This window comes from Pseudomonas sp. PB120 (genome assembly GCF_009761815.1).
GTDB lineage: Bacteria > Pseudomonadota > Gammaproteobacteria > Pseudomonadales > Pseudomonadaceae > Aquipseudomonas.
The window spans coordinates 1-57,671 of the sequence record NZ_RWIN01000123.1; the positions used below are offsets into that span (position 1 = coordinate 1).

Here is a 57,671-nt window from a genome sequence, read left to right on the forward strand (position 1 = left end):
GATGGCGGCGTTACAGTCAGCATCGCGGTGACTGACCCACCGCCATCGCGAGCAGGCTCGCTCCCACAGGGTCTGGTGTTGAAATCGGGATGTAAAAAAGCCCCGGCGATTGCTCGTCGGGGCTTTAGGCATTTCAACAGGCATCAATGCCCGCCGAGATAAGCGTTACGCACCTCCTCGTTGACCAGCAGCTCCTTGCCAGTGCCCGTGAGGCGTATTTCGCCGTTGACCATCACGTAGGCCCGGTCCGACAGCTTCAAGGCGTGGTTGGCGTTCTGCTCGACCAGGAAGATGGTCATCCCGGTGCTCGCCAGCTCGCGCAGGGTCGCGAAGATCTGCTTCACCACGATCGGCGCCAGCCCAAGGCTCGGCTCATCGAGCAACAGCAGCTTTGGACGGCTCATCAATGCACGGGCGATGGCGAGCATTTGCTGCTCACCGCCAGACATGGTCATGGCCCGTTGGGTGCGCCGTTCCTTGAGCCGTGGAAACAGCTCGAACATGCGCTGCATGTCCTCGGTGGCGTATTTGTCACCGATGGGAATGGTGCCCATCAGCAAGTTTTCCTCGACGGTCATGTCGGGGAATACCCGCCGGCCTTCCGGCGATTGTGCGATGCCGTTAGACGCGATGTAGTGGGACGATTTGTGCGTGATGTCCACACCCTGATAGACGATCTGACCGTCCGCCGCCCGCGGCTGACCGAAGATCGACATCAGCAGGGTCGACTTGCCGGCACCATTGGAGCCGATAAGGCTGACGGTCTCACCTTCATTGATGTGCAGCGACACTTTCTTCAGGGCCTGGATCGGCCCGTAAAACACATCCAGTTCCTTGAGTTCGAGGATGGGTTGACTCATAGCACCACTTCCTCTTCATCCGCGCCCAGATAGGCCGCAATCACTTTCGGATCGTTTCGAATCGCATCGGGGCCGCCCTCGGCAATAACGATGCCGTGGTCCAGCACCACGATGTGGTCGGAAATACTCATGACCATGCCCATGTCGTGTTCGATCAACACCACGGTCAAATCGTGCTCGTCACGCAGCAGCCGGATCATTGCGCTCAGCGCTTCGGTTTCCTGAGGGTTGAGGCCTGCGGCCGGTTCGTCGAGGCAGATGATCTGCGGCCGCGTGCACATGGCCCGGGCGATTTCCAGGCGGCGCTGCTGGCCGTAGGACAGTTCACCGGCGAGACGGTTGGCGCAGTCCACCAGGTCCACGACTTCCAGCCAGTAGAAGGCGTGATCCAGCGCATCGCTTTCGGCCTTGCGGTAGCCCTTGGTGTTGAGAATGCCGGCCAGCATGTTGCGATTGACCCACATATGCTGGGCAACCAGCAGGTTTTCCAGCACCGACATTTCCTTGAACAGGCGAATGTTCTGGAAGGTCCGCGCCAGCCCTGCCCGGTTCACCAGGTGGGTGCCGCCAAACGCCTTGTAGAACAGTCGGCTGGCGAAGGATTTTGGCGAGACAAAATCAGTCGGCTTGAACGATTCGCCCAGCAGCTTGATGACGTTGGTCCGTTCGCCACGTACGTTGAGTTCGATCTTGCCGCCCGAGGCCTTGTAGAAGCCCGTCAGGCAGTTGAACACCGTGGTTTTGCCGGCACCGTTGGGGCCGATCAGGGCGAAGATCGAGTTGCGGTGGACTTTGAGGCTGACATCGCTCAATGCCTTGATGCCGCCGAAGTGCATCATCAGTTTCTCGACCGAGAGTACGACTTCGCTCATGGCGCTACTCCTTTACGCGGGGTCACACCGGTACGGCTGATCCGAATCAGGCCGCGCGGTCGCCAGATCATCATCAACACCATCAGGATGCCGAACAGCAATACGCGGTATTCGGCGAAGCCACGCAGCAGTTCCGGGGCAACCGTCAGCACGAACGCCGCGATCACCACGCCAATGGTCGAACCCATGCCGCCGAGCACCACGATGGCCAGAATCAATGCCGACTCGAAAAAGGTGAACGAGGTCGGGTTGACGAAGCCTTGGTACGTGGCGAAGAACACACCCGCCAGACCGGCCGTCGATGCACCGATGGTGAATGCCGAGAGTTTGACCAGCACGTGGTTCAGGCCCATGGAGCGGCAAGCGATTTCATCTTCACGCAGCGCTTCCCAGGCGCGACCGACCGGCATACGGGTCAAGCGATGCTTGATGTACAGCACGGCCAGCACCACCAGGAACAACACCGCATAGATGAAGTAGTACTTCACGTCCGGGTTGTAGGCGATGCCGAAAAACTCATGGAACGGGATGCCACCGTCCTTTGCCCGTTTGCCGAATTCCAGGCCGAAGAAGGTCGGCAGCGGTGCCGGCATGCCGTTCGGGCCCCCCGTCAGCGACAACCAGTTGTTGAGGATCAGCCGGATGATTTCACCGAAGCCCAGGGTCACGATCGCCAGGTAGTCACCGTGCAGTCGCAGTACCGGGAAACCGAGGATGCAACCGGCCAGCCCCGCCGTGATCGCCGCCAGCGGCAGTACGGTCCAGAACCCCAGGCCCAGGTATTGATAACCGAGCGCCAGTCCATAGGCGCCGATGGCATAAAACGCCACGTAACCCAGGTCGAGCAGGCCGGCGAGGCCGACCACGATGTTCAGGCCCAGGCCCAACAGCACGTAGATCAACCCGAGGATGACCACGCCCAGCAGGTAGGAGTTGGAGAAAAACGGGAACACCACGGCAATGACGATCATCAACGGGATGATCCAGCGCAGCCGGGATTTGTAATCGGGCGGCAGTACATGAACCCCGGAACCGGTGGTTTCAAAGCCTTCGAGGATTTTCAGGCCCTTGGGGGTTTGCAGGAACAGGCTCAGGGCAAAGCGACCGGCCATGACGATGGCGACAATCCACGCCACGCGAGTCGGTTCCAGGTTGAAGCCGTAGCCGTCGAGGACCACGCCGACAATCGGACCGAACACAATCAGGGCGACAAGACCGGCAAGAATCGCGTCAACCAGGCTTCTTTTGACATCAATGGTTTTTTTAGTGGTTGAAGACATCGCTTACACCTTCGACACAAGAGGACGGCCGAGCAGGCCTTGGGGCCGAAAGACCAGAACGAGAACGAGCAGCGAGAAGCTGAAAACGTCTTTGTAGTCCGAGTTCACCAGACCAGAGAACAGCGACTCGGAGATCCCGAGAATGATCCCGCCAAGCATCGCGCCAGGCAGCGAGCCGATCCCGCCGAGTACCGCCGCGGTGAAGGCCTTGATGCCAATGACGAAGCCGGCGTAGAAGTCGAACGTGCCGTAGTTCATGGTGATCAGCACGCCAGCCAGGGCCGCCATCGCTGCACCGATGATGAACACGTAAGAGATCACGCGGTCGGTGTTGATCCCGAGGATCGAAGCCATCTTGCGGTCTTGCTGGGTCGCGCGGCACATGCGGCCGAGCTTGGTGTACTTGATGACGTAGGTCAGCAGGGCCATCCCGGCAAACGCGGCGACCAGGATGAAGATCTTGGTGTAGGTGAGCTGGACGAAGCCGGTCCCGACTTCAACGCGCCATGCGCCGGTAAGCAATGTTGGAACGCCTTGTTGACGGGCGCCCTGGGCGATCTGTGCATAGTTTTGCAGGATCAGCGAGATACCGATGGCGCTGATCAGCGGTGCCAGTCGTGTGGAGTTGCGTAGCGGTTTGTAGGCAACACGCTCGATGACCCAGCCATACACCGCCGTAACGACGATGGTGAAGACCAGTGTGCCGAGCATCAGCAGAGGGAAGGATTCGATACCGAAGTATGCCAGCAGAGCCAGACTGATCGCCGCGAGGTACGCAGAAATCATATAAACCTCGCCATGGGCGAAGTTGATCATGCCGATGATGCCATAAACCATTGTGTAGCCGATGGCGATCAGGCCATAGACCGACCCGAGGGTCAGGCCGTTGACCAGTTGCTGCAGGAAAATACCATCCATAACGCAATCTCACGCATTTGAGAGACTGCACAGAAGCCGGGTGCGACGGACCGGGGTTCAGCCACCCGCGCAACACGCTTGTGTGCAGCTCTACGAGAAAAGACAGACGAGTTAAAGGTGCACTCGATCTTTGTGGCGAGGGAGCTTGCTCCCGCTGGGGCGCGAAGCGTCCCCTTATTAAGGACCGCTACGCAGTCCAGCGGGAGCAAGCTCCCTCGCCACAGGCCGGCTACACGCTCATATCACTTCTGTTTTTCCAGTTGGTGGTATTTGCCGTCCTTGTCCCACTGGTAAACCACGTAGTCGGAGATTTTCAAGTCGCCCTTGGCGTCCCAGGTCTTCTCGCCCATCACGGTTTTGACCGGGTGCGATTTCAGCCATTTGGCTGCGTCTTCACCCTTGTTGGACTTGGCGCCGTTGAAGGCAGCCGCCAAGGTCTGGACCGAAGCGTAGGCGTACAGGGTGTAGCCTTCTGGCTCGGTGCCAGCCTTACGGAAAGCGTCTACCACGGTCTTGCTGTCTGGCAGCAGGCGTGGGTCGGCGCCGAAGGTCATCAGGACGCCGTCAACGTATTGCGGGCCGCCAGCGGTGGTTACCAGTTCGTCGGTCACGATGCCGTCGTCGGACATGAATTTCACGTCTTTCAGGCCTTCGGTACGCAGTTGTTTAACCAGTGGACCGGCTTCCGGGTGCAGGCCGCCGAAGTAGACCACGTCGGCACCGGCCGCACGGATCTTGGTCACTACGGCGCTGAAGTCTTTCTCACCGCGGGTCAGGCCTTCATACAGCACTGGCGTCACGCCGCGCTTGACCAGTTGAGCCTTGGTGGCATCCGCCAGGCCTTGGCCGTAGGTGTCCTTGTCGTGCAGCACGGCAACTTTCTTGCCCTTGAGCACGTCGACGATGTAGTCGCCGGCCACTATGCCTTGCTGGTCGTCACGCCCGCACATACGGAACATGGCGCTCAGGCCGCGTTCGGTCACTTGTGGGTTGGTGGAACCTGGAGTGATTGCGATGATGCCCGCTTCGTCGTAGATCTCGGAAGCCGGAATGGTCGACGACGAGCAGAAGTGACCGACGACGCCGGCAACTTTCTGGTTGGTCAGGTCCTTGGCGACCGTCACAGCCTGCTTCGGTTCGCAGGCGTCATCGCCCTTGACCAGTACGATTTTTTCCCCGTTGACGCCGCCCGCCGCGTTCACCGCGTCGGCTGCAGCCTGTGCACCCTTCATGTACTGCTCGCCGAATGCGGCGTTGGCGCCCGTCATCGGACCGGCCACACCGATTTTCACATCAGCCTGTGCAAACGCAGAAACACCCAACGCAGCTGCCACTGCGAGGGCCAGAAAGCCTTTCTTGTAAAACGTCTGGGACATGAGGTGGTGCTCCAAGGTTTTTTTTAGTTGGCACTGCGACTTCACTGAATGCTCAGAGCAAGGGCCGTGCCATCGGTTTTTTATTCTGAAAAAAGTCGCTGCTTTATTGTTATTTCGACTGTTTTGTTCCCATTTTCATTGGGCGTGCAACCGTCTAAACCGCGGAAGGTGAAACCATTTATTTTAAAAGGCGCAACCCTCCTGCGCCATCATTGCAACCGCGGCGCTAAACGGCGTGCAACCAGCCTGTAACAACGTGCGTCACCGAAGTGCACACTGCTGGTGCGGGACTGCTACAACCCGCACCATACACAGGCTAGTCGCTGCGCCGAAAAGCGCCGCTTTCCGCAACAAATTTCAACAATCAGATGACGATCCGCAAGCACTGGCCTGCGTGATACAGCGAGAATCCGGCCTCATACAAACAGCTGCGCAAACCCACCCCTGCGAGCGGCTGCATCGGTGCAAAAGGGATTGGCAAGGCCTGAGGATTTCCGTTACACAAGTAGTCGGCAAAGGCTTTGCCGACCACTGTACCCGTCGTCACACCGCGTCCGTTGTAACCGGTGACGGCCACCAAGCCGGGCGCCGGCTCGAACAGTCGCATCAAATGATCAGGGGTGAACGCAATGCAACCAGTCCAGGTGCATTCCCACTCCACCGGTTTCAGGTACGGAAAATAGTGCTGCTGCACCCGGTCGGCCCAGGCCTTCAGGAACCAGGCCGGTTTCTGATTGCCATTGCCGAGGCTGCCCAGCAGCAGGCGCCCGTCCTGATCGCGACGAATGCTGCTGAGGACCTGGCGAGTGTCCCAGGAACCCTGGCCGCCGGGCAGGATTTGCTGTGCCGCGTCTTCGGTCAGCGGAACCGACGCGACCTGGTAGTAGTAACCGGGGAAAAAATTACGCCGCAACTCGGTCCAGTCGCCTTCCGTGTAGGCGTTGGAGGCAATGACCACCTTCTCGGCCAGCACCGAACCCTGCGCGGTCTGGACGGACCATTTCGGGCCCTGACGTTCGAGGCGGGTCACCGGAGAGTGATCGAACAACTGACCGCCGAGGCCGATGGCCGCTTTGGCCAACCCCGTGGTGTAAGCCATTGGGTTGAGCGTGCCAGCACGCTTGTCGAGCAGCGCAGCAGCGATTTTCTGGGTGCCCGTCGCCTGTTCGCAGGCTTTTCCGGTCAACAGCTCGACCGGTGCCCCGCGACGTTTCCACTGTTCTTCGCGACTGCGCAGATCGGCTTCGCCACGGGCGTTGTGCGCCATGTGCAGCGTACCTTCGCGGCGCAACTGGCAATCGATGTTGTACTTGTCCACAAGGCTGAACACCAGCGACGGCGCGGCGCCCAGCATGCGGTTGAGCTGACTGCCGACCGCTTCGCCAAACCCGGCTTCTATCTCGTCCGGTGGAATCCACATCCCGGCGTTGACCAGCCCGACGTTGCGCCCCGAACCACCATGACCGGCGCGGTGTGCTTCCAGCACGCAAACGGTTTTGCCTTGTTCCAGCAGATGCACCGCCGCCGACAACCCGGTAAATCCGGCGCCGACGACGCAGACATCAACCGTTACCTCGCCCTTGAGCGCCGCATTATCGGGCCTTTGCGGCGTCAGTTTTTCCCACAGACACTCTTCGCGTAACGGCATTGCCAGACTCCAACAGAAACCTAACCAACACACAGATCAATGTGGATGAACTCTGTGGCGAGGGGATTTATCCCCGTTGGACTGCGTAGCAGTCCCATTTTTTGGGGCCGCTTCGCAGCCCAACGGGGATAAATCCCCTCGCCACAAAAGCTCGCTCCTACAAGGGGATTTTCATTCAACCCGAATATCAGTCGAACGTGATCCCCTGCGCCAACGGCAACTCCAGCGAATAGTTCACGGTGTTGGTCTGACGACGCATGTAACCGCGCCATGCATCGGAGCCCGACTCACGGCCGCCGCCGGTTTCTTTCTCGCCGCCAAACGCGCCGCCGATTTCCGCGCCGCTCGGGCCGATGTTGACGTTGGCGATGCCGCAGTCGCTGCCGACCGCCGACATGAACTGCTCGGCTTCACGCACGTCTGTGGTGAAAATGCAGGACGACAGGCCTTGTGGCACGGCGTTGTTCAGGCGCAGGGCGTCATCGAAATCCTTGTAACCGACCACGTACAGGATCGGCGCGAAGGTTTCGTGGCACACCACTTCGCTTTGCTCCGGCATTTCAACAATGGCCGGCGCAACGTAGTAAGCATTAGGGAATTTGTCTTCCAGCTGACGCTTGCCGCCGAATACCCGGCCGCCTTCGCTCAACGCCTGTTCCAGCGCGTCCTGCATGTTGTCGAAGCTGTGTTTGTCGATCAGCGGGCCGATCAGGTTGCCCTCAAGCGGGTGACCGATGCGAACTTTGGAATAGGCAGCCTTGAGGCGGGTAACGATTTCTTCCTTCACCGACTCATGGGCAATCAGGCGACGCAGGGTGGTGCATCGCTGGCCAGCCGTGCCGACGGCGCTGAACAGGATGGCGCGAACGGCCATGTCCAGGTCGGCGCTTGGACCGAGGATCATCGCGTTGTTGCCGCCGAGCTCGAGAATGCTGCGAGCGAAACGTGCGGCGATTTTCGGCGCCACTTCACGCCCCATGCGGGTGCTGCCGGTGGCGCTGATCAGCGCGACACGCGGGTCATCCACCAGCGCTTCGCCAGCGTCGCGACCGCCGATGATCACTTGGCTCAGGTGCGGAGGCGCGTCGCTGAAGTTTTTCAGCACACGGTCAAACAACGCCTGGCAGGCCAGTGCGGTCAACGGGGTTTTTTCCGACGGTTTCCAGATCACCGGGTTGCCGCAAACCAGCGCCAGCGTGGTGTTCCAGGCCCAGACCGCCACCGGGAAGTTGAACGCGCTGATCACACCGACGACGCCCAGCGGGTGCCAGGTTTCGCGCATGTGGTGGCCAGGACGCTCGGACGCGATGGTCAAGCCGTACAGTTGACGGGACAGACCGACGGCGAAATCGCAGATATCGATCATTTCCTGAACTTCACCCAGGCCTTCCTGAGTGATCTTGCCCGCTTCCCAGGACACCAGCTCGCCGAGGTCGGCCTTGTATTCGCGCAAAATGTCGCCCAGTTGACGCACCAGCTCGCCACGGCGTGGCGCCGGGACCTTGCGCCACAGTTCGAACGCATGATCGGCACGACTGATGTGCTGCTCGACTTCGGCGGCACCTTCCCAGTTCACGGCGGCAATCTGGCTGCCATCGATCGGCGAATGCACCGGCACTTTGCCGTTCTGGTACAGGGCCGGGTTCACACCAAGACGATCAAGCAATGCGGCAACCATGGGTCACTCCTCAAGCAAAAAACAGAAATCGTGCAGCCGTCATGACACGGCTGATCAGACCTGTAGTTTTAGCGCTCTGGAGGTTACCCAACAAACGACCTTTAAGAGAGATATCATTCCGTTTATTCATGCTGCGAATTGCTGGTAAGAAAGAAACAAGAAAAAGGACACCCCATGCTGAATAAACGCTACCTGCCGTCGATCACTGCCCTGCAGTGTTTCGAGGCCGTGACCCGGCATTTGAGTTTCACACGGGCCGCCGAAGAGCTGAACCTGACCCAGAGCGCGGTCAGCAAACAGGTCGCGCAACTGGAAGAGTTGTTGCAGCACTTGTTGTTTCGCCGGGTGCGCCGACGCCTGCAAATGACCCCGGCCGGCGATCTGTACCTGGTGGAAGTACGAAAAATCCTCACACAGGTTGAGATGTCGACCCATTACCTGCGTTCCTACGGCGGTGACACCGAAGTATTGCGCGTGTCCACGCCGCCAACCTTTGGCGCACGCTGGCTGGTACCCCGCCTGAAAGGCTGGCGCCTGCGCCACCCGTCGATCCACCTGGACCTGTGCAGCGAGCAGGAAGCCGACGATCTGCTGCAAGGCCGCAGCGACCTGGCCTTCTACTTCGGCCAGGGATCACGCCCCGGCACTGAATGCCTGAAGCTGTTCAGCGAAGAACTGGTGCCCGTCTGTGCTCCCGGCAGCCTGCCGGAGAAGCCGTTCACCGATCCGACCCAGCTCACCGACCTGGTCCTCCTGCAAAACGCCTCACGCCCTCAGGCCTGGCACGACTGGTTCGACAGTCAGGGCTACCACACCGAGCACAGCTACCACGGCCCGCGCTTCGAAACCTTCTACATGTGTATCCGCGCGGCCCAGGTCGGCTGCGGCGTAGCGCTGTTGCCGCGGTTTCTGGTGGAAGAGGAATTGGCCGACGGCAAACTGGTCATTCCCTGGAAGCATGCGATGCCGAGCAGCGATGCCTATTACCTGGCCTACCCGGAGCATTCGGCGGAAGTGCCCAAGGTCCGGGACTTTGTGAAGTGGATGCTGGAGCAGATTGATAGCCCGGATGCACCGCAAATTTAAGATTTCACACAAACCCTGTGGGAGCGAGCCTGCTCGCGATAGCGGTGGCACAGTCAATATGGATGTTGAATTTGACACCGCCATCGCGAGCAGGCTCGCTCCCACAGGGATCTGCTGCGGTCTAAAAAATCGCTGGCAATCCTCACCATCGATATGCGCCACTAGCGCCAATGATTGATATCGCGCTGAGCCGCGGCCCGTCTGGAGAACCCCGTTATGAGCGAGAATGTGTTTGCCGATCGCATCGTGCAGAACCTGCTCGACACCGACTTCTACAAACTGACGATGATGCAGGCGGTGCTGCATAACTACCCGAACGTAGAAGTCGAATGGGAGTTTCGTTGCCGTAACAGTGAGGATTTGCGCCCGTACCTGGCGGAGATCCGTTTTCAGATCGAGCGCCTGGCCGAGTTGAGCCTGACCGCCGACCAGTTGAATTTCATGGAGCGCATCAGCTTCATGAAGCCGGACTTCCTGCGTTTTCTCGGGTTGTTCCGCTTCAACCTGCGTTACGTCCACACCGGAATCGAAAACGGCGAGTTGTTCATCCGTCTGCGCGGGCCGTGGTTGCATGTGATCCTGTTCGAAGTGCCGCTGCTGTCCATCGTCAGCGAGGTGCGCAACCGCTATCGCTACCGGGAAGTCGTCCTGGGGCAGGCCCGCGAGCAGCTCTATCGCAAGTTCGACTGGTTGACCGCCAACGCCAGCAGCGAAGAATTGTCCGAGTTGCAGGTCGCCGATTTCGGCACGCGTCGGCGCTTTTCGTACCGCGTGCAGGAAGAAGTGGTGAATGTGCTCAAGCACGACTTCCCCGGGCGTTTCGTCGGTACCAGCAACGTTCATCTGTCGCGGGAACTGGACATGAAGCCGCTGGGCACCATGGCCCACGAATGGATCATGGCGCACCAGCAACTCGGCCCCCGATTGATCGACAGCCAGATTGCCGCACTCGATTGCTGGGTTCGCGAATACCGTGGATTGCTGGGGATCGCCCTCACTGACTGCATCACTACCGATGCCTTTCTCAGCGATTTCGATCTGTATTTCGCCAAGCTGTTTGACGGCCTGCGGCATGACTCCGGTGATCCCGTGCTTTGGGCGGAAAAGGCCATCGCGCACTACCACAAGCTTGGCATCGACCCGATGAGCAAGACGCTGGTGTTCTCCGACAGCCTGACGCTGCCCAAGTCTCTTGAGATATTTCGGGCGTTACGCGGTCGGATCAATGTCAGCTTTGGTATCGGCACCAACCTGACGTGCGATATTCCGGGTGTCGAACCGATGAGCATCGTGCTTAAAATGGCGGCCTGCAACGGTCAACCCGTGGCAAAGATTTCCGATGAGCCTGGCAAGACTCACTGCAAAGACCCGAATTTCGTCGCTTATTTGCGACATGTTTTCAAAGTACCTGCCGCCCTTTCCAGCACACCCAGTATTTCCAGCAAGGAGTGAATTCATGCAAGCCGTACAGCGTGAGATTGCCGAGCAGCTCAAGGTTCAACCGCCGTTTGCCGACCACGCCGCCCTCGCAGCGGAAGTGGCCCGACGCATCAGCTTCATCCAGGATTGTCTGGTCAATTCCGGGCTCAAGACGCTGGTGCTGGGCATCAGCGGCGGCGTTGATTCGCTGACCGCCGGCCTGCTGGCCCAGCGCGCCATGCGCGAACTGCGCGCCAGCACCGGTGATGACAGCTACAAGTTCATCGCCGTGCGCCTGCCGTACGAAACCCAGTTCGATGAGCACGACGCACAGGCTTCTGTGGATTTCATTGCCCCGGATGAGCGTCACACGGTCAACATCGGCCCGGCGGTCAAGTCCCTGGCCAACGAAGTCGCAGCGTTCGAAGGCAAACACGCGGTCTCAGTGGATTTCGTACTCGGCAACACCAAGGCGCGGATGCGCATGGTTGCCCAGTACACCATCGCCGGGGCAGCGCAGGGCCTGGTGATCGGCACCGACCACGCGGCGGAAGCGGTGATGGGTTTTTTCACCAAGTTTGGCGATGGTGCTTGCGACCTGGCCCCGTTGAGCGGCCTGGTGAAGAATCAGGTCCGGGACATCGCCCGCAGCTTTGGTGCGCCTGAGTCGCTGGTGGAAAAAATCCCTACGGCCGACCTGGAAGACTTGTCGCCGGGGAAACCGGACGAAGCGTCCCATGGCGTGACTTATGCCGAGATCGACGCGTTTCTGCACGGCGAACCGGTGCGCGAGGAAGCGTTCAAAATCATCTGCGACACGTACAGGAAAACTCATCACAAGCGTGTGATGCCGTTCGCGCCTTGAGTTTATGGGTGTCTGCACTGACGCCATCGCGAGCAGGCTCGCTCCCACAGGATCCTCTGTCGATCACAGATCCAATGTGGGAGCGAGCCTGCTCGCGATGAACGATGACTTGGTCAAAAGCCAGGCACAAAAAAAGCGTCCGACATGGACGCTTTTTTCATGGGCGCGATTTGCTTACTTCAGGGTAACCGTGCCTTTCATCATCGAGATGTGGCCCGGGAACGAGCAGAAGAAGCCGTACTTCTCGGCAGCATCCAGCTTCGACACATCAAAGGTCACCGAGTCGGTTTCATTGGCGCCGATGATTTTGGTGTGAGCGATGACGCGCGCGTCGCCTTCTTTCAAGTAGTTCTTGTCGATGCCGGCGCTCAGGCCGTCGGTGGCGATCGGCTGCATGTCAGCTTCTTTGCTGAGCACCCAGTTATGGCCCATCACGTTTTTCGGCAGGTTGCCGGAGTGGGTCAGTTCTACGGTGAAGGTCTTGCAGCTTTTGTCGATTTCAATGGCCTTGGTGTTGAAGGACATCTGATCTGTGGAGTCGATAGTGGTCTTGCACTCGGCAGCCATCAATTGACTGCTGGCCAGTGTCAGCAGGGATACCGCAACAAGTTTGGCAAACATGGTGAATCTCCAAGGCTTGGTTAACAAAAGTGCGAATGGACAGAAGACTGCCTGAAAACTTCGCAAGTTCCTATGACTTGCATCAAAAATTGTATACAACTTTCAAGCTATGACACCCATCGAAACAATCTACCAGCCAGACGTCTGGAGCGGCCCTATCCTCTAATCATCATCCCATGTGAGGAGCGTCTGTCATGTTCATCAACAGTCTTTTGTGCAGTTTGCTTGCCGCTTACGCCTGCGGCGCCAGTGGTACCTATGAAACGCCCCAGCGCGAAGTTTAGACCTTGGAGCACCGCGCCCCAGCCTTTACTCTGTGACCATCCTGACCATGGAGTAAGGCATGTCTTTAGCGTCCGTTTGTGTATTTTGCGGTGCCAGCACTGGCACCAACCCGGCTTATCGTGAAGCGGCCGTGGCTCTCGGGAGCGCATTGGCCGAGCGTAAGCTGACGTTAGTCTATGGCGGCGGCGCCGTCGGGCTGATGGGGATCGTGGCCGATGCCGCACTGGCGGCGGGTGGCGAGGTGATCGGGATCATCCCGCAAAGCCTGAAAGACAAGGAAATCGGCCACAGCGGCCTGACTCGCCTGGAAGTGGTCGATGGCATGCACGCGCGCAAGGCTCGAATGGCCGAGCTCAGCGACGCATTCATCGCGCTGCCCGGTGGCCTGGGCACCCTGGAAGAACTGTTTGAAGTCTGGACCTGGGGCCAACTCGGCTACCACGGCAAACCGCTGGGGCTGCTGGAAGTGAACGGTTTCTACAGCAAGTTGACCGCTTTTCTCGATCATATCGTCGGCGAAGGCTTCGTTCGCGAACCACACCGTGACATGCTGCAAGTGAGCGGATCGCCGCACACCCTGCTCAATGCACTGGACGCCTGGCAGCCGTCGGTACAGCCAAAATGGGCCGAGCAAAAACCCAGCTAACGGCTCGGCACCGATACAGGGCAGAATATGCGCCGCTCAACCTCACCTTCGACCCAAGAGGATCGCCCATGGCTAAACCTAATTATTCCTTCGCCAAACGTCAGAGAGACTTGGCCAAGGAGCAGAAGAAAGAGGAAAAGCTTCAGCGCAAGAAAGCTACAGCTGAAGAAGATGCCGCCGCACTGAACCCCGATGCAGAAGGTGAAGTGGCCGCAGAAAGTGATGTTGATGCACCGAAAGATCAGGCCCCCGACGCCTGAGACCCTCAGGGCCCGATGATCTGATCAGGCCCACCGGATCTGTGTCCTTGTAGGAGCGAGCTTGCTCGCGAAGATATCAAAGACAGCGCGTTTTTCCAGACAGGGCGCGTCATCGTTGACGTCCATCGCGAGCATGCTCGCTCCTACAGGGTGGATCTTTGTTAATCCAGTGGCATCACGGTGACCCGGACTTCGGGATCATGGTTGCCGCCCCCCAGAATCACCCCCCGCAGCGGCGAAACATCAGAGAAATCCCGCCCCCAGGCCAAGGTGATGTGTTCGAGTGCCGGCTGCACGTTGTTGGTCGGATCAAAATCCACCCACCCCAACACAGGGCAATACACCGAAACCCAGGCGTGCGAAGCATCGGCGCCGATCAGCCGTGGCTGCCCCGGTGGTGGCTGAGTCAGCAGGTAACCACTGATGTAACGAGCTGCCAACCCTCGGGAACGCACACACGCCAACATCAAGTGCGCAAAGTCCTGACAGACCCCACGCCGCCGCTCCAACACTTCCACCAAGGGTGTCGCCACTTGAGTCGCCTCGGCATCGAAGGTGAACTCGCTGAAAATCTTCTCCATCAGCGCCTGTACCCCGAACAACAACGGTCGGCCAGGCGAAAAGCAGCTGTGGGAAAACTCGACGAAATTGCGCTTCAAATGCACATAGGGCGATTCGAACCGGTAACGACTGGCTTCCAGCAATTCAGCAGACACCGGCAGACCACTGTAGGTCAGCGCATTGCGGGTCTCTTCCCATGCCGGTGATTTATTGAAGTCCAGGGTAGGCCTGGCCAGCACTTCGACCGTGAGGCTGGCGTTGACCAGCAACTCATCGTGCGGCCGCTCGAACGCCAGCCGCGTCAGCGGATTGCCGAACACGTCCAATTCGTCGCGCCGCGACGTCGGGTCCGGGCTGATCTGCAATTGCCGGGCAGAACAGCGCTGCCAGGCGCAGGGACGAGGCCACAGGTGCGCCAGTTGCTGCGCGAGGGACACCGGGCTGTCGTAGTGATAATGGGTGTCGTGGAAAATCTGGTAATGGGCGCTCATCAGACGGACACCGTACGCTGGCTGACATCATCGACATGCGCGAAATGGCGCAGCGCCAGGCGATCCGACACCTGACCGCTGGCATCGGCGATCTCTTGCAGTAAATTGGCCAAACCGTCGATGGCTGCACGAACGCTGGCTTCGCCGAACAGCGAGTTCTCCAGGCAACCCAGATCGAAGCGCGCCAGGCGCTCCACCAGCTGTGGCAACCCCGCTTCGCGAGGCACCCCGAAGTCATCGTTCAACCGTTTCAGGGTGCGGTTCACCAGTTTCAACTGGAACAACACGGCATGGGGGTTTTGCTCGTCGAGCAGCAACAGGTCGAGCACCGGAAGCAACTGTGCCACCGCCAGGTACCGCGAACGGTAAGTGATGCTGCTGTTACCCAGTTCCAGCAGCCATTCCAGCCCGGCCTGATCGAATGCGCCAGCCCCACGCAGGAACGCCGCCAGGCTGCCACTTAAAAACTGCAGTCGCTCGATCCGCCGACCGGTCATCAGGAAGCGCCAGCCTTCGTCCCGGGTCATGTCGTCCAGGGCAAAACCGGACAGCGCCGCCAGGGACATGACCAAGCGGTTGAGAAAATCCAGCAACTCGCCGAAATCCGGCTCTTCGGTTTCCAGTTCCATGGCTTCGCGCTGCAACTCGACCAGCGCCTGCCAGTTTTCCCGGGAAAGTTTGCCGCGCACCTGAGAAGCGGCCCACTGCAAACGCTGCAGGTTGGAACGCAGGCTGAACGGCCAGTCATCACCGAGCAGCGCCGCCAGCAGACGCTCGGGCAGCTCCCCTTCATCGGGCAGCAACATCAGCCGCTCGCCGAGATCGACTGCCGCCTGCAAGGCTTGCGGGTCATCGCCATCGACATAGCGCGCGAGCATGATTCGCAACAAACGCGCGCTGTCATCGCAGCGCTCGCAATACCGGCCGAACCAGAACAGGTTTTCCACCACCCGCGAAGGTAGATACGGATCGCGCCGCACTAGATCGTGAACGCCTATATTGCGCTGGGCTTTCCACTGCTCGCCGCTGGGCGCGTGCTCACCGAGGACCCAAGTATCTTTGCTCGCGCCACCGCGCTGCATCGACACCACTTCGGCATCCGCTTCAGCGGCCACCCGGGTCAGGCCGCCGGGCAACACCCGGTAACCTTCGCGACTGGCCACCGCATACACACGCATGCCAATCGCCCGAGGTTGCAACTGCCCGTCCTCGGCCTGCCAGACCGGCGCTTGGGAAAGCTGTGCGAGTTCTTGCGCGACATACGCGTACGGTCGAGCCTGCATGCGCTCTGCGAGGGATTGACGCTGTTTTTCACTCAAATCACGGCCAAATACAGGCGCGAAGCTTTGCGAGGGAAACGCGGGTTTAATCAGCAATTCCGGCAGTTTTTCCAAGGCCTGCGCCAGCACCGGCGCCTCGCCACACCACCACGTTGCGATGGACGGCAAAATCAGTTCCTCACCGAAAAGGAACTGATTGATCCTCGGCAGAAAGCCCAACAGCCCCGGCGACTCCAGTACGCCGCTGCCCAGAGCATTGGCCACCAGCACCCGCCCCTGACGTACGGCTTCGAGCAGGCCCGGTACGCCAAGGGCCGAGTCCGTGCGCAGCTCCAATGGATCGCAGAAGTCGTCATCGAGCCGACGCATGATCGCGTGGACACGGCGCAATCCGCTGAGGGTTTTCAGGTAGACCGTGGCATCGCGCACGGTCAGGTCGCCGCCCTCCACCAACGGATAACCCAGCTGGCGAGCCAGATAAAGATGTTCGAAATAGCTTTCGTTGAAACGTCCCGGCGTCAGCAACACCACCAAAGGCGCCTCGTCGTCGCTCGGCGCCTGGCGGGCGAGGGTTTCCTGCAGGGTGCGGAAAAAACCGGCCAGGTGCTGCACTTTCAAATCGCGGTACAACTCGGGAAAGGCCCGGGACACGATTGTGCGACTTTCCAGCGCATAGCCCGCGCCGGACGGCGCTTGAGTGCGGTCCGCCGTGACCCACCAGCGACCGTCTGGCGTGCGCGCCAGATCCACCGCATACAGATGCATAAAGGCCCCGTCGGGCGGCGTAATGCCCTGACAGGGCCAAAGGAAGTTGTTGTGGCCGAATACCAGTTCGGCAGGCAGCAGACCTTCGGCGATCAAGCGTTGCGGACCATACAGATCCGCCAACACGGCGTTCAACAGACGGGCCCGTTGAGCAATCCCGGCTGACAGTTGCGCCCACTCATCCGCGGCAATCACATGCGGCAGCAGATCGAGTTCCCATGGCCGATCCGCGCCCTTGGGGTCGGCGTAGACGTTATAGGTCACGCCGTTTTCCTGGATCTGCCGGGTCAGCAGTGCCTGACGCTGCACCAATTGCGTTGGCGTGCTGCGTTGCAATTGGTCGAACAACCGCCGCCAATGCGGGCGCACGGCTCCGCTGGCGTCGAGCAGTTCGTGATAAGTGCCCGCCGTCAGCGGGTAGCGGTCAAGCAGGTCAGGCATGGAAAGCTCGGCGGACAGCAGGGAACGGTCAGACTAACGCAGGCTCATGACGCCCGGATAGACGAAAAACCCGAGCGTCGCGTACGGTTTAGAAACGTCGTAAATCGAGTGTCATCGGCAGCTCGTCGTTAATGTCCAGAATCGGTACAGGCAGTTTCCCCGGGCTATGTCCGATGCGGAAAAACCGTGCCATTCGCCGGCTCTCGGCCTCATTGGCGTTAACGGGCAAGCTGTCGTAGTTGCGCCCGCCGGGATGGGCGACGTGGTACTGACAACCACCCAGCGAGCGTTGCATCCAGGTGTCGAGCAGGTCGAACACCAGTGGCGCGTGCACAGGAATCGTCGGTTGCAGGCAGTTGGCCGGTTGCCAGGCACGGAATCGCACGCCGGCCACACATTCGCCGACGCGCCCGGTGGGCTGCAGCGGCACCGGAACGCCGTTGCACGTCAGCAAGTAACGCTGCGGCGGCAGACCTTTGAGCTTGACCTGTAACCGCTCAAGGGATGAGTCGACGTAACGCACCGTGCCGCCGACCGCACCTTCTTCGCCGAGCACATGCCAAGGCTCCAGCGCCTGGCGCAACTCCAGCTCGATGCCACTGACGGCGTAGTCGCCGACCTTGGGAAAACGAAACTCCAGATGCGCCGCGAACCACTCGGCGCGCACGGGATAACCTGCGGCGTTGAGCTCGACGATCACATCCGCAAAGTCCTGTTCAATGAAGTGCGGCAACAGGAAGCGATCGTGCAGCTCCGTGCCCCAGCGGGCCAGTTTCGGCGGCGCATACGGCTCACGCCAGAACCGCGCGACCAGCGCCCGCAGCAACAACTGTTGGGCCAGACTCATGCGCGCATGAGGCGGCATTTCGAAGGCACGCAACTCGAGCAGCCCCAGGCGACCGGTCGCACCGTCCGGTGAATAGAGTTTATCGATGCAGAATTCGGCGCGATGGGTGTTGCCGGTGACGTCGATCAGCAGATTGCGCAACAGCCGGTCCACCAGCCACGGCGCGCATTCTTCGCCCGGTTCAGGCATCTGGGCGAAGGCGATTTCCAGTTCATACAGCGCATCGTTGCGCGCTTCATCGACACGCGGCGCCTGAGAGGTCGGGCCGATGAACAATCCGGAGAACAGGTAAGACAAAGATGGGTGGTTATGCCAGTAGCTGATCAGGCTGCGCAGCAAATCCGGGCGGCGCAGAAACGGCGAGTCTGCCGGTGTCGCGCCACCCAGTACGAAATGGTTACCGCCGCCGGTGCCGGTGTGACGGCCGTCGATCATGAATTTCTCGGTGGTCAGCCGGGTCTGGCGCGCTTCTTCGTACAGAAACTCGGTGCGCTCGACCAATTCGTCCCACGTTGCGGAGGGCTGCACGTTGACTTCAATTACGCCCGGATCCGGGGTGATGCGGAAATTGCTCAGGCGCGGATCGCTCGGCGGCTCATAGCCTTCCAGCAACACCGGGCAACGCAGCTCCTCGGCCGTGGCCTCGATGGCGGTGACCAGTTCGAGATAGTCCTCGACCCGTTCCAGCGGCGGCATGAACAGGTATAACCGCCCTTCCCTGGCCTCGGCGCAGAACGCCGTGCGAGTCAGCCAGTCAGCGGACTCGTCGATCTTCGGTTCACGCTCAACCGCCTCGGCTGGTGAACCTGGACTGTTCAACGCCATGGTGTCGGGAAGCGGTGGAAAGTCCTGGTTCGGATCGTTGGGATGGATGAACGGATATTCAGCCGCTTTCACCCATGGCTGCGAGCCGAGCGGCAAGCGGTAACCCAGTGGCGAATCCCCAGGCACCAACCGGCAATGCTCATCGCGCAGGTACCAGCGACCGCTTTGCCATTGATCGCCCTTGGCGGTACGCGCCAGTGGCAGCACCTGGCCGATGACCTTATCGAGGCCCTGACTGAACACTTTGCGCAAACGCGCCCGTTCCAGCGGTTCTTCCAGACGTGAGTCTTCGGCGCTGACGTTCTGCGGCAACGTCCCCTCGCGCCAGAGGTAATAGAAGTTGTCTTCGTAGGCGGGGAATACAAACCGCGTCGGAATTTTCAGGCGTTCGGCCACACTCGCGAGAAAACGTCCGGCCAGTGCGCCATCGGCGCCGTAGTCTTCCTGCTCGTCGGCGATCAACGCGCTGTTGTGCCAGATCGGTACGCCGTCGCGGCGCCAGTAGCAGTTCAGTGACCAACGCGGCAGTTGTTCACCGGGGTACCACTTGCCCTGACCGAAATGCACCAGCCCTTTGGGCGCGTAATGCTTGCGCATGCGCTGGAACAGCTCGGCGGACAGACGACGCTTGTCCGGACCGAGCGCGGCGGTATTCCACTCGGCGCCGTCGGGGTCATCGATGGAGACGAACGTCGGCTCGCCGCCCATCGTCAGGCGCACGTCACCTTCCAGCAAGTCGGCATCGATCTGTCGGCCAAGTGCCTGGATCGCCAGCCATTGGTCTTCGGAGTAAGGCTTGGTGACGCGGGGCGCTTCCCAAATCCGCTCCACGGACATTTCGTGGGTGAACTCACACTCGCAGGGTTCAACCAGACCGCTGATCGGTGCCGCAGAGCCTGGATCGGGGCTGCATGCCAACGGAATGTGCCCTTCACCGGCAAACAGCCCTGAGGTCGCGTCCAGGCCGATCCAGCCGGCACCGGGCAAATAGACCTCGCACCAGGCGTGCAGGTCGGTGAAGTCCACGTCAGTGCCCGATGGCCCGTCGAGGCTTTTGACGTCGGCGGTCAGCTGGATCAGGTAGCCAGAGACGAACCGCGCCGCCAGCCCGAGGTTGCGCAACAACTGCACCAGCAACCACGCCGAGTCGCGGCAGGAACCAGAGGCCTGTTCGAGGGTGTGTTCCGGCGTTTGCACGCCCGGCTCCATGCGAATCAGGTAGCCGATGTCTTCGCTGAGTCGCTGGTTGAGTGCGACGAGGAAATCCACGCTGGGCAGCGGTGTACGGTCGATGCCCTCCAGGTAAGCCTTGAACCGGGGCGTCAGCGGCAGCGTTTCGAGGTACGGCGCCAGTTCCTTGCGCTCATCTGAGGCGTAGGTGAAGGGAATTTTTTCGGCGTAGGGTTCGAGGAAGAAGTCGAACGGATTGAAGACCGCCATCTCAGCCAGCAAATCGACTTCGATCCGCAGCTCCGTCGTTTTTTCCGGGAACACCAACCGCGCCAGGTAGTTGCCCTGGGGGTCTTGCTGCCAGTTGATGAAATGCTGCTCGGGCGAGACTTTCAGCGCATAGGACAGTATCCGCGTGCGGCTGTGGGCGGCCGGGCGCAGGCGAACGATCTGCGGACCGAGCTCGACGGCGTGGTCGTAGCGGTAATGCGTGACGTGGTGCAATGCGACATGAATCGACACGGCGTGCCTCCTGCGAGCCCTAAGCGTATTGGAAAGCGCGCAAGACTTATGCCATCCAGTGGCGCTGGCGCTTTCTTCGGTTGCCTGAGGCAGTACAGCACCAAAATCGGGCGATGCAGGAAATTGATTGGGGAGAGTTGCACGCAAATGTTGCGATCGCGGGTCGCCTGCCAGTTTTTGCATTGGCTGTACCGGCCCCATCGCGAGCAGGCTCGCTCCCACAGGGGAACGCATTTCACTGTGGGAGTGAGCCTGCTCGCGATGAGGCCAGTCGTCACACCAGTTATCTGGATCCTGTAACAATCTGTTTGTTCGCACACACAAAAACGCCAACCCGGGGGTTGGCGTTCTGTTCAGCTCAAGCAGCGCTTAGCGCGGTACAACCGGCTTGCGGGCAGGCTTGGGCCCTTTGCCTTTGGCTGCGTCCTTGCGCTCCTTGGCCGCCTGCTGGTTGCGGGCGAACGCCGCAGCCTTGGCCTGTTCACGCTTGTCCCACGGGTTGCCGCCATCGCTGGCGCGAGGTGGCAGGCCGGTGTGCTGGGTCAGGATCTTGGTGGTCTTCTCACCCGCCACCTTGTGGCTACCGGCCGGTGTCGAGTTCTTGCGACGGGCGCTCTGGTAGCTGTCGGTCGCCGGCTGATGCAGCGGAATCAACTGGTTCTTGCCCGGCCCGATCAGATCGGCACGGCCCATGCGGGTCAGCGCTTCGCGCAACATCGGCCAGCCTTTCGGGTCGTGATAACGCAAGAACGCCTTGTGCAAACGACGTTGCTCTTCGCTCTTGACGATGGTCACGGCGTCGCTCTTGTAAGTGACCTTGCGCAACGGGTTCTTGCCCGAGTGGTACATCGCGGTGGCGGTGGCCATCGGCGACGGGTAGAACGCCTGCACCTGGTCGGCACGGAAGCCGTTGCCCTTGAGCCACAGGGCCAGGTTCATCATGTCTTCGTCGGTGGTGCCCGGGTGGGCGGCGATGAAGTAAGGAATCAGGTACTGCTCTTTCCCGGCTTCCTTGGAGTACTTCTCGAACATGCGCTTGAACTTGTCATAGCTGCCGATGCCCGGTTTCATCATCTGGTTGAGCGGACCTTCCTCGGTGTGTTCCGGGGCGATCTTCAGGTAACCACCGACGTGGTGGGTCACCAGTTCCTTGACGTACTCCGGCGACTCGACCGCGAGGTCGTAGCGCAGGCCGGAAGCGATCAGGATCTTCTTCACACCCGGCAATGCACGGGCGCTGCGATACAACTGGATCAGCGAAGAGTGATCGGTGTTCAGGTTCGGGCAGATGCCGGGGAACACGCATGACGGTTTGCGGCACGCGGATTCGATTTCCGGGCTCTTGCAGGCGATGCGGTACATGTTCGCCGTCGGGCCGCCGAGGTCGGAAATGACGCCGGTGAAGCCCGGGACCTTGTCGCGGATCTCTTCGATTTCGCGAATGATCGACTCTTCGGAACGGTTCTGGATGATGCGGCCTTCGTGCTCGGTGATCGAGCAGAAGGTGCAGCCGCCGAAGCAGCCACGCATGATGTTCACCGAGAAACGGATCATGTCGTAGGCCGGAATTTTTTCCTTGCCGTACGCCGGGTGCGGAATGCGCGCATAGGGCATGCCGAACACGTAGTCCATTTCTTCGGTGGTCATCGGAATCGGCGGCGGGTTGAACCAGACGTCGACTTCGCCATGCTTCTGCACCAGCGCGCGGGCGTTGCCCGGGTTGGTTTCCAGGTGAAGCACGCGGTTGGCGTGAGCGTAGAGCACCGCGTCGCCACGGACTTTTTCGACCGATGGCAGACGGATCACGGTCTTGTCACGGGTCATTTTCGGGCTGGCCAGAATCTGTACGACCTTGGCTTCGCTCGGGTCTTCAACCGGCCCCTTCTCCTGCTCGATCGCACAGGCCTGGGTGTCCTGGGTGTTCACGTACGGGTTGATGATCTTGTCGATCTTGCCCGGACGGTCGATGCGCGTGGAATCGACTTCGTACCAGTCTTTTGGCGTGTCGCGACGAATGAACGCGGTGCCGCGAACGTCGGTGATGTCTTCGATCTTGTGACCGTAGGACAGACGCTGGGCGACTTCGACGATCGCACGCTCGGCGTTGCCGTAGAGCAGGATGTCGGCGCAGGCGTCGATCAGGATCGAGTTGCGCACCCGGTCCTGCCAGTAATCATAGTGAGCGATGCGGCGCAGGGAGGCTTCGATGCCACCGAGCACGATCGGCACGTCCTTATAGGCTTCCTTGCAGCGCTGGCTGTAAACCAGGCTCGCACGGTCCGGACGTTTGCCCGCCAGGCCGCCGGGGGTGTAGGCGTCGTCGGAACGGATTTTCTTGTCGGCGGTGTAGCGGTTGATCATCGAGTCCATGTTGCCGGCCGCGACGCCGAAGAACAGATTCGGCTCGCCGAGTTTCATGAAGTCGTCTTTGGACTGCCAGTTCGGCTGGGCAATGATCCCGACGCGGAAGCCCTGGGACTCCAGCAGCCGGCCGATAATCGCCATGCCGAACGACGGATGGTCAACGTACGCATCACCGGTGACGATGATGATGTCGCAGGAATCCCAGCCAAGCTGATCCATCTCCTCCCTGCTCATTGGCAGGAATGGCGCTGGACCGAAACATTCGGCCCAGTACTTGGGATAGTCAAATAACGGCTTGGCTGTTTGCATGACGATGACCGGTGTTGAGATGAAAAATCGCGGGCGCGGAATATAGCACAAAAAATAACCAATTCCGACGGCTATGGTCGGAAATAACGCTGGGTCCTGTAGGAGCGAGCCTGCTCGCGATGGACGTTAACGATAACGCGCCCATCCTGGATGAACGCAGCGCCCTCAAGCTTTTCGCGAGCAAGCTCGCTCCTCCAGTGGCAGGGTTACTCGTCGTCGAAGTTGTAGCTGCCCGGCGCAAGGTTTTCGAAGCGGGTGTACTTGCCGATGAACGCCAGGCGCGACGTACCGATCGGGCCGTTCCGCTGCTTGCCGATGATGATCTCGGCGATGCCTTTATGCTCGGTTTCCGGGTGGTACACCTCGTCCCGGTAAACGAACATGATCACGTCAGCATCCTGCTCGATCGCTCCGGATTCCCGAAGGTCGGAGTTGATCGGGCGTTTGTTCGGTCGTTGCTCCAGGGAGCGGTTGAGCTGGGACAACGCCACGACCGGGCAGTTGAATTCCTTGGCCAGGGCTTTCAAGGAACGGGAGATCTCGGAAATCTCGTTGGTCCGGTTGTCGCCGCCCGAGCCTGGAATCTGCATCAGTTGCAGGTAGTCGATCATGATCAGGGCAACATCGCCATGCTCACGCACCAGACGCCGGGTCCGCGCGCGCATCTCCGACGGGCTGATACCGGCCGTATCGTCGATGAACAATTTGCGGTCATTGAGCAGGTTGACCGCCGAGGTCAGGCGCGGCCAATCATCGTCATCCAGGCGACCGGCACGGACCTTGGTCTGGTCGATGCGGCCCAGGGACGACAACATACGCATGATCAGCGATTCGCCTGGCATCTCCAGCGAGTAAACCAGTACGCATTTGTCGCTGCGCAACACGGCGTTTTCCACCAGGTTCATCGCGAAGGTGGTTTTACCCATCGACGGACGACCGGCGACGATGATCAAGTCGGCCGGCTGCAGGCCGCTGGTCTTCTCGTCGAGGTCGGTGTAACCGGTGGACAGGCCGGTGATGGCGTTGTCGGTGTTGAACAGGGTGTCGATGCGGTCGATGGCCTTGGTCAGCAGGTCATTCACGCTCACCGGGCCGCCGGTTTTTGGCCGGGCCTCGGCGATCTGGAAGATCTGCCGCTCGGCTTCGTCGAGGATCTCTTCCGCCGTGCGCCCTTCCGGGTTGAAGGCGCTGTCGGCAATCTCGGTGGCAATACCGATCAACTGGCGCAAGGTCGCCCGTGCGCGGACGATCTGGGCGTAGGCCTTGATATTGGCGACGGACGGCGTGTTTTTCGCCAGCTCGCCGAGGTAACCGAGGCCGCCGACTTGCGAGGTCTGACCTTCCTTGTCCAGTTGCTCGGCAAGGGTCACGACGTCGATCGGGGAGTTCTGGTCGGCGAGTTTGGCGATCGCGCGGAAAATCAGGCGGTGGTCATGTCGATAGAAATCGCCGTCGGAGACTTGATCGAGCACACGTTCCCAGGCGTTGTTGTCCAGCATCAGACCACCGAGCACGGCCTGTTCGGCCTCGATGGAATGCGGCGGCACCTTCAGGGCAGCGGTTTGCAGATCGTATTGCTCGGGAGCGGAGATTTCGTTCATGGCCACTTGGAATTAGGGGTTACAGAAAGACAAAGGGCACGACCTGTAAACAGGATCGTGCCCGATGTTACCGGCAAGCACCCGAGGGTGCCAGCCGACAAGTGCTGCTTAAGCTGCTACCACGACAACGCGTACGGTGGCTTCAACTTCGGCGTGCAGGTGCACGGCTACGTCGAATTCGCCTACGTTGCGGATGGTGCCGTTCGGCAGACGAACTTCGCTTTTTGCAACTTCAACGCCAGAGGCGGTCAGTGCATCAGCGATGTCGTGAGTACCGATCGAACCGAACAGCTTGCCTTCGTCACCAGCGGTGGCAGTGATAGTCACTTCCAGCTCAGCCAGTTGGGCGGCACGGCTTTCAGCCGAAGTTTTACGGTCTGCTGCGGCTTTTTCCAGCTCAGCGCGACGCTCTTCGAACGCAGCCAGGTTGGCAGCGGTCGCAGCGGTAGCTTTGCCGTAAGGCAGCAGGTAGTTACGACCGTAACCAGCCTTAACGTTCACTTTGTCACCCAGGTTGCCCAGGTTGGTGACTTTTTCCAGAAGGATCAGTTGCATGTGAAAATCCTCTTAACTTTTAACCTTCACCGTTCGCGCTATCGGCGTCTTTCGGCGCCGAACGACCGCGAAAATCAATCAGGCTGTCGACGATGGCCAAGACCACCAGCAACGGATAGATCAGCTGCATAAACAGCAACAGCGTGACGTACAACCCCACCAGCCAGAACCTGGCCAGTCGCTTTTGCGCCACCAGCCCGTGAATCAAGGCCAGCCCGGCGAACACCAGCGGTACACTGCACAACGGCGTCAACATGGCCATCTGTGGACCGAGATTCGGCCCCAGAAGCATCAACGCCAGCAGTAACATCGCCAGCCCCAGCGGGAATCGAATGGCGCGAAACTCGCGACCAAAACCACCCGGGTTGTACAACAACGCCTGCCAGTAGCGCCCGACAATCAGGCTCAGCACACTGACGATTTGTAACAAGGCCGCAATCAGGCCGGTCAGGACCGGTGCAATCAGGGACGCAAAGCGCGCTTGCTCATCTACCGACAACTTCTCGTAGACATCACCGAGGAGCGACGGCATGACTTTTATCAAAGCCTGCGCCAGCATCTCGATTTGGGGACCAAAAGCCGTCCCCAGCACCACTGAAAACACCACTCCCATCGCTATGCTGACCAGCAGCACGCGGTTCCAGGACTCACTTGCGCGCAAAACCAACGCAAGGCTCCAAGACCCCAGCAACACCAGAAGTGCGCGTGGGTCATCGGCGTACAGCCACCAGATCAATGCCGGCAGCAGTCCCAGAGCAAGAACACCGAGGGCGTCCTTCAATCCGCGCCGCAGGAGCACAAGGCATCCAGCGGCAGCACCCAACCAATACAACAACGGCAACGTTACGCATCCAGCCACTACAAGAGTGGCCTGCATACGGCCTCGCATGATGAACTCAGCTATGGCACGCATGCATTCAATCCTTTGCTACGTGTCGACTGCCCGGTCTCAGCGGCCGTGGCTGTCGGTGTAGGCCAGCAGGGCCAGGAAGCGGGCGCGCTTGATAGCGGTGGCCAGCTGACGCTGATAACGTGCTTTGGTACCGGTGATACGGCTTGGAACGATTTTGCCGGTCTCGGATACGTAAGCTTTCAGAGTGTTGAGATCTTTGTAATCGATCTCTTTCACGTCTTCAGCGGTGAAGCGGCAGAATTTACGACGACGGAAGAAACGTGCCATTTGATAGGCTCCTTAAAAGGTCCGTGGATTACTCGTCAGCGTTATCGCTGTTGTCGCTGTCATCACTGTCAACGCCTTCGGCGTCGGAGTGCTCAGGACGGTCGCGACGCTCACGGCGCTCACTGCGGTTTTCTTCAGCCTTGAGCATCTCGGATTGGCCGGTAACGGCTTCTTCGCGACGGATGACCAGGTTACGGATCACTGCATCGTTGTAGCGGAAGTTGTCTTCCAGCTCGGCCAGGGCCTTGCCAGTGCACTCAACGTTCAGCATCACGTAGTGAGCCTTGTGAACATTGTTGATTGCGTAGGCCAGTTGACGACGGCCCCAATCTTCCAGACGGTGGATTTTGCCGCCGTCTTCTTCGATCAGCTTGGTGTAACGCTCAACCATGCCGCCGACTTGCTCGCTTTGATCCGGGTGGACCAAAAAGATGATTTCGTAATGACGCATGAATGCTCCTTACGGGTTGTAGCCTGCCGCTCAAAAGCGGTCAGACAAGGAGTGAATGACACTTATGGACTTGCTGGCGATGGACACATGCGTGCCTGCCGTCACAGCAAGGGGCGCAATTGTAGAGAAGGGACAGGAGAGGTGCAAGGCAATTGGTGATTATTTGAACAACCCCCAAGCTTTGTCATGGCACAAACCACTGTGGGAGCGAGACCGGCTTGCCGGCGATGAGGTTGCAACATTCAACATTGATGCTGAATGTTATTACGCCATCGCGAGCAGGCTCGCTCCCACAGGGACTACAACTGACTTAAGACTTTTTACCGGCCGCGGCAGCTTTTACGCTGCGCTGACGCTGGGCTTCGAACAGGCAAACGCCCGTCGCCACGGAAACGTTGAGGCTGCTGACGCTACCGGTCATCGGCAAATGCACCAGGTAGTCGCAAAGATCGCGGGTCAGGCGACGCATGCCGCTGCCTTCAGCACCCATGATCAGAATGGTCGGACCGGTCATGTCTTGCTGATACAGACTCTGTTCAGCCTCGCCCGCCGTACCGACGACCCACAAACCGCGCTGCTTGAGCTTTTCAAGCGTGCGCGCCAGGTTGGTCACGGCGACCAACGGAATCACTTCCGCCGCGCCACAGGCGACTTTTCGTACCGTCGGGGTCAGCGTGGCCGACTTGTCCTTCGGAACGATCACCGCCAGTGCGCCCGCCGCATCGGCAGAACGCAGGCAAGCGCCGAGGTTATGCGGATCGGTCACGCCGTCGAGCACCAACAACAGCGGCGCGCCTTCGGTGCGATCAAGCAGCTCGTCGAGCATGGCTTCGCCCCAGACCTGGCTCGGGCTCACGTCCGCCACCACGCCCTGGTGCACGCCTTCAACCCAGGCATCCAGCTCACGGCGCTCGGCATTGCCAACCGGCACACGATTTTCGGCCGCGAGGGCGATCAAGGTTTGAACACGCGGTTCGCTGCGACCTTCCGCCAGCCAGATCTGCTTGACGCGTTTCGGGTGGTGACGCAGCAACGCCTCTACAGCGTGCACGCCGTAGATCTTTTCCAACTGACTCATGACTTGGCCTTCGGTTTACGCGCCCCGCCGCTTTTGGCAGCTGGAGCAGCGCCCGCTTTTGGCGGGCCTTTACGATGTTTGCTCGGTTTGGCTGGCTTGCTGCCGGAGGCCTTTTCAGGCGCCGACCGTCCGGTCTTTCCCCCAGACGCCGCTTTACCGCCGCTTTTCGCTTCAGACAGCAACGCCTGCTTCAATTCACGGCTTTTGCGCAGCTCGGCGTTTTTGGCCGCAGCATCGCTCGGGCGATAGGCTTCGACCGCCTTCTCTTTGGCAGGACGACGACCGGTTTTCGCTGGCGCCGGCTCTGCTGCCGCTGCGGTTTTGGCCGCCGGCGCAGTCGTTTCGGTGCCACGTTTCTTGCGGCCGATCGGTGCACTGATGGTTTTTTCGGCCATCTCGAAGTCGATCTTGCGCTCGTCGAGGTCGACGCGCATGACGCGCACTTCGACGGTATCACCAAGACGGAAGCTGCGACCGGTGCGCTCGCCCGCCAGGCGGTGATGCACTGGGTCGAAGTGATAGTAATCACCCGGCAGCGCGGTCACGTGAACCAGGCCTTCGACGTAGATATCGGTCAGCTCGACGAACAGGCCAAAACCGGTCACGGCGGTGATCACACCCGGGAACGATTCGCCCACGCGGTCTTTCATGAACTCGCATTTGAGCCAGTTCACCACGTCGCGGGTCGCTTCGTCGGCACGGCGTTCGCTCATCGAGCACTGCTCGCCGAGTTGCTCCAGCGCCGCTTCGTCGTACGGATAGATACGCGCTTTCGGAATGGTCATCGCGCCGGCACGGCGAACGTGCGGGGTGTCCTGTTTCGAGTGGATGACGCTGCGGATTGCCCGGTGAGTGAGCAAGTCCGGGTAGCGACGGATCGGCGAAGTGAAGTGGGTATAGGCTTCGTAATTCAGGCCGAAGTGACCCTGGTTATCAGCGCTGTACACCGCTTGGCTCAACGAACGCAGCATGACGGTCTGGATCAGGTGGAAATCCGGACGATCCTTGATGCTGGCCAGCAAAGCCTGGTAATCCTTCGGCGACGGGCCGTCCTTGCCTTTGTGCAGGGACAGGCCGAGCTCGCCCAGGAAGGCACGCAGCTTTTCCAGACGCTCCGGCGGCGGGCCGTTGTGGACGCGATACAACGCAGGAATTTCGTGCTTTTTCAGGAATTCGGCAGTGGCCACGTTGGCCGCCAGCATGCATTCCTCGATCAGTTTGTGCGCATCATTACGAACGGTCGGGCGGATTTCGGCGATCTTGCGCTCGGCGCCGAAGATGATGCGGGTTTCCTGCGTTTCGAAATCGATCGCGCCACGCACGTGACGAGCGCCCAACAGCACTTTGTACAGCGCGTAAAGCTGCTTCAGGTGCGGCAGAACATCGTTGTACTCGCCGCGCAGCTGACGCGCCTCGGTGAGTTTCGGCGTTTCCAGCATCGCGCTGACCTTGTTGTAGGTCAGGCGGGCGTGGGAGTGAATCACCGCTTCATAGAAGCAGTAGTCGGTCATCTCGCCGGACTTGGAGATGGTCATCTCGCAAACCATGGCCAGACGATCGACGTGCGGGTTCAGCGAGCACAGGCCGTTGGACAGCTGCTCAGGCAGCATCGGCACCACGCGCTCGGGGAAGTACACGGAGTTGCCTCGAACCTGGGATTCGTTATCCAGGGCCGAGCCGATTTTCACGTAGCTGGAAACGTCGGCAATCGCCACATACAACTTCCAGCCACCGGAGAACAGGCGCAGCTTGCCCGGCTTGGCTTCGCAGTAAACCGCGTCATCGAAGTCGCGCGCATCTTCACCGTCGATGGTCACGAACGGCAGATGGCGCAGGTCAATGCGCTTCTCTTTGTCCTTCTCTTCGACTTCCGGCTTGAGCTTGGCGGCCTCTTTCAGGACCGCTTCCGGCCAGACGTGGGGGATATCGTACGCGCGCAAGGCGACATCGATTTCCATGCCCGGCGCCATGTAGTTGCCCACGACTTCAACCACGTCGCCTTGCGGCTGGAAGCGTGGCGTCGGCCAGTGAGTGATCTTCACTTCGACGAACTGGCCGATCTGGGCATTGGCGTTGCGACCCGGCGTCACCAGCACTTCTTGCTGGATCTTCGGATTGTCCGCAACGACGAAGCCGATACCGCCTTCTTCGAAGTAACGGCCAACGATGGTCTCGTGAGCACGGGAAACCACTTCGACGATCATGCCTTCACGGCGACCGCGACGGTCCAGGCCAGATACGCGGGCCAGGGCACGGTCGCCATCGAACACCAGGCGCATTTGCGCCGGGCTCATGAACAGGTCGTCACTGCCGTCGTCCGGGACCAGGAAGCCGAAGCCGTCACGGTGACCGCTGATGCGGCCAAGGATCAGGTCGAGCTTGTCCACCGGCGCATACGTGCCGCGACGGGTATAGATGAGTTGAGCATCGCGCTCCATGGCGCGCAGGCGGCGACGCAGGGCTTCGATCTGGTCTTCTGTGGTCAGACCAAATTCTTCGACCAGCTGTTCGCGGTTAGCAGGCGAACCTCGATCAGCAAGGTGCTGAAGGATCAGTTCGCGGCTAGGAATAGGGTTTTCATATTTTTCCGCTTCACGAGCGGCCTCGGGATCGAGGGACTGCCAATCGGCCATTAGAGAGTTTTCACCTTGTCTATATGCGGGTTAGTTTGGCATAGGCGTAATGAAACGGGAAATTTCAGGCTATCAGAGCCCTTCTGAAGCACTTTATCGACACCGAGAAGCTGTTTTGAATGCCACTGGTAGTTTTTTTCAGGTTTTTTTAATAACGGGGGTTTACAGTTAAAAAGAGCCTCCGTATAGTGCGCGCCATCGACGACGGAGACGTTGCCGATACTGCCCAGATGGTGAAATTGGTAGACACGCCAGCTTCAGGTGCTGGTGACCGCAAGGTCGTGGAAGTTCGAGTCTTCTTCTGGGCACCAATTTCGAGCTTGAGATTAGTTCAATTTCAAGGCTCACACAAAAACCCGCGAAAGCGGGTTTTTTGCATTCTAAGCGTCTGATTTATTAAAACTAAATCAGGGGTTTACAGATCAAATAGCTCTCCGTATAGTGCGCCACATCAACAGCGGCAACGCTGAAGATTATGCCCAGATGGTGAAATTGGTAGACACGCCAGCTTCAGGTGCTGGTGACCGCAAGGTCGTGGAAGTTCGAGTCTTCTTCTGGGCACCAATTCAAATTCAAGGTCACGATCTTGAATTTCACAGAAACCCGCGAAAGCGGGTTTTTGCGTTTCTGGCTTCCTGAAATCAACACCTACCCTGTAGGAGCGAGCTTGCTCGCGATGAACTCACAGACGCCGCGTTTACCCAAGTAACCCGCGTCATCGTTCACGCCCATCGCGAGCAAACTCGCTCCTACAGGAGATAGGGCACACCCTTCAAGGCGCATTTGAGAAACAATATCGTTTATCATTGTTGCAAGTTTTTGCAATGCGACAGTGAGGAACCCTGCGAATGACGTTTCGAAATACCCTGCGCCACGGCCTGACCATCACCCTGCTCGGTCTTGCACTCACCACTCCCCTCACCCAGGCTGCCGACCCAGTTTCCCTGACACTCTATAACGGCCAGCACAAGGAAGTCGGCGACGCCATCGCCAAAGCCTTCGAAGCCAAGTCCGGCATTCACGTCAATGTACGTAAAGGCAGCAGCAACCAGCTCGCCAGCCAGATCGTCGAAGAAGGCGACCGCTCTCCGGCCGATGTCATCTACACCGAAGAATCACCGCCGCTGAACAAACTCGGCGAACAAGGCCTGCTGGCCCAGACCGATACCGCCACCCTCGCCGTCCTGCCAAAAGACTACGTGGCCGGCAATGGCACCTGGATCGGCATCACCGCCCGCGTGCGCGTGGTCGCGTACAACCCGAAACTGATCGATGAAAAAGACCTGCCCAAGTCGGTGATGGAATTCTCCGATCCGAAATGGCAAGGCAAGGTCGGCTTCGTACCCACCAGCGGCGCCTTCCAGGAACAAGCCGTGGCAATCATCAAAGTGCACGGCATGGACGCCGCCGAAGAATGGCTGACCGGCTTGCGCGCATTCGGCAAGACCTACAGCAACAACATGGTTGCGCTGAAGGCCGTGGAGAACGGCGAGGTCGCGACTGTGCTGGTGAACAATTACTACTGGTTCGCCCTGCAACGCGAAAAAGGCCAGCTCGATTCGAAACTGCATTACTTCACCGGCAGCGACGTTGGCGGCTTGATCACGGTTTCCAGCGCTGCCGTACTGAAATCCAGTAAACACCCGAAAGAAGCCCAACAATTCCTCGCCTACATGGCCAGCGAAGAAGGTCAGCGCGTGATCACTCAGACCACCGCCGAATACCCACTGCACAAAGGCATGGAATCGGATCGCGGCCTCAAGCCATTCAGCGAACTGCAAGCACCGAACGTCACGCCAGCCGACCTCGGAAACGCTGAAGAAGCTCTGGACCTGGAACGTGACGTTGGCTTGAACTGATGAACGCATCGTTATCCGCCCCTGCCGCGCGTGGAGGTTACGTGCCACGGCGCAAACGGCCGTCGATCTGGCTGTTGTTCCCGGTTTTACTGCTGGTGATGCTCAGCCTGTTGCCGCTGGCATACGTTGGATTGAAAACCTGGCAGGCCGGTTGGGCGCAGGCGCTGCATTTGCTGTGGCGGCCTTATGTGTTCGGACTGCTGCGCAACACGTTGGCGCTGATGGTCGGCGTGACGGTCGCCTGTGGCGTGATCGGCTTGTCGCTGGCGTGGCTGCTTGAGCGCAGCAATCTGCCGGGACGGCGACTGTGGGGCGTGATTCTTTGCCTGCCATTCGCGGTCCCTGCGTTTGTCAGCAGTTTTACCTGGGTGTCACTGAGCGCACATTTTGAAGGGCTGGGCGGGGCCATCCTGGTGATGACCCTGTCCAAATACCCTCTGATCTTTTTGCCCGTGGCAGCCACCCTGCGCAATCTCGATCCATCGCTGGAGGAGTCCGCTCGAACACTTGGACAGAGTCGTTGGGGGGTGTTTTTCAGAATCACGCTGCCGCTGCTCTGGCCATCGCTGCTGGCCGGCTCGCTGCTGATCGCGCTGCACATGCTGGTGGAGTTCGGTGCGTTGTCGATCATCGGCCTGCAAACCTTTACCACGGCGATCTACCAGCAGTTCGAACTGGAGTTCAGTAATGCCAACGCGGCGATGCTGTCTGCGGTGTTGCTGGCAATGTGTCTGGTACTGCTGTGGCTGGAGTTGCGTGTACGCGGCAAGGGCCGGCACGTACGCACCGGCCAAGGTTCGGCGCGTCACGCGGAACAGGTTCAATTGGGGCCTTGGGCAGCGGCCGGCCAGGTGTATTGCCTGATGCTGGCAATCATCGGCAGCGGCATTCCGCTGGGAATGCTGGCGTACTGGCTGGCGGTGGGTTCATCGGCAGCCTTCCCGGTGGCCGCGATCAGCGAGGCCCTGTTTTCGTCACTGGCGCTGTCACTGGGTGGTGCAGCGCTGTGCCTGGTGCTGGCGGTGCCGTTGGGGTTGCTGGTGGTGCGTTACAAGGGCCAACTGGCGATCTGGGCTGAGCGCTTGCCTTATCTGCTGCATGCGCTGCCAGGGCTGGTGATTGCGCTGACCCTGGTGTATTTCGCCCTGCATTACGTGCCGGCGCTGTACCAGACTTCGGCGCTGCTGCTGATTGCTTATGCGTTGCTGTTTCTGCCGTTGGCACAGGCACCGATTCGCACGGCACTGAACAAGGCCGCGCCGCAGCTGGAAGAAGCGGCGCGCACGCTGGGAGCATCGTCTTTCAGCGCCTTTTGCCGGGTGACGCTGCCGATCATTTTCCCGGCATTGGGCGCCGCGTTTGCGCTGGTGTTTCTGGATGCGATGAAGGAGCTGACGGCGACGCTGTTGCTGAGTCCGACCGGGCTGAACACGTTGGCGACGGAAGTCTGGGCGCATACCGCGAATGTTGAGTTTGCGGCGGCGGCACCTTATGCGGCGTTGTTGATTCTGGTGTCGGGTCTACCCGTGTACCTGTTAACAACCCGGATGTATCTGAGCCGTTAAGACTGCCATCGCGAGCAGGCTCGCTCCCACATTGGATTTGAGGCGCTCACAAATTTTGTGTCCACCAACAATCACACTGTGGGAGCGAGCCTGCTCGCGATAGCGTCAGACCAATCAACGCAAAGCTTAAGCCCTGAACTGCCCCAAGCTTGCCTTCAACTGCGCCGCCAAGCCATCCAGCACTTTGCCGCTGGCCGTGGTTTCCACCACCGCCTGAGCCGCCTTCTCAGCCTGTGCATGAATCGTCTGAACCCGACCCCGCACCGCTTGCGCGCCCTGTGCCTGATGCGCCGCCGCCTGGGTCGCCAGGCCTATCGCCGCATGCACTTGCTCGACCGATGCCTGCACCGACTGCTGCAAACGCGCGCTGTCGCGCAGCACCAGCAAACCTTCGTTGGCCTGACGCCCGGCCTGCCCAATCGCTGCCACGGCCTCACGCGCGCCTTGCTGCAAGGCAACAATGTGCGCCTGGATATCGCCAGTGGAGCTCTGTGTCTTGCTCGCCAGCGCCCGGACCTCGTCCGCCACCACGGCAAAACCGCGACCGGTCTCGCCGGCACGCGCCGCTTCAATGGCCGCGTTCAACGCCAGCAGGTTGGTCTGCTCGGCGATCCCGTGGATCACCGTCAATACCACCTCAATCTGTTCACTTTGCTGCGCCAGCCGCTCGATGACTTTAGACCCGGTATCGACCTGCCCGGCCAATGCCTCGATCAGACCGCCGACTTTCGCCGAAGTCCGGGTGTTTTCATCGGTGGCCGAACGAATGTCCACCACTTGCTGCAAGGCTGCCTGCATGGCATGACTTTCAGACTGGGCTTCATCCGCCATTTGCGACAACGCACGCAGGCTCTCGGCCACTTCATCACGCTGCATTCCCGCCGCCGCATCGGCCCCGGCATTGCGCAGGGTCATGGCGCCGATTTCCACGCCGGTACGCTGGGCCACATCACCTGCCTCGCGAACGATCGGCTGCAACTTATCCACAAAGCGATTGACCGCCGAGGCCATGTCGCCGATTTCGTCCTTGCTGTTGATCTGCACGCGCTTGGTCAGGTCGCCTTCACCTGCGGCCAGATCGTCCATGGCATAGATGAGCATTTTCAAGCGGTTGACCACTCGACGCCCCAACACCACTGCGATCAGTAACAGAACCCCCAGGCCAACCAGCGCCAGGCCCATGCCGATGCGCCAGCGCAAGGTCGCCGCCGCTTCCTGCACGGTAGTGGTGGTGTTGGCTTTCATGTCTGCCGCAGTGGACTGCGCTGACTGCAAGCGCGCGCGCATGGCTGTTGCGCTGTCAGCTGCGGCGCCTTTCAGGCTGTCGCCCACCAACTGATCACTGCTGGCGATCAACGCGGAGAAGCGCTTGTCCAGGGCCGCCAGATCGGTTTCCACCGAGGCGGTCGAGACACCCATCAGAACCTTGCCGATCTCCACTCCATTAGGGTTGATCGAGGCTTCGATATAGAACACCGACGGATCGTTCTTCGCCGCGTCCAGCACCTTGTCCAGCGCACGCTCGCCCTGACCTTTTTCCAGAAGCGCCTTGTTGATCGGGTTTTCCCGATTGAGGTAGCGCGTCAGGTGCTGGCCAGTGGCGTCGTCATAGACCACGAACAGGACGTTGGGATTGCGCTGGGCACGGCGAGCGAATTCAGAGAGGGTTGGAACGTCGCTGTCCCACATGGCGCGGGGTGCGACCGAGGCCAGAAGCTGCGCCATATCACTGGCGGAGTCCTTCAGGTCTTTTTCCAGGGTGGCGCGCAACTGCGCCTGCTCTTCCTCCAGACGCGAGGACAAACCGGCCGTGAGCCGCTGGCGCGTACTGGTGGACAGGCTATCGAGGCTCGACGTGACTTCACGCCCCGCCTGCTCCAGCTCGCCAGACAGTTTCTGACTGTCCGCGCCCAAGCGCACACCCAAATCGGCTTCCAGCGCAGTCACCGTGCTCCGGGTCAGAGCAACAGCCACCAGCACCTGCACCAAAAGAGCGATACCAAGGGTAACGAACACAGGCCGCAATAGACGGCTTTGTAACAATGAGAGAACCGCCGACACTTGATATCCCTATGCTTTGACGCCATTAAATTGATGGCACGCCAGAAGGCGTGCTCTTAATGAAGATCACAGCAAAGGTCATGCCGTCTTGCCAGCAGAAACAACAAAGGGCCCTATTAAGGACCCTTTGTGTTACACATCAATGACTTATTAAGCGAACGGATGGCGCAAAACGATGGTTTCGTTACGGTCCGGGCCCGTCGAAATAATGTCGATCGGTGCACCGATCAGCTCTTCAACGCGTTTGATGTAGGCACGCGCATTTGCTGGCAGCTCTTCCAGGGTTTTGGCACCCACGGTCGACTCGGTCCAGCCCGGCACTTCTTCGTACACAGGTTGCAGACCCACGTAGCTGTCAGCGTCAGTCGGGGCAACATCGTTACCTGCGGCATCTTTGTAGCCGACGCAGATGTTGATGGTTTCCAGACCGTCGAGTACGTCCAGCTTGGTCAGGCAGATGCCCGAGATGCTGTTCACATCGATAGCGCGACGCAGGATAACCGCGTCGAACCAGCCGCAACGACGGGCACGGCCAGTCGTCGCACCGAACTCGTGACCTTGCTTGGCCAGGTGAGCACCGACTGCGTCGAACAGTTCAGTCGGGAACGGACCCGAACCTACACGTGTGGTGTAAGCCTTGGTGATGCCCAGGATGTAATCGAGGAACATCGGACCAACACCCGAACCGGTAGCAACGCCGCCAGCGGTAGTGTTGGAGCTGGTCACGTACGGGTAGGTACCGTGGTCGATGTCCAGCAACGAACCTTGGGCGCCTTCAAACATGATGTCTTTGCCGGCGCGACGCAGGTCGTGCAGCTCGGCCGTGACGTCCAGCATCAGCGGCTTAAGCAGCTCAGCGTATTCCTTGCATTCAGCCAGGGTCTTTTCGAACTCGATGGCCGGCTCTTTGTAGTAACCCACCAGCATGAAGTTGTGGTAATCCACCAGTTCACGCAGCTTGTCTTCAAAGCGCGGCATGTTGAGCAGGTCGCCCACACGCAGGCCACGACGCGCGACCTTGTCTTCATAGGCCGGGCCGATGCCGCGACCGGTGGTGCCGATCTTCAGCTCGCCACGGGCCTTTTCACGGGCCTGATCCAGCGCAACGTGGAAGGACAGGATCAGGGGGCAGGACGGGCTGATACGCAGGCGCTCACGCACCGGTACGCCTTTCTCTTCCAGCTTGACGATCTCGCGCAGCAAGGCGTCCGGTGCAACCACCACGCCGTTGCCGATCAGGCACTGCACGCCTTCGCGCAGCACGCCCGACGGAATCAGGTGCAAGACGGTTTTTTCGCCGTCGATCACCAGGGTGTGACCAGCGTTGTGGCCACCCTGGTAGCGCACTACGGCGGCAGCATGTTCGGTCAGCAGATCAACGATCTTGCCTTTGCCCTCATCACCCCATTGGGTGCCCAGGACTACGACATTCTTACCCATAACACTTGTCCTCATTCGCGCAAACTTGGTGCCGGCGGCAGCCGGCAGGAAAACTCAAGAAGCCAGTGGCGATACTTGCCAAAGCCCGTTCTGCTGAATCAATTGCCGGTCGCAGTCCGCTTCACGGGCGGCGGCCAAAGGTTGCCCAGGCAACGCCTGAACGACACGCTGACCCTCACTGCGCAACTGGCAAACCTGCTGCCAGAGTGCCGCATCCGTACTGTCAGGCATCCAGATACCGCCAGACGGTAGCTCGATGTCAGCACGCCCCAGGGTCACCAGGGTTTTCAAATCGGTAGAGAAACCGGTTGCCGGACGGGCGCGACCGAAATCGGCACCGATGTCGTCGTAACGACCGCCCTGAGCGATGGATTGGCCAACACCCGGTACGAACACCGCGAACACCACACCGGTGTGGTAGTGGTAACCGCGCAACTCGCCCAGGTCGAAGTACAACGGCAACTCCGGGAAACGCACGGACAGTCGCTCGGCAATCGCCAGCAGATCGTCCAATGCAGACAGCACGGGGGCCGGTGCATTCGCCAAACGCTCGCGGGCAGCGCTCAGTACTTCGCGACCGCCACACAGATCAACCAACGCTCGCAACATGCCCGACAGATCGGCAGGCAGGCCTTCGGTCAAGGTAATGACCTCGTCGATGGCCTTGCGTTGCAACGCGTCGAACAACTGTTGCTCGACTTCACCGGATAAACCGGCCGCACGGGCCAGGCCACGGTAGATACCGACATGCCCGAGATCCATGTGCACATCCGGCACATCGGCCAGTTGCAGCATGGCCAGCATCAGGCTGATGACTTCCACGTCGCTGCTCGGACTGGCATCACCGTACAACTCGGCGCCCAGTTGAATCGGGCTGCGCGAGGACGACAAGGCACGTGGCTGAGCATGCAGCACACTGCCGGCATAACACAGACGACTCGGGCCTTCGCGACGCAAGGTATGCGCATCGATGCGCGCCACTTGCGGCGTGATGTCCGCACGGAAACCCATCTGCCGACCCGATTGCGGGTCGATGACCTTGAAGGTACGCAGATCGAGATCCGAGCCCGCACCGGTCAACAGGGATTCCAGGTACTCGATATGGGGAGTTACGACAAACTCGTAACCCCAGCTCTGGAACAGATCCAACACCTGACGGCGCGCTACTTCGATACGCGCCGCTTCTGGTGGCAGTACTTCTTCGATGCCATCTGGCAGCAGCCAGCGGTCTACCGTTGCCATTACGCCATTCCCCTATGATCCGGGCAGCAAGCCTGTGGGCGAGCCTTGAGTGAAGCAGAAAATGATCGGTTCGCCGCACAAACCACGCGCAGGAACAACGTGGCGAAAAGCCTGAAACCGGCTTCGCCAACCACTTTCCTCGAAAAACCTGTCGAGTCGTTCGACTCGGGCGACTGCATATAACAGCAATCAAACGTGCAGACGCAAAAAAGCCGGGAATTTCCCGGCTGCCGCATCATACACACGTTTTCCCAAAGGATCACCCCGCCAGAGGCTTTAGCCGCCAGGCGGGGGATGATTCAGGTCAACGCCGTATCAAGGCTTGGCTTTTTCCAGGTAACGGAAGAAGTCGCTGCTCGGGTCCAGGACCATGACGTCGGATTTGTTCGCGAAGCTTTCACGGTAGGCGCGCAGGCTACGGTAGAAACCGTAGAACTCCTGATCCTGACCGTAGGCCTTGGAGTAGATCGCAGCGGCCTGGGCATCACCGTCACCGCGAACCTCTTCAGATTCACGATAGGCTTCAGCCAACAGCACGCGGCGTTGACGATCGGCGTCAGCACGGATGCCTTCTGCCAGCTCGTTACCCTTGGCACGGTGCTCGCGCGCTTCACGCTCACGCTCGGAGCTCATGCGCTCGAACACGCTGCGGTTCACTTCTTTCGGCAGGTCGATGGCCTTGACCCGAACATCGACCACTTCGATGCCCAGCTCTTTTTCCGCCATCTTGTTCAGCGATGCCGTGATATCGGTCATCAGCGCATCGCGCTCACCCGACACCACTTCATGCAGGGTGCGCTTACCGAACTGGTCACGCAGGCCCGATTCCAGACGACGGGATAGACGCTCGTCAGCAATCTGCTTGAGGCCGGATGTCGCAGTGTAGAAGCGCTCGGCATCTTTCACGCGCCACTTGGCGTAGGCATCCACCATCACGGCTTTCTTTTCCAGCGTCAGGAAGCGTTGTGTCGGTGCATCCAGCGTCATCAGGCGTGCGTCGAATTTGCGCACCTGGTTAACGTAAGGCACTTTCACATGCAGGCCAGGCTGAACATCGGTCTGAACCACGCGACCGAACTGCAGCAATACCGCACGCTCGGTCTGAGCCACGATGTAGAAGCAGTTCCAGGCTGCGATGGCCACGACGACGCCGACAATTAGGGCGATCAGCGATTTATTGCTCATCAGCGACTCTCCCTGGTACGTGCTGGCTGTTGCTGCAGATCAGCTGCCGCACGCGCATTCGCTTCATTGCTGCTGGCTGCCGCACCGGTCACCGGAGTGCTGGTGTTGCGACCACTTTCGACCATCTTGTCCAACGGCAGGTAGAGCAGGTTGCTCTGGCCATTCTTGTTGCCGGTCACAAGCACTTTGCTGGTATTGCTGAAGACTTCCTGCATGGTGTCCAAATACAGACGCTCACGGGTCACTTCAGGGGCCTTGCGGTACTCGCTGACCAGTTTTGTGAAACGATCAGCCTCACCCTTGGCGCGCGAGACGGTTTCGTCGCGGTAGCCATTGGCATCCTCGAGGATACGCTGGGCCTGACCACGGGCTTCCGGCACGACGCCGTTGGCGTAGGTTTCAGCCTGGTTGCGCGAACGCTGCTCGTCTTCACGGGCACGGATCACGTCATCGAAGGCTTCCTGCACTTCACGCGGTGCCGCTGCGCTCTGTACGTTGACCTGAGTGACAGTGATACCGGTGCGATAGGTATCCATGAAGCGTTGCAGACGCTCCTTGATTTCGCTGGCCATCAATTCACGACCTTCGGTCAGCACCTGGTCCATCGCGGTGGAACCCACCACATGGCGCAGGGCGCTTTCGGTCGCGTGCTGCAGGCTGATTTCCGGCTGATCGACGCTCAGCACGAAGTCCTGCAGATTGCTGATCTTGTACTGCACGGTCAGCGGCACTTCGACGATGTTCTCGTCTTCAGTCAGCATTTGACCCTGCTTGGTATAGGCACGCTCACGCGTGACGTTTTCCAGGTACTTGCGATCGATCGGCGGGAAATAGATGTTCAGGCCCGGGCCAACGGTTTCGTAGTACTTGCCGAAGCGCAGCACCACGGCTTGCTCCTGCTCGTCGACTACATAGACCGCGCTGTACAGCCACACGGCTGCCAACACGACCAGGCCAATGCCGAGCAAGCCGCCGAAGCCGCCACTCCTGCCTGGACCGCCACCCTCATCACCCCGTTTCTTACCACCACCGAACAACCCGTTCAGGCTTTCCTGCAGCTTTCGGAAGGCCTCGTCGAGATCTGGTGGCCCCTTGCGGTCGCCGTTATTACGGCGCTTGCCACCCCAAGGATCCTGATTATTCGAGTTGCCACCCGGCTCATTCCAAGCCATAGCGCTCTCCATCTGATAAAGCAAAGACGCACCCACGGCGCGCCGACCAATGCTACAGAATGCCTGTCACCACGGCACAACCGCTTTCTCAGGCTTTTATTGCAAAGTGTGTTGCTCGATGAACTCCGTCGGCACAACGCCTTCACGGCTGACCAGTCGATTGAGCTCCGAGCGCGGCAATCGAACGGCCAGCAAGCTGACACCTTCTTCGTCGTATTCTTCTTTCTGTACCGCGCCCAGTTCGAAAAACTGTGCACGCAGACGCGCAAAACGCTGAGGCAAGCGCAACGTTCCGACAAACAATTCACTGCCCAGCAACTCGGCAATGGCTATCTCAAGCAACTCCAGACCCGAGCCATCACGCGCTGACAGCCAGACCCGCTGGGGCTTGCCGTTTTCGTCGCGCTGGATTTGTGGCTCAACGCCTTCAAGCAAATCGAGTTTGTTATAGACCTCGAGGATCGGCAAGTCCTGGGCACCAATCTCGCCCAGCACCACCATCACTTGCTCGATCTGCAACATGCGATCCGGTTCGGCCGCATCGATCACGTGCAGCAGCAGGTCGGAATTGCTCGACTCTTCGAGCGTAGACCGAAATGCCTCGACCAGCTTGTGGGGCAAGTGACGAATGAAACCCACGGTGTCGGCCAGGACAATCGGCCCCAGGTCGTCCAGTTCCAGACGACGCAAGGTCGGGTCCAGCGTGGCGAACAGCTGGTCGGCCGCGTACACGTCGGATTTCGTCACGTTATTGAAGAGCGTGGATTTACCGGCGTTGGTATACCCCACCAGGGACACGGTAGGGATATCCGCACGCGAACGGCCGCGTCGCGACTGCTCCCGCTGGCTGCGCACTTTTTCCAGCCGGCCCTTGATTTGTCGCAGGCGAACCCGCAGCAAACGGCGGTCGGTTTCCAGCTGGGTTTCACCCGGGCCGCGCATGCCGATACCGCCACCCTGACGCTCAAGGTGAGTCCAGCCACGAACCAGGCGGGTGCTCATGTGGTCAAGCTGGGCCAGTTCTACCTGGAGCTTGCCTTCATGGGTGCGGGCGCGTTGGGCAAAAATATCGAGAATCAAACCGGTACGGTCGATCACGCGACACTCGAAAACACGTTCGAGGTTACGTTCCTGACTGGGCGTAAGGGTGTGATTGAAAATGACCAGATCGGCCTTTTCGGCATGGACCAGATCGCGCAGTTCCTCGACCTTGCCGCTGCCAATCAGAAATTTGGCGGTTGGCCGATGACGCGGCACGTTAAAAAACGCAACGGTCTCGGCGCCGGCCGAATTAGCCAATTCCTGAAACTCCTGCGGATCTTCGCGCGCCTCAGGGTCCTGTCCATCCAAGTGAACGAGGATTACTCGCTCACCACCACCGTGGCGCTCAAAGAACAAAGGAGGCTCCTATCAGGCGTTACCTGGCTCAGCGTCACCTGCTTCGGATTCGGTTGCGCTAGGCAGACGAATTGGACGAACCGGCACCACTGTAGAGATAGCGTGTTTGTAGACCATCTGGCTGACGGTGTTTTTCAGCAGGATAACGAACTGGTCGAAAGACTCGATCGTGCCTTGCAGCTTGATACCGTTAACCAGGTAGATGGACACCCCAACTTTCTCTTTACGTAAAGTATTCAAGTAAGGGTCTTGTAGCGAATGCCCTTTTGACATGTGCCGCACTCCTTTAAGGATTCAATATAAAAAATAGGTAAACAAATGGCTTGTGGCCGTCACACCCCCAAGGATAGACGGCAATTGCAAGGACTCAGCTCAATATGGAGATGGTCCCCAAGTATTTCAAGGCGCGTGGCAGATTGTCGCAATCGAGACTGTCCAGCCAGTGCAAATCAGTCCAACTGCGCAGCCAGGTGAACTGGCGCTTTGCCAATTGGCGCGTGGCAATGATTCCACGCTCCTGCATCTCGGCTTGCGTCAGCTTGCCATCCAGGTAATCCCAGACTTGTCGGTAACCTACCGCACGTATCGACGGCAACCCTGAATGCAGGTCACTTCGTTTACGCAGGGCTACGACCTCGTCAATGAATCCCTGTTCCAACATTAAGGTGAATCTTTGTTTAATTCGCTCGTGCAGTACCTGACGATTTGTTGGAGCAATGGCCAAGTTCGCGACAGTATAGGGCAATTGTTGCAGTCCCGAAGCGGCTGCTTCAGTACTTTGCGCAGATTGTTGCAAGCGCAGCGCAGTCATGCTCTGACCGCTGACGCGATAAACTTCCAGTGCTCGACTAAGCCGCTGAGGATCGTTCGGATGAATACGCGCCGCCGATACCGGATCGATGACCGCCAATTGTTCGTGCAGGGCTTGCCAGCCAAGGCGTGCAGCCTCTTCTTCGATCTGTGCGCGAACGTCCGGGTCCGCCGCTGGCATGTCCGCCAGACCTTCGACCAAAGCCTTGTAATAGAGCATTGTGCCGCCGACCAGCAGCGGAATTTTTCCTCGCGCGGTGATCTCGGCCATCGCTTGCAGCGCATCACGGCGAAAATCGGCGGCCGAATAGCTCTCTGCGGGGTCGAGAATATCGATCAGACGGTGCGGAAATTCGGCCAGGATCTCTTTTGAAGGCTTCGCCGTGCCGATGTCCATGCCACGATAGACCAGCGCCGAATCGACGCTGATCAGCTCGCACGGCAACACTTTGGTCAGCTCGATAGCCAGGTCGGTCTTGCCCGCTGCGGTCGGGCCCATCAGGAAAATCGCAGGTGGGAGCTGGCTCATCAACGACCGCGCAGGAAGAGTTTGTCCAGATCGTCCAGGCCCAGTTGGGTCCAGGTCGGTCGGCCATGGTTGCATTGACCGCTGCGCTCGGTGTTTTCCATATCGCGCAGCAGCCCGTTCATTTCCGGCAACGCCAGGCGCCGATTCGCACGAATTGCGCCGTGACAGGCCATGGTGCCGAGCAATTCGTTCAGGTGCGCCTGAATCCGGTCACTGGTGCCATATTCCATCAGGTCCGCAAGCACATCGCCGACCAGGCGGTTGGCTTCAGCCTGCTTGAGCAGTGCCGGAATCTGCCGGATGGCCAGGGTTTCCGGCCCCAGGCGCTGCAATTCAAAGCCCAGGCGCTGGAACCAGGCCGCATGCTCTTCGGCGCAATCGGCTTCACGCTGGCTGACCGCCAGGGACTCTGGCACCAGTAGCGGCTGGCCGCTAAGGCCTTCGCTGGCCATGGCGATTTTCAGGCGTTCGTACATGATCCGCTCGTGCGCGGCATGCATGTCCACCAGCACCAGGCCCTGGGCGTTTTCCGAAAGAATGTAGATGCCTTTGAGTTGCGCCAAGGCGTAACCCAGCGGCGGAATGTCGTCCTGCCCGGCCGGCAACGCGATCGCATTGGCTTCGGGCAGCGGCGCGAAGAATTCACGGTAGGCAGCCTGGGCTTCAGCGGCCGGCACGCCCGACTGAGGTCGCGGCGTGTATTGATACTGATAACCGGCGCCAGCGCCCGAACCTGCCGCCGTATTGAATGACGGCTGTGCTTGAGGCTGTTCCAGCAAGGCATTGGCCGCCAGACGCATTTCGCCCTGGGGGCCAAACTCGCCGGCATCGATTCCGGTCGGCCGGACAATCGCGGTCGCTACAGGCGCCGCCAAATGATCTTCTGGCCGCACATCGCCCAAGGCGCGATGCAAGGTGCCGTAAAGGAAGTCATGAACCATGCGCCCGTCACGAAAGCGGACCTCGTGCTTGGTCGGGTGCACGTTAACGTCGACGCCGGCCGGATCGACCTCAAAAAACAGAACGAACGTCGGGTGCCGACCGTTGAACAGCACGTCGCGATAGGCCTGGCGCACCGCGTGGGCCACCAGTTTGTCGCGCACCGCACGCCCGTTCACAAAGAAATACTGCAAGTCGGCCTGGCTGCGGTTGAACGTCGGCAAACCGACCCAACCCCACAGATGCAGGCCATTGCGCTCGATCTCGATCGGCAGTGCCTGCTCGAGAAACCCCGAACCGCAGATCGCGGCTACACGCCGGGCGCGTGCCGCATCGTCATGGGCTTCGTGCAGGCTGAGGATGGTTTTGCCGTTGTGGCGCAAATGAAACGCCACGTCGAAGCGCGCCAATGCCAGGCGCTTGATCACTTCTTGCAGGTGATCGAATTCGGTTTTTTCGGTCTTGAGGAATTTGCGCCGCGCCGGAGTGTTGAAGAACAGGTCGCGCACTTCCACCGAGGTGCCCACCGGATGGGCCGCTGGTTGCACTCGCGGCGCCATGTCCCGGCCTTCGGTCTCGACCTGCCAGGCCTGATCGGCGTCACGGGTGCGGGAGGTCAGGGTCAGGCGAGCCACGGAACTGATCGAGGCCAGCGCTTCACCGCGAAACCCAAGGCTCATGACCTGCTCGAGGTCTTCCAGGTTGCGAATCTTGCTGGTGGCGTGACGGGCCAGGGCCAACGGCAGGTCATCCGCCGAAATACCGCTGCCATCATCACGCACGCGCAGCAGCTTGACGCCACCCTGCTCGACGTCGACATCGATACGTCTGGCACCGGAGTCGAGGCTGTTTTCCAGCAACTCCTTGATCACCGACGCCGGACGCTCGACCACTTCGCCCGCGGCAATCTGGTTCGCCAGACGCGGGCTGAGCAGTTCGATGCGAGACGCGTTGGTCAGTACCTGGTTCATTCTTTGGCCGCCAGCTCAGTGCCGGGAATGGTCAGGGTCTGACCGATTTTCAGTTCATCGCTTTTCAGGTTGTTGGCACTGCGCAAGGTGGCCGGGGACACCTGGTAGCGCACGGCGATCATCGCCAGGGTCTCGCCCGGGCTGACGCGATGGTCACGCGGGCCCTGGGCAATTTTGCCGGAATCACGCAGCCAGGCGATGTAAGTGCCCGGTGGGGGATTCTGCTGGAAGAACTGGCGAACACCGGCGCTGATCGAACGCGCCAGCGCTTGCTGGTGGCTCGCCGCCGACAGTTTCGAGGCTTCGTTGGAGTTGGAGATGAAGCCGGTTTCCACCAGGATCGACGGAATATCAGGCGATTTCAACACCATGAACCCGGCCTGCTCCACCCGTTGCTTGTGCAACGGCGTCACCCGGCTGATGTTGCTCAAGACCTTTTGCCCGACATCCAGGCTCGACGTCAGGGACGCGGTCATCGACAGGTCGAGCAGCACGCCGGCGAGCATGCGGTCCTTGTCGTCGAGGCTGACGCTGCCGGCACCACCGATCAAGTCGGAACGGTTTTCGCTGTCAGCCAGCCAACGGGCGGTTTCCGAGGTGGCGCCGCGATCGGACAGCGCGAACACCGATGCACCGAAGGCCGCCGCAGACGGCGCGGCGTCGGCGTGGATCGAAACGAACAGGTCAGCGCCTTTCTTGCGGGCGATTTCTGTACGGCCACGCAGCGGAATAAAGTAGTCGCCGGTGCGGGTCAGTTCGGCGCGGTAGCCCTTCATGCCATTGACCTGGCGCTGCAACTCGCGGGCGATGGCCAACACCACGTCTTTCTCATGCTGGCCGCGAGAGCCCGAGGCGCCCGGGTCTTCGCCGCCGTGGCCGGCGTCGATGACGACAACAATGTCGCGCTTGCCGGCCGGTGCCGGCGGCAGTTTGACCGCAGGCTCAACCGGGGTGACCGGCACCGGGGCGACCGTCGCGACGTTGGTCGGCGGCGGGATCGGCGCGGCGTCGGCGGCGTTATCAAACAGGTCGACCACCAGGCGATTGCCGTACTGAGCGTTCGGCGCCAAGGTGAAGCTCTTCGGCGTGACGGCTTTTTTCAGGTCGATGACCACCCGCAGGTCGGTCGGCGTGCGTTGGGCCGAGCGCATGGCGGTGATCGGAGTGTTCGACGTATTGACGTTCAGCGGCGCCCCGAGGGTCGCACCGTTGATGTCGATCACCAGACGGTCCGGGGCGGACAGGGTAAAGACGCTGTGCTGGACGGGGCCTGTCAGGTCAAACACCAGACGTGTGTTGTCCGGCGCCCGCCACAGGCGAACGCTGTTGACCTTTGTCTCGGCCACAGCGTCGACGGTTACCGCCAGAAACAACACCCCTACGGCAGCAACCAACGCGCGAAAGCGCATACCTAACCCCATCATTTATTTGAATTCCAATGCCAAAGCGGCACACCACTGCTCGCCACGCGAGCCTTGGGGCAAAATTTTCAGCGAACGCCCGCTGTCTTGCGGGCTAATGGTAATGGTCAGGTCGGGCTTTGGCAAAAAGCCTGCACCCTTCTGGGGCCATTCAATCAAGCACAATGCATCGTCTTCGAAGTAGTCGCGGATACCGAGGTACTCCAGCTCTTCAGGATCGACCAGTCGATACAGGTCGAAATGAAAGGCGCGCACGTCACCGATCTCGTACGGCTCGACCAGCGTGAAGGTCGGGCTTTTTACCGCACCCACATGCCCCAGCCCGCGGATGATGCCCCGCGACAGCGTGGTTTTCCCCGCTCCGAGATCCCCCTCGAGAAAAATCAGACCGTGCCCTTCGGTGGTTTGTGCGATGCGTGCGCCAAACGCGGTCATCGCCTCTTCATCAGCCAGGTACAGGGTTACTTCAGACACGGTGCTTGCTCCTCCAACAACTGACGAATGGCTGGTATCAGATCACTGGCCGCCAGCCCACGGCCCGATTTACCTTGTTGCGCCCCGGCATTGGCGTGCAGCCAGACGGCCAGGCAGGCCGCGTCGAACGCGTCCATGCCCTGTGCCAGCAAGGCGCCGACCAGACCGGCCAGCACATCCCCCAAACCGGCGGTGGCCATGGCCGGGTGGCCTTGGTGACACAACGCCAGGCGCCCGTCAGGGCTGGCGATCAGGCTGCCGGCGCCTTTTAAAATCACTACAGCTGTATATTTTTTGCTCAATGCGCGAGCGGCCGCCGGTCGATCGGCCTGCACGTCGGCGGTACTCATCCCGAGCAACCGCGCCGCCTCGCCCGGATGCGGCGTGATAACGCAGTCCTTGGGCAAGCTCACCTGCTCTGCTGCGAGCATGTTCAGTGCATCGGCGTCCCAGACTTGCGCAAGCGCCGCATTGGCTGCTGCCGACAACAAACTGCGACCCCAGGAAGCCTGACCCAAGCCTGGACCAACCACCAGCACGGAAACCTTTTGAAGCAGTCCCATTAACTGATTAGCCGACGAAACGCCCAGTACCATGGCTTCGGGGACTCGGGCCAGCGCGGCGGGGACATGTTCGCGACGAGTGGCCACGGACACCATGCCGGCGCCGCTGCGCAACGCACTTTGCGCGCCGAGCAGGATTGCACCGCCAAAACCATGATCGCCACCGATCAGCAGCACATGGCCGAACTTGCCTTTATGGGAAGCAGGCGCACGAGGTGCCAGGCACGGGAGATTGCCGGATGTCAGGCGCAAAGCGCTGCTGGCAGCCGCTTCGAGCAACTGTGTATCAGCGTGCAGATCGTTGAACACCAGCTCACCGACCACGTCCGCCGCATCCCCCGTGAACAACCCCAGTTTCAAACCGATGAAGGTGACAGTCAGGTCTGCTCGCACCGCAACGCCGAGGATACGGCCGGTATCGGCGCACAACCCGGAGGGGATATCCACTGCCGCCACCGGCAGACCGCAGGCATTGATCGCCGCGATTACATTGACGTAGGGCTCACGGACCTCTCCGGTCAGACCGGTACCGAGCAACGCGTCCAGCACGATGCCCCGCAACTCAGTGGTGGCATTCCACCGTTCGATCGGCACTTTCTCGGCTTTGGCCTCGGCACACGCCGACGCAGCGTCACCCTGCAGACGCTGCGGATCACCGACCGCCAGCACCCGCACCGACCAACCGGCCCGTTGCGCCAACACCGCCACCAGATAACCGTCCCCGGCATTGTTGCCATGACCGGCCAACACACTCAATTCGCTCGCCGTCGGCCACTGGCGAACCAATGCCCGCCAGGTCGCCCGCGCCGCACGCTGCATCAATTCGAAGCCCGGCGTGCCCGCCGCAATCAGGCTCGCATCGAGGGCTCGCACTTGCGCGGCGCTGTACAGCGCGTCGGGTAAATCATCTTTAGTGTGCGGCATGCGTCTTCGGGCTCCGATGTCTGGCAGAATTATACGCACCTCAGCTCCGGTTTCTCTCGCCTCATGCCCGCTATTACCACAAACCTGCCCGCCCTCGCCCAATCCATCAAGGACTGGGGCCGCGAGCTGGGCTTCCAGCAAGTCGGCATCAGCGGCCTGGACCTCGCCGAGCATGAACAGCACCTGGAACGCTGGCTCGAAGCCGGCTACCACGGCGAAATGGAGTACATGGGCGCCCACGGCAGCAAACGCTCGCACCCGGAAGAACTCGTCCCCGGGACCTTGCGTGTGGTGTCCCTGCGCATGGACTACCTACCCGGCGATACCCACATGGCGCAATTGCTGGCGCAACCGGAAAAAGCCTACGTCTCGCGTTACGCTTTGGGCCGCGATTACCACAAACTGATCCGCAAGCGCGTGCAACAGCTGGCCGATAAAATTCAGGCCGAGATCGGCCCCTTTGGCTTTCGCGCTTTTGTCGACAGCGCGCCGGTGCTGGAAAAAGCCATCGCCGAGCAGGCCGGTCTTGGCTGGATCGGCAAAAACACGCTGGTCTTGAATCGCAAGGCTGGCAGTTACTTCTTTCTCAGCGAACTGTTTGTCGACCTGCCGCTGCCCGTCGACCCGCCCCACAGCACCGAACATTGCGGCCGCTGCACCGCGTGCCTCGATATCTGCCCGACCAATGCCTTCGTCGGGCCCTACGTGCTGGACGCCAGACGCTGCATTTCCTATCTGACCATCGAATTGAAAAGCGCGATCCCCGAAGAGCTGCGACCGCTGATCGGCAATCGGGTATTCGGTTGCGATGACTGCCAGATCGTCTGCCCGTGGAATCGCTTCGCGCGCCCGTCCAGCGAGAGCGATTTCAAGCCTCGGCATAACCTCGACAATGCCGAACTGGCGGAGCTGTTCCTGTGGGATGAGGACAAATTCCTCAGCAGCACGGAAGGTTCGCCGTTGCGCCGGGCGGGTTACGAGCGCTGGTTGCGTAATTTGGCGGTGGGTTTGGGCAATGCGCCGTCGAGCATTCCGGTGCTGGAGGCGTTGAAGGCACGGCGGGATTATCCGTCGGAGCTGGTTCGAGAACATGTCGAGTGGGCGCTGAAACAACACGGAATCATGTAGCAGCTGCCGCAGGCTGCGTCCGGCTGCGAAGCAGTCGTCGTTCTGTAAACGAGCCCTGCGGCATCGGACGCAGCCTTCGGCAGCTGCTACAGGGGTAATGTTTCAGTCAGGCTTCGTCGTTGTAGACGAACTTCGGCATTTCCCAGTGGAAACGAATCGCCAGCAACCGCAGCAGGAAGCCGCCAAACAGGGTGATCAGAATCGCCTGCTCGCCCGGCAATTGCAGGTAAATGCAAAGCATGTAGCACCACGCCGCCGCGAACGAGACGCTGGCGTAGAGCTCTCGGCGGAAGATGAGCGGGATGTCATTGCAGAAGATGTCTCGCAAGATGCCACCGAAAACCCCGGTGATCACGCCGCTGACCGAAGCCACCAGCATGCCATGACCCATTTCCAGGGCAGTCATGCAGCCGATCAGGGTGAACGCCACCAAGCCCACAGCGTCCAGCACCAGAAACAGCGAGCGCAGGTGGCGCATCCAGCGAGCGGTGAAGACCGTGACCATCGCCGCAATGGATGTCAGCACCAGGTATTCCGGGTGTTTGACCCAGGTCAGCGGGTAATGACCCAGCAGCACATCGCGCACCGAACCGCCGCCGAGCGCCGTGATGCAGGCGATCAACACCACGCCAAACCAGTCCATACCGCGACGACCGGCAGACAAGGCACCGGTCATGGCTTCGGCGGTAATGGCGATCAGGTACAGCATCAGCAACATGGTGGCGATCCTTGCAGAAGGGCGCGCAGTCTAGCCATTTAGTCCTGGCACCAAAAGAGGGCAGGATAAGCACTGCAAATCTGTGGCGAGGGAACTTGTCGGAACGCCGCACCGTCCCGCTGGGCTGCGAAGCGGCCCCAAAACCAGGCGCCTCGTGGCTTCAGATGTACCGTATCGACTGGAATGCGGCTGCTGCGCAGCCGAGCGGGAGCAAGCTCCCTCGCCACATAAGATCTCACCGTGTCCTGTTAGAACTTGATGAAATGCTTGCGGTAATGCTGCAGCTCGGCGATGGATTCGCGGATGTCGTCCAGGGCCAGGTGCGTGCTGCCCTTCTTGAAGCTGTCGCGTACGTCCGGGGCCCAGCGCGCGGCCAACTCCTTGAGGGTCGACACGTCGAGGTTGCGGTAATGGAAGAAGCTTTCCAGGGATTTCATGTGGGTATAGAGGAAGCGGCGGTCCTGGCAGATGCTGTTGCCACAGATCGGCGACTTGCCCTTCGGCACCCATTGCTCCAGGAAGGCGATGGTCTGGGCTTCGGCTTCGGCCATGCTGATGCGGCTGTCGCGAACGCGCTGGGTCAAGCCCGAGCCGCCGTGTTGACGGGTGTTCCACTCGTCCATGCCGGCGAGGATCTCGTCGCTGTGATGGATGGCAATGACCGGGCCTTCGGCCAAGGTGTTCAAGTCACTGTCGGTGACGATTGTCGCCATCTCGATGATGACGTCGGTATCAGGGTTCAGACCGGTCATTTCCAGGTCGATCCAGATCAGATTCTGTGGGTTTTGCATTGTGTCGGCTCCTAGGCAATGGTGCGCAGTTTAGCCTAGGGAAGTGGCTGGGCGTGCTAAACTCGCGGCCGTTTTACCTAATCGCTGCATTCTTGATACGGAACACCCATGGCCAAACGCCAACTCAATCGTCGTCAAAACTGGCGCATCGAAAAGATTCAGGGCGAACGCGCTGCACGCGCCGCCAAACGCGAGTCCTCGGCTGTCGAGGCACTCGAAGGTGGCGACCTGGGCCCGGAACAGACCGGCCTGGTGATCGCGCACTTCGGCGTGCAAGTCGAAGTCGAAGCCCTCGATGGCGATTTGGCTGGCCAGGTATTCCGCTGCCACTTGCGGGCCAACCTGCCGGCGCTGGTGACCGGCGATCAGGTGGTCTGGCGCGCCGGCAACCAGGGTATCGGGGTGATCGTGGCGCAACTGCCGCGCAAAACCGAACTCTGCCGTCCGGACAGCCGTGGCCAGCTCAAGCCGGTGGCCGCCAACGTCGACATGATCGTGATTGTCTTCGCGCCGCTGCCCGAGCCTCACGCCAACCTGATTGACCGTTACTTGGTCGCCGCCGAGCACGCCGGGATTCGTCCACTGCTGCTGCTTAACAAGTTCGACCTGATCGATGAGCAGAACGCTCCGGCGCTGAATGCCTTGCTGGCGGTGTACCGCACGCTGGGCTACCCGGTGCTGGAAGTGTCGGCGCACCACGGCAATGGCATGGAGCAACTTCAGGAACAACTGGACGGGCGCATCAGCGTGTTCGTCGGCCAGTCCGGTGTCGGCAAGTCGTCGCTGGTCAACAGCCTGTTGCCGGAAGTCGAAACCCGTGTCGGCCCGCTGTCCGAGTTGTCCGGCCAGGGCACCCACACCACCACCACCGCACGGTTGTTCCACTTCCCCGGCGGCGGTGAGCTGATCGACTCCCCGGGCATCCGCGAATTCGGCCTGGGCCACGTCAGCCGTGCCGACGTCGAAGCCGGTTTCATCGAGTTCAACGACTTGATCGGCACTTGCCGCTTCCGCGACTGCAAGCACGACCGCGAACCGGGTTGCGCATTGCTCAAGGCCCTCGAAGACGGCCGCGTGCAGCAGCAACGGATGAACAGCTACCGCTCGATCATCGCCAGTTTGCCGGAAACCAGCTACTAAACAGACGCAGCCACCGCCCCGGCATTGACGGGGCGGCGGTTCGTTCGTCGCGTCCGACAAAATACCCCGCCATTTAAACGTCAGACATTTCTGTAAGACCTCCGCCCGCCCACTTGCAGGACGCTTCTCTTTAACCGCGCAGGCCTTGTCGCGGCCTCTCAAGTGCATACATTCGAGCCCTCTTCGCATCCAGGCGAACCCGAGGGACACCCATGCAAACCTACCATTTGTTCATCAGCCATTCGTGGAACTACCCGCTCGCCCACGACAATCTGGTGCGCCTGCTGAGCGCGCAACCCGGCTTCACGTTCAAGAATTTCTCGGTACCGCCCGACAACCCGATTGTCGGCGCACAGACGGATAAACAGCTGGAAGAAGCCATCGAAAACAAGATCCGCCCGTGCTCGGCGGTGCTAATCATGGCCGGCATGTACTCCACGTACAGCAAGTGGATCAACAAGGAGATCGAGATCGCCAAGCGCATGGGCAAGGTGATCATTGCGATCAAGCCGTTCGGTGCAGAGCGAATTTCCACGGTAGTACGCCGCGCGGCCCATGCCGAATGTGCGTGGAACACCACCAGCATCGTCAATGCCATCCGCTTGCACACGGCGGTGTAATCATGCGCAAGGGACTGTTCATCGGCATCAACCATTACACCCACGTCTCAACCCTGAGCGGCTGCAACAACGACGCGATGGCCATGGCTTCGGTACTGAAGACCGACGCCAATGGCGATCCGAACTTCAAGAACATCGTGCTGACCTCCGCCGAGGATTACCTGAGCCGGGAAAAACTCGAAGACCAGATCCACGAGCTGTTTTCCGGGGACTGCAATGTCGCACTGCTGTATTTCGCCGGCCACGGCAGCTTCGACACCGACACCGACGAAGGCATGTTGATCCCGCAGGATTACAAGAGCGCCAAGGACGGGATTCGCCTCAGCGACATTCTGAACTGGGCGAGCAAGGCCACGAAGATCAAAAACAAAGTGATCATTCTCGATTGTTGCCAGAGCGGCTCGGCCGGCGAACTGCGTGCCTTGCGCAGCGAGGGCAGCGTGGTTGGCGAAGGCATGACCATTCTGACCGCCTGCAAAAAGGAAGAGCCGGCGATGGAGGGTGCACAGCACGGTGTGTTCACCGGGTTGTTGCTCCAGGCCCTACACGGAGGGGCGGCAAACATCCTGGGCAAGATCACCCCCGGCAGCCTGTATTCCTTTGTCGACAACGCGCTCGACGCCTGGGAACAGCGTCCGGTGTTCAAGACTAACGTCTCGCAGTTCATCTCTCTTCGCGAAGTGTCGCCGCTGATCCCCAAGGAAATCCTGCGCAAACTCCCCGAATGGTTTGCCGAAGCGGAGTCGATGTACCCCCTCGCCCCCAGCTTTGAGCCCACCGAACCCGAGTTCAACCCGGAACAGGGCGAGGTCTTCGCCCAACTGCAAAAATGCAATCGCCACAGCCTGGTCGAACCGGTGGACGCCGAACACATGTACTACGCCGCCATCCACTCCACCGGCTGCCGACTCACCGCCCTCGGCGCCTATTACCGCGAACTCGCGATCAAAGGACATTTCTGATGCCGGTCTTCATCAGCTACCGCCACACCGATCGCGTACAGGCGATGCACGTCAATAACCGCCTGGTACGGGCCAACATCAAAACCTATTTCGATGTGCTGGACACCGAATCCCAGCACACCGACGACATCACGGCGGTCATCACCCGCAACATCACCGAATGCACGCACTTGCTGGCGGTGGTCTCGCAGGAGACCGCGAAATCATGGTGGGTGCCCTTCGAAATAGGCGAAGCGACTATCAGCAATCGTCGAATCTGCTCCTTCAAGATCGGCCCCAGCGAGCTGCCGCTGTACCTCGATAAATGGCCGAAACTGAGTGGCGAGGCCGACATCAATTTCTTCATCGATGCTTACCGCGAAGAAACGCTGTCCAGCCGCTCAATGGGTCTGGAGTCGTTCAGCGAATCCATCCGCAGCGTCTACAAGCGCGATGCCGACCTGTTCCACGACAAACTCAAAACCCGTATTCGACGCGGGTTTTGACGCTCGTTCAGATGCACGCCGAACCACTGTGGGAGCGAGCCTGCTCCGGGCGGCGTTCCGACGATGGCGTCTTATCAGGCAACATTTATGGTGAACGGCAGTCCGCCATCGCGAGCAGGCTCACTCCCACAGGTACAGGTTCGCTCCGGCTCTTCGGTGTAAATCTAATTCAGGACGAGACAACAGACACAAAAAAGCCGACATCGCTGTCGGCTTTTTTGTGGGTCACTGCTTCGGCGGATCGCCCGGTTTCGGTGCCGGGGCATCGAACAGGTTCAAGCGTTCGCGAAGCTCATGCGCCGGCAGCGGTTCTTTATTTGCCGGCAAGGCATTCGGGTCGACCGGCGTCGCCGGTGCTTCAGCCGGAGCACCCGGCACATGTGCCGGTTCTGGAGCCGGCTCGGCACCTTGCGAGCCTTCGATGGCGCGCTGGGCTTTTTTGGTCAGGACCACGATGTCGATCCGGCGATTGACCGGATTGAACGGATTCTCGCGATCAAACAAGGCCGACGAGGCATAACCGACGACCCGCGCCACCTGTTGATCAGGGTAACTGCCAGCGACCAGCGCTCGGCGAGCAGCGTTGGCACGGTTGGCCGACAGCTCCCAGTTACCGAAGTCACCGGTGCCCGAATACGGCTTGGCATCCGTGTGGCCACTGATGCTGATCTTGTTCGGCACCGCTTTGATGGTGTCGGCCATGGCCAGCAGAATGTCTTCGAAATACGGTTTCAGACGTGCGCTGCCAGAATCGAACATCGGCCGGTTTTCAGCGTCCATGATCTGGATGCGCAAACCGTCCTGAGTAATTTCGAACAGGATCTGGTCCTTGAACTTCTGCAACTGCGGGCTTTGATCGACCTTGTTCTGCAATTCCTGCAGCAACAGTTCCAGGCGCTCCTTCTCGACCTCTTCAGCCATGCCTTCGACTTGTTCGGTGTCGACCGTCACTTTGTCCGGCTGCGGCTGGGACTTCACTTCAGGGTTGAGGGTGTTCTCGGGCGCCAGGGTCGGCGTGCCGCCCAGATCAATGATGTACGGCGTGCCGCTTTCGGAAAAACCGACCGGGTCCTTGAAGTAACCGGCGATGGCAATCTTCTGTTCCGGTGTGGCCGTGGACAACAGCCACAGCACCAGGAAGAACGCCATCATCGCCGTCGCGAAGTCGGCGAAGGCGATTTTCCAGGAGCCCCCGTGATGCCCGGCCGCGTACTTCTTGACGCGCTTGATGATTATCGGCTGGTTATTTTCCATGGCTTAGCGACCGCGAACCGCTTGTTCCAGCTCAGCGAAGCTAGGACGGTGCGCCGGGTACAGAACCTTGCGGCCGAATTCCACCGCCAGCGATGGCGGCATGCCGGAAGCCGAGGCGACCAACGAGGCCTTGATGGCTTCGTAGGTGTTCAACTCTTCCTTGGCATCGTGGGCCAGGGCGTGCGCCAGAGGGCCGAAGAAACCGTAAGCCGCCAGAATACCGAAGAAGGTACCGACCAGTGCCGCACCCACGTGCAAGCCGATCATTTTCTGGTCGCTCTCGCCCAGGGAGGCCATGGTCACCACGATCCCCAATACCGCCGCAACAATGCCGAAACCCGGCATGGCATCAGCGATGCCGTTGACCGCGTGGGAAGGATGGTCCAGGTCTTCCTTGAGGCTCGCCAGTTCCATGTCGAACAGGCCTTCAAGCTCATGGGGAGCCATGTTGCCGGAGGACATGATGCGCAAGTAGTCACAGATGTACGCCGTCATGCGTTCATCTTTCAGAACCGCCGGGTACTTGGCGAAGATCGGGCTCGCAGCGGCATCTTCGATGTCGCCCTCGATCGCCATCATGCCTTCGCGGCGGCTCTTGTTGAGAATCTCGTAGATCAGGCCCAGCACTTCCAGGTAGAAAGTGTGATTGAAACGCGAACTGAACATTCCCAAGGCTTTCTTGAGAACGTGCATCGTCATATGCCCGGGGTTGGCCTGCAGGAACGCACCGAGGGCCGCACCGCCGATAATCATCACCTCGAAAGGCTGGATAAGGGCGGCAATCTTGCCGTGGGAGAGCACGTATCCGCCGAGCACGCTCGCGAATACGACGATGATGCCGATAATTTTAGCCATAGGTAGGGGAGCACTTACTGAGTCGGGTTCAAGGTCATATTCGGAAGTTAAAAAATCTCTTCTTCTCCTTATCGGCAAAACTGCGCCAGACTATAGCCAGTTCAGGCGAAAAGCCAATCTAGCCCGCGCCGGGCGTGTTTACAGCCTTTGATGATCCCGTCCAGCCATGGCTAACGAAACGAATATTGCATCGCAAAAACCGACCACACTCGAAGGCTGGGTCAAGCTTCTGGACGACGTGCGCCTGCCAGTTCCGCAGGACGGTCACGACCGCGTCT

48 protein-coding genes and 2 tRNA genes (1 of these 50 running past the window's edge) are annotated in these 57,671 nt (G+C 60.0%); 15 read left to right on the forward strand and 35 right to left on the reverse strand.

Going from position 1 to position 57,671, the window contains the following annotated elements; genetic code table 11:
* Window positions 1-143 precede the first annotated feature (143 nt).
* The 7 genes from EJA72_RS22650 to EJA72_RS22680 all read right to left on the reverse strand — a co-directional run bounded on the left by EJA72_RS22650 (window position 144) and on the right by EJA72_RS22680 (window position 8,632).
* A complete protein-coding gene (locus EJA72_RS22650) occupies window positions 144-860 on the reverse strand; it encodes an ABC transporter ATP-binding protein (RefSeq protein ID WP_157713878.1) in 717 nt (238 codons plus the stop codon).
* Entirely contained in the window at window positions 857-1,732 is an 876-nt protein-coding gene (locus EJA72_RS22655) for an ATP-binding cassette domain-containing protein (RefSeq protein ID WP_157713880.1), read from the reverse strand. The genes EJA72_RS22650 and EJA72_RS22655 overlap by 4 nt, the downstream gene beginning before the upstream one ends.
* Entirely contained in the window at window positions 1,729-3,012 is a 1,284-nt protein-coding gene (gene livM / locus EJA72_RS22660; protein ID WP_157713882.1) for a high-affinity branched-chain amino acid ABC transporter permease LivM, read from the reverse strand. Before livM ends, EJA72_RS22655 begins: the two co-directional genes overlap by 4 nt.
* Window positions 3,013-3,015: 3 nt before the next feature.
* Entirely contained in the window at window positions 3,016-3,930 is a 915-nt protein-coding gene (locus EJA72_RS22665) for a branched-chain amino acid ABC transporter permease (RefSeq protein ID WP_059405789.1), read from the reverse strand.
* 242 nt (window positions 3,931-4,172) lie between these two features.
* A complete protein-coding gene (locus EJA72_RS22670; protein ID WP_157713884.1) occupies window positions 4,173-5,306 on the reverse strand; it encodes a branched-chain amino acid ABC transporter substrate-binding protein in 1,134 nt (377 codons plus the stop codon).
* 364 nt (window positions 5,307-5,670) lie between these two features.
* On the reverse strand, window positions 5,671-6,954 hold the full coding sequence (locus EJA72_RS22675) for an FAD-binding oxidoreductase (RefSeq protein WP_157713886.1): 1,284 nt from the start codon (window positions 6,952-6,954) through the stop codon (window positions 5,671-5,673).
* A 187-nt stretch (window positions 6,955-7,141) separates the two neighbouring features.
* Entirely contained in the window at window positions 7,142-8,632 is a 1,491-nt protein-coding gene (locus tag EJA72_RS22680; RefSeq protein ID WP_157713888.1) for an aldehyde dehydrogenase family protein, read from the reverse strand.
* 174 nt (window positions 8,633-8,806) lie between these two features.
* Between EJA72_RS22680 and EJA72_RS22685 the strand changes: the two genes are divergently transcribed.
* The 3 genes from EJA72_RS22685 (at window position 8,807) to nadE (ending at window position 12,002) form a co-directional block, all read left to right on the forward strand.
* Complete coding sequence (locus EJA72_RS22685) at window positions 8,807-9,718, forward strand: LysR family transcriptional regulator (protein WP_157713890.1); 912 nt, start codon at window positions 8,807-8,809, stop codon at window positions 9,716-9,718.
* Between the two features lie 216 nt (window positions 9,719-9,934).
* Window positions 9,935-11,170, forward strand: a complete 1,236-nt coding sequence (gene pncB, locus EJA72_RS22690) for a nicotinate phosphoribosyltransferase (protein ID WP_157713892.1) — start codon at window positions 9,935-9,937, stop codon at window positions 11,168-11,170.
* Between the two features lie 4 nt (window positions 11,171-11,174).
* A complete protein-coding gene (nadE, locus tag EJA72_RS22695) occupies window positions 11,175-12,002 on the forward strand; it encodes an ammonia-dependent NAD(+) synthetase (protein WP_157713894.1) in 828 nt (275 codons plus the stop codon).
* A 174-nt stretch (window positions 12,003-12,176) separates the two neighbouring features.
* On the opposite strand, the gene azu is transcribed toward nadE, so the two are convergent.
* A complete protein-coding gene (gene azu / locus EJA72_RS22700) occupies window positions 12,177-12,623 on the reverse strand; it encodes an azurin (protein ID WP_157713896.1) in 447 nt (148 codons plus the stop codon).
* 343 nt (window positions 12,624-12,966) lie between these two features.
* On the opposite strand from azu, the gene EJA72_RS22705 reads away from it, so the two are divergent.
* Window positions 12,967-13,554, forward strand: coding sequence for a TIGR00730 family Rossman fold protein (locus EJA72_RS22705; RefSeq protein WP_157713898.1), 588 nt, complete (start codon window positions 12,967-12,969; stop codon window positions 13,552-13,554).
* 68 nt (window positions 13,555-13,622) lie between these two features.
* Window positions 13,623-13,814 carry a hypothetical protein gene (locus EJA72_RS22710; RefSeq protein ID WP_157713900.1) on the forward strand — a complete coding sequence of 64 codons (192 nt, stop codon included), beginning with the start codon at window positions 13,623-13,625 and terminating at the stop codon, window positions 13,812-13,814.
* A 161-nt stretch (window positions 13,815-13,975) separates the two neighbouring features.
* Here EJA72_RS22710 and EJA72_RS22715 read toward each other — a convergent pair whose 3' ends face one another.
* From EJA72_RS22715 to rnr, 11 genes are all read right to left on the reverse strand, one after another.
* Window positions 13,976-14,866, reverse strand: a complete 891-nt coding sequence (locus EJA72_RS22715) for a transglutaminase family protein (protein WP_157713902.1) — start codon at window positions 14,864-14,866, stop codon at window positions 13,976-13,978.
* Window positions 14,866-17,352 (reverse strand): circularly permuted type 2 ATP-grasp protein, encoded by a 2,487-nt coding sequence (locus EJA72_RS22720; protein ID WP_157713904.1) that lies wholly within the window; start codon window positions 17,350-17,352, stop codon window positions 14,866-14,868. The genes EJA72_RS22715 and EJA72_RS22720 overlap by 1 nt, the downstream gene beginning before the upstream one ends.
* An 88-nt stretch (window positions 17,353-17,440) precedes the next feature.
* Window positions 17,441-20,716, reverse strand: a complete 3,276-nt coding sequence (locus EJA72_RS22725) for a transglutaminase family protein (RefSeq protein ID WP_178129532.1) — start codon at window positions 20,714-20,716, stop codon at window positions 17,441-17,443.
* Window positions 20,717-21,085: 369 nt separating this feature from the next.
* Window positions 21,086-23,389, reverse strand: coding sequence for a YgiQ family radical SAM protein (locus EJA72_RS22730; protein ID WP_157713906.1), 2,304 nt, complete (start codon window positions 23,387-23,389; stop codon window positions 21,086-21,088).
* A 206-nt stretch (window positions 23,390-23,595) separates the two neighbouring features.
* Window positions 23,596-24,990, reverse strand: a complete 1,395-nt coding sequence (dnaB, locus tag EJA72_RS22735; protein ID WP_157713908.1) for a replicative DNA helicase — start codon at window positions 24,988-24,990, stop codon at window positions 23,596-23,598.
* Between the two features lie 108 nt (window positions 24,991-25,098).
* On the reverse strand, window positions 25,099-25,545 hold the full coding sequence (gene rplI, locus EJA72_RS22740) for a 50S ribosomal protein L9 (protein WP_003197251.1): 447 nt from the start codon (window positions 25,543-25,545) through the stop codon (window positions 25,099-25,101).
* Between the two features lie 19 nt (window positions 25,546-25,564).
* Window positions 25,565-26,458 (reverse strand): hypothetical protein, encoded by an 894-nt coding sequence (locus EJA72_RS22745; RefSeq protein ID WP_157713910.1) that lies wholly within the window; start codon window positions 26,456-26,458, stop codon window positions 25,565-25,567.
* 36 nt (window positions 26,459-26,494) lie between these two features.
* Complete coding sequence (rpsR, locus tag EJA72_RS22750) at window positions 26,495-26,725, reverse strand: 30S ribosomal protein S18 (RefSeq protein WP_002551829.1); 231 nt, start codon at window positions 26,723-26,725, stop codon at window positions 26,495-26,497.
* 28 nt (window positions 26,726-26,753) lie between these two features.
* Window positions 26,754-27,176 carry a 30S ribosomal protein S6 gene (rpsF, locus tag EJA72_RS22755; RefSeq protein WP_007939579.1) on the reverse strand — a complete coding sequence of 141 codons (423 nt, stop codon included), beginning with the start codon at window positions 27,174-27,176 and terminating at the stop codon, window positions 26,754-26,756.
* 310 nt (window positions 27,177-27,486) lie between these two features.
* Entirely contained in the window at window positions 27,487-28,254 is a 768-nt protein-coding gene (rlmB, locus tag EJA72_RS22760; RefSeq protein WP_157713912.1) for a 23S rRNA (guanosine(2251)-2'-O)-methyltransferase RlmB, read from the reverse strand.
* Entirely contained in the window at window positions 28,251-30,887 is a 2,637-nt protein-coding gene (rnr, locus tag EJA72_RS22765; protein ID WP_157713914.1) for a ribonuclease R, read from the reverse strand. Before rnr ends, rlmB begins: the two co-directional genes overlap by 4 nt.
* A gap of 224 nt (window positions 30,888-31,111) precedes the next feature.
* Between rnr and EJA72_RS22770 the strand changes: the two genes are divergently transcribed.
* From EJA72_RS22770 to EJA72_RS22785, 4 genes are all read left to right on the forward strand, one after another.
* Window positions 31,112-31,198 (forward strand) — tRNA-Leu (locus tag EJA72_RS22770).
* 166 nt (window positions 31,199-31,364) lie between these two features.
* Window positions 31,365-31,451 (forward strand) — tRNA-Leu (locus tag EJA72_RS22775).
* 284 nt (window positions 31,452-31,735) lie between these two features.
* Window positions 31,736-32,746 (forward strand): iron ABC transporter substrate-binding protein, encoded by a 1,011-nt coding sequence (locus EJA72_RS22780; RefSeq protein ID WP_157713916.1) that lies wholly within the window; start codon window positions 31,736-31,738, stop codon window positions 32,744-32,746.
* Window positions 32,746-34,311, forward strand: a complete 1,566-nt coding sequence (locus EJA72_RS22785; protein WP_157713918.1) for an iron ABC transporter permease — start codon at window positions 32,746-32,748, stop codon at window positions 34,309-34,311. Before EJA72_RS22780 ends, EJA72_RS22785 begins: the two co-directional genes overlap by 1 nt.
* Before the next feature lie 126 nt (window positions 34,312-34,437).
* Here EJA72_RS22785 and EJA72_RS22790 read toward each other — a convergent pair whose 3' ends face one another.
* From EJA72_RS22790 to EJA72_RS22845, 12 genes are all read right to left on the reverse strand, one after another.
* Complete coding sequence (locus EJA72_RS22790; RefSeq protein WP_178129533.1) at window positions 34,438-36,372, reverse strand: methyl-accepting chemotaxis protein; 1,935 nt, start codon at window positions 36,370-36,372, stop codon at window positions 34,438-34,440.
* Window positions 36,373-36,522: 150 nt separating this feature from the next.
* Window positions 36,523-37,812 carry an adenylosuccinate synthase gene (locus tag EJA72_RS22795; RefSeq protein WP_157713919.1) on the reverse strand — a complete coding sequence of 430 codons (1,290 nt, stop codon included), beginning with the start codon at window positions 37,810-37,812 and terminating at the stop codon, window positions 36,523-36,525.
* A 54-nt stretch (window positions 37,813-37,866) separates the two neighbouring features.
* Window positions 37,867-39,054, reverse strand: coding sequence for an ATP phosphoribosyltransferase regulatory subunit (locus tag EJA72_RS22800; protein ID WP_157713920.1), 1,188 nt, complete (start codon window positions 39,052-39,054; stop codon window positions 37,867-37,869).
* 315 nt (window positions 39,055-39,369) lie between these two features.
* Window positions 39,370-40,239 (reverse strand): protease modulator HflC, encoded by an 870-nt coding sequence (hflC, locus tag EJA72_RS22805; protein ID WP_157713931.1) that lies wholly within the window; start codon window positions 40,237-40,239, stop codon window positions 39,370-39,372.
* The gene (gene hflK / locus EJA72_RS22810; RefSeq protein WP_157713946.1) at window positions 40,239-41,411 is read right to left on the reverse strand and encodes an FtsH protease activity modulator HflK; all 1,173 of its coding nucleotides are present in this window, start codon (window positions 41,409-41,411) and stop codon (window positions 40,239-40,241) included. Before hflK ends, hflC begins: the two co-directional genes overlap by 1 nt.
* Window positions 41,412-41,507: 96 nt before the next feature.
* The gene (gene hflX, locus EJA72_RS22815) at window positions 41,508-42,809 is read right to left on the reverse strand and encodes a ribosome rescue GTPase HflX (RefSeq protein ID WP_157713964.1); all 1,302 of its coding nucleotides are present in this window, start codon (window positions 42,807-42,809) and stop codon (window positions 41,508-41,510) included.
* A 12-nt stretch (window positions 42,810-42,821) separates the two neighbouring features.
* The gene (gene hfq, locus EJA72_RS22820) at window positions 42,822-43,082 is read right to left on the reverse strand and encodes an RNA chaperone Hfq (protein WP_007902656.1); all 261 of its coding nucleotides are present in this window, start codon (window positions 43,080-43,082) and stop codon (window positions 42,822-42,824) included.
* Window positions 43,083-43,176: 94 nt separating this feature from the next.
* Window positions 43,177-44,148, reverse strand: coding sequence for a tRNA (adenosine(37)-N6)-dimethylallyltransferase MiaA (gene miaA / locus EJA72_RS22825; RefSeq protein WP_157713967.1), 972 nt, complete (start codon window positions 44,146-44,148; stop codon window positions 43,177-43,179).
* The gene (mutL, locus tag EJA72_RS22830; RefSeq protein WP_178129535.1) at window positions 44,148-46,046 is read right to left on the reverse strand and encodes a DNA mismatch repair endonuclease MutL; all 1,899 of its coding nucleotides are present in this window, start codon (window positions 46,044-46,046) and stop codon (window positions 44,148-44,150) included. Before mutL ends, miaA begins: the two co-directional genes overlap by 1 nt.
* Window positions 46,047-46,054: 8 nt before the next feature.
* The gene (locus EJA72_RS22835; protein WP_157713971.1) at window positions 46,055-47,482 is read right to left on the reverse strand and encodes an N-acetylmuramoyl-L-alanine amidase; all 1,428 of its coding nucleotides are present in this window, start codon (window positions 47,480-47,482) and stop codon (window positions 46,055-46,057) included.
* Window positions 47,483-47,953 (reverse strand): tRNA (adenosine(37)-N6)-threonylcarbamoyltransferase complex ATPase subunit type 1 TsaE, encoded by a 471-nt coding sequence (gene tsaE / locus EJA72_RS22840; RefSeq protein WP_178129534.1) that lies wholly within the window; start codon window positions 47,951-47,953, stop codon window positions 47,483-47,485.
* On the reverse strand, window positions 47,941-49,440 hold the full coding sequence (locus EJA72_RS22845; RefSeq protein ID WP_157713973.1) for an NAD(P)H-hydrate dehydratase: 1,500 nt from the start codon (window positions 49,438-49,440) through the stop codon (window positions 47,941-47,943). The genes tsaE and EJA72_RS22845 overlap by 13 nt, the downstream gene beginning before the upstream one ends.
* Window positions 49,441-49,503: 63 nt before the next feature.
* On the opposite strand from EJA72_RS22845, the gene queG reads away from it, so the two are divergent.
* A complete protein-coding gene (queG, locus tag EJA72_RS22850; protein WP_157713975.1) occupies window positions 49,504-50,568 on the forward strand; it encodes a tRNA epoxyqueuosine(34) reductase QueG in 1,065 nt (354 codons plus the stop codon).
* A gap of 106 nt (window positions 50,569-50,674) precedes the next feature.
* Here the strand turns inward: queG and EJA72_RS22855 are convergent, their stop codons facing one another.
* Both EJA72_RS22855 and orn read right to left on the reverse strand, forming a co-directional pair.
* Window positions 50,675-51,286 (reverse strand): trimeric intracellular cation channel family protein, encoded by a 612-nt coding sequence (locus tag EJA72_RS22855; protein WP_157713976.1) that lies wholly within the window; start codon window positions 51,284-51,286, stop codon window positions 50,675-50,677.
* A 248-nt stretch (window positions 51,287-51,534) separates the two neighbouring features.
* Entirely contained in the window at window positions 51,535-52,077 is a 543-nt protein-coding gene (orn, locus tag EJA72_RS22860) for an oligoribonuclease (protein WP_046056848.1), read from the reverse strand.
* Between the two features lie 108 nt (window positions 52,078-52,185).
* Here orn and rsgA point away from each other — a divergent pair, with 108 nt between their 5' ends.
* The 4 genes from rsgA to EJA72_RS22880 all read left to right on the forward strand — a co-directional run bounded on the left by rsgA (window position 52,186) and on the right by EJA72_RS22880 (window position 55,284).
* On the forward strand, window positions 52,186-53,217 hold the full coding sequence (gene rsgA / locus EJA72_RS22865) for a small ribosomal subunit biogenesis GTPase RsgA (RefSeq protein ID WP_123510832.1): 1,032 nt from the start codon (window positions 52,186-52,188) through the stop codon (window positions 53,215-53,217).
* Window positions 53,218-53,429: 212 nt separating this feature from the next.
* Window positions 53,430-53,837: a TIR domain-containing protein gene (locus tag EJA72_RS22870; protein ID WP_157713978.1), complete on the forward strand. Its 408-nt coding sequence runs from the start codon at window positions 53,430-53,432 to the stop codon at window positions 53,835-53,837.
* A 2-nt stretch (window positions 53,838-53,839) separates the two neighbouring features.
* Window positions 53,840-54,799, forward strand: a complete 960-nt coding sequence (locus EJA72_RS22875) for a caspase family protein (protein WP_157713980.1) — start codon at window positions 53,840-53,842, stop codon at window positions 54,797-54,799.
* Complete coding sequence (locus EJA72_RS22880) at window positions 54,799-55,284, forward strand: toll/interleukin-1 receptor domain-containing protein (protein WP_157713982.1); 486 nt, start codon at window positions 54,799-54,801, stop codon at window positions 55,282-55,284. The genes EJA72_RS22875 and EJA72_RS22880 overlap by 1 nt, the downstream gene beginning before the upstream one ends.
* Before the next feature lie 225 nt (window positions 55,285-55,509).
* Here the strand turns inward: EJA72_RS22880 and motB are convergent, their stop codons facing one another.
* Entirely contained in the window at window positions 55,510-56,538 is a 1,029-nt protein-coding gene (gene motB, locus EJA72_RS22885; RefSeq protein ID WP_157713984.1) for a flagellar motor protein MotB, read from the reverse strand.
* Between the two features lie 3 nt (window positions 56,539-56,541).
* The gene (motA, locus tag EJA72_RS22890; RefSeq protein ID WP_157713986.1) at window positions 56,542-57,393 is read right to left on the reverse strand and encodes a flagellar motor stator protein MotA; all 852 of its coding nucleotides are present in this window, start codon (window positions 57,391-57,393) and stop codon (window positions 56,542-56,544) included.
* 166 nt (window positions 57,394-57,559) lie between these two features.
* Here motA and EJA72_RS22895 point away from each other — a divergent pair, with 166 nt between their 5' ends.
* Window positions 57,560-57,671: the 5' end (the start) of an HDOD domain-containing protein gene (locus EJA72_RS22895; protein ID WP_157713988.1), read on the forward strand. The gene runs 1,427 nt beyond the window's last position; 112 of the gene's 1,539 nt are visible here — the first part of the coding sequence; it begins with the start codon at window positions 57,560-57,562; its stop codon lies off the right edge, out of view.

What these genes read in the sequence shown, in the direction of transcription:
- motA (WP_157713986.1), bottom strand. Translation starts at nt 57,393, where the DNA reads ATGGCTAAAATTATCGGCATCATCGTCGTATTCGCGAGCGTGCTCGGC.
- EJA72_RS22870 (WP_157713978.1), top strand. Translation starts at nt 53,430, where the DNA reads ATGCAAACCTACCATTTGTTCATCAGCCATTCGTGGAACTACCCGCTC.
- EJA72_RS22745 (WP_157713910.1), bottom strand. Translation starts at nt 26,458, where the DNA reads ATGCGTGCCATAGCTGAGTTCATCATGCGAGGCCGTATGCAGGCCACT.
- EJA72_RS22785 (WP_157713918.1), top strand. Translation starts at nt 32,746, where the DNA reads ATGAACGCATCGTTATCCGCCCCTGCCGCGCGTGGAGGTTACGTGCCA.
- EJA72_RS22875 (WP_157713980.1), top strand. Translation starts at nt 53,840, where the DNA reads ATGCGCAAGGGACTGTTCATCGGCATCAACCATTACACCCACGTCTCA.
- EJA72_RS22800 (WP_157713920.1), bottom strand. Translation starts at nt 39,054, where the DNA reads ATGGCAACGGTAGACCGCTGGCTGCTGCCAGATGGCATCGAAGAAGTA.
- EJA72_RS22655 (WP_157713880.1), bottom strand. Translation starts at nt 1,732, where the DNA reads ATGAGCGAAGTCGTACTCTCGGTCGAGAAACTGATGATGCACTTCGGC.
- EJA72_RS22730 (WP_157713906.1), bottom strand. Translation starts at nt 23,389, where the DNA reads ATGCAAACAGCCAAGCCGTTATTTGACTATCCCAAGTACTGGGCCGAA.
- rplI (WP_003197251.1), bottom strand. Translation starts at nt 25,545, where the DNA reads ATGCAACTGATCCTTCTGGAAAAAGTCACCAACCTGGGCAACCTGGGT.
- rlmB (WP_157713912.1), bottom strand. Translation starts at nt 28,254, where the DNA reads ATGAGTCAGTTGGAAAAGATCTACGGCGTGCACGCTGTAGAGGCGTTG.
- nadE (WP_157713894.1), top strand. Translation starts at nt 11,175, where the DNA reads ATGCAAGCCGTACAGCGTGAGATTGCCGAGCAGCTCAAGGTTCAACCG.
- EJA72_RS22650 (WP_157713878.1), bottom strand. Translation starts at nt 860, where the DNA reads ATGAGTCAACCCATCCTCGAACTCAAGGAACTGGATGTGTTTTACGGG.
- EJA72_RS22880 (WP_157713982.1), top strand. Translation starts at nt 54,799, where the DNA reads ATGCCGGTCTTCATCAGCTACCGCCACACCGATCGCGTACAGGCGATG.
- rnr (WP_157713914.1), bottom strand. Translation starts at nt 30,887, where the DNA reads ATGGCCGATTGGCAGTCCCTCGATCCCGAGGCCGCTCGTGAAGCGGAA.
- orn (WP_046056848.1), bottom strand. Translation starts at nt 52,077, where the DNA reads ATGCAAAACCCACAGAATCTGATCTGGATCGACCTGGAAATGACCGGT.
- miaA (WP_157713967.1), bottom strand. Translation starts at nt 44,148, where the DNA reads ATGAGCCAGCTCCCACCTGCGATTTTCCTGATGGGCCCGACCGCAGCG.
- dnaB (WP_157713908.1), bottom strand. Translation starts at nt 24,990, where the DNA reads ATGAACGAAATCTCCGCTCCCGAGCAATACGATCTGCAAACCGCTGCC.
- hflK (WP_157713946.1), bottom strand. Translation starts at nt 41,411, where the DNA reads ATGGCTTGGAATGAGCCGGGTGGCAACTCGAATAATCAGGATCCTTGG.
- motB (WP_157713984.1), bottom strand. Translation starts at nt 56,538, where the DNA reads ATGGAAAATAACCAGCCGATAATCATCAAGCGCGTCAAGAAGTACGCG.
- rsgA (WP_123510832.1), top strand. Translation starts at nt 52,186, where the DNA reads ATGGCCAAACGCCAACTCAATCGTCGTCAAAACTGGCGCATCGAAAAG.
- EJA72_RS22720 (WP_157713904.1), bottom strand. Translation starts at nt 17,352, where the DNA reads ATGCCTGACCTGCTTGACCGCTACCCGCTGACGGCGGGCACTTATCAC.
- EJA72_RS22685 (WP_157713890.1), top strand. Translation starts at nt 8,807, where the DNA reads ATGCTGAATAAACGCTACCTGCCGTCGATCACTGCCCTGCAGTGTTTC.
- queG (WP_157713975.1), top strand. Translation starts at nt 49,504, where the DNA reads ATGCCCGCTATTACCACAAACCTGCCCGCCCTCGCCCAATCCATCAAG.
- EJA72_RS22680 (WP_157713888.1), bottom strand. Translation starts at nt 8,632, where the DNA reads ATGGTTGCCGCATTGCTTGATCGTCTTGGTGTGAACCCGGCCCTGTAC.
- EJA72_RS22705 (WP_157713898.1), top strand. Translation starts at nt 12,967, where the DNA reads ATGTCTTTAGCGTCCGTTTGTGTATTTTGCGGTGCCAGCACTGGCACC.
- EJA72_RS22855 (WP_157713976.1), bottom strand. Translation starts at nt 51,286, where the DNA reads ATGTTGCTGATGCTGTACCTGATCGCCATTACCGCCGAAGCCATGACC.
- hflC (WP_157713931.1), bottom strand. Translation starts at nt 40,239, where the DNA reads ATGAGCAATAAATCGCTGATCGCCCTAATTGTCGGCGTCGTCGTGGCC.
- EJA72_RS22710 (WP_157713900.1), top strand. Translation starts at nt 13,623, where the DNA reads ATGGCTAAACCTAATTATTCCTTCGCCAAACGTCAGAGAGACTTGGCC.
- hfq (WP_007902656.1), bottom strand. Translation starts at nt 43,082, where the DNA reads ATGTCAAAAGGGCATTCGCTACAAGACCCTTACTTGAATACTTTACGT.
- pncB (WP_157713892.1), top strand. Translation starts at nt 9,935, where the DNA reads ATGAGCGAGAATGTGTTTGCCGATCGCATCGTGCAGAACCTGCTCGAC.
- EJA72_RS22845 (WP_157713973.1), bottom strand. Translation starts at nt 49,440, where the DNA reads ATGCCGCACACTAAAGATGATTTACCCGACGCGCTGTACAGCGCCGCG.
- rpsF (WP_007939579.1), bottom strand. Translation starts at nt 27,176, where the DNA reads ATGCGTCATTACGAAATCATCTTTTTGGTCCACCCGGATCAAAGCGAG.
- EJA72_RS22715 (WP_157713902.1), bottom strand. Translation starts at nt 14,866, where the DNA reads ATGAGCGCCCATTACCAGATTTTCCACGACACCCATTATCACTACGAC.
- livM (WP_157713882.1), bottom strand. Translation starts at nt 3,012, where the DNA reads ATGTCTTCAACCACTAAAAAAACCATTGATGTCAAAAGAAGCCTGGTT.
- azu (WP_157713896.1), bottom strand. Translation starts at nt 12,623, where the DNA reads ATGTTTGCCAAACTTGTTGCGGTATCCCTGCTGACACTGGCCAGCAGT.
- EJA72_RS22780 (WP_157713916.1), top strand. Translation starts at nt 31,736, where the DNA reads ATGACGTTTCGAAATACCCTGCGCCACGGCCTGACCATCACCCTGCTC.
- EJA72_RS22665 (WP_059405789.1), bottom strand. Translation starts at nt 3,930, where the DNA reads ATGGATGGTATTTTCCTGCAGCAACTGGTCAACGGCCTGACCCTCGGG.
- EJA72_RS22675 (WP_157713886.1), bottom strand. Translation starts at nt 6,954, where the DNA reads ATGCCGTTACGCGAAGAGTGTCTGTGGGAAAAACTGACGCCGCAAAGG.
- EJA72_RS22795 (WP_157713919.1), bottom strand. Translation starts at nt 37,812, where the DNA reads ATGGGTAAGAATGTCGTAGTCCTGGGCACCCAATGGGGTGATGAGGGC.
- EJA72_RS22670 (WP_157713884.1), bottom strand. Translation starts at nt 5,306, where the DNA reads ATGTCCCAGACGTTTTACAAGAAAGGCTTTCTGGCCCTCGCAGTGGCA.
- EJA72_RS22835 (WP_157713971.1), bottom strand. Translation starts at nt 47,482, where the DNA reads ATGATGGGGTTAGGTATGCGCTTTCGCGCGTTGGTTGCTGCCGTAGGG.
- rpsR (WP_002551829.1), bottom strand. Translation starts at nt 26,725, where the DNA reads ATGGCACGTTTCTTCCGTCGTCGTAAATTCTGCCGCTTCACCGCTGAA.